At 59.4% G+C, this 57,671-nt stretch carries 50 protein-coding genes and 1 tRNA gene (2 of these 51 running past the window's edge); 39 read left to right on the top strand and 12 right to left on the bottom strand.

The window, feature by feature from the left end:
* The 20 genes from CSE6_RS00915 to CSE6_RS00820 all read left to right on the top strand — a co-directional run.
* Nucleotides 1-107, top strand: the end of a protein-coding gene (locus CSE6_RS00915) for a glycosyltransferase (protein ID WP_152668531.1). It extends 1,597 nt beyond the left edge of the window; 107 of the gene's 1,704 nt are visible here — the last part of the coding sequence; the start codon falls outside the window, past its left edge; its stop codon occupies nt 105-107.
* An 8-nt stretch (nt 108-115) separates the two neighbouring features.
* Entirely contained in the window at nt 116-2,086 is a 1,971-nt protein-coding gene (locus CSE6_RS00910) for a glycosyltransferase (protein ID WP_083994658.1), read from the top strand.
* A 102-nt stretch (nt 2,087-2,188) separates the two neighbouring features.
* The gene (locus tag CSE6_RS00905; protein WP_152668530.1) at nt 2,189-3,418 is read left to right on the top strand and encodes a hypothetical protein; all 1,230 of its coding nucleotides are present in this window, start codon (nt 2,189-2,191) and stop codon (nt 3,416-3,418) included.
* A gap of 36 nt (nt 3,419-3,454) precedes the next feature.
* Nucleotides 3,455-4,651 (top strand): hypothetical protein, encoded by a 1,197-nt coding sequence (locus CSE6_RS00900; RefSeq protein WP_152668529.1) that lies wholly within the window; start codon nt 3,455-3,457, stop codon nt 4,649-4,651.
* 69 nt (nt 4,652-4,720) lie between these two features.
* The gene (locus CSE6_RS00895; RefSeq protein WP_059439694.1) at nt 4,721-5,707 is read left to right on the top strand and encodes a glycosyltransferase; all 987 of its coding nucleotides are present in this window, start codon (nt 4,721-4,723) and stop codon (nt 5,705-5,707) included.
* 21 nt (nt 5,708-5,728) lie between these two features.
* Nucleotides 5,729-7,822, top strand: a complete 2,094-nt coding sequence (locus CSE6_RS00890; RefSeq protein ID WP_193751082.1) for a capsular polysaccharide biosynthesis protein — start codon at nt 5,729-5,731, stop codon at nt 7,820-7,822.
* Nucleotides 7,823-7,981: 159 nt separating this feature from the next.
* Nucleotides 7,982-9,418: a capsule biosynthesis protein gene (locus tag CSE6_RS00885; protein ID WP_059439692.1), complete on the top strand. Its 1,437-nt coding sequence runs from the start codon at nt 7,982-7,984 to the stop codon at nt 9,416-9,418.
* Between the two features lie 36 nt (nt 9,419-9,454).
* On the top strand, nt 9,455-10,765 hold the full coding sequence (locus CSE6_RS00880) for a hypothetical protein (RefSeq protein WP_059439703.1): 1,311 nt from the start codon (nt 9,455-9,457) through the stop codon (nt 10,763-10,765).
* On the top strand, nt 10,762-12,147 hold the full coding sequence (locus CSE6_RS00875; protein WP_059439691.1) for a cytochrome P450: 1,386 nt from the start codon (nt 10,762-10,764) through the stop codon (nt 12,145-12,147). The genes CSE6_RS00880 and CSE6_RS00875 overlap by 4 nt, the downstream gene beginning before the upstream one ends.
* Nucleotides 12,144-12,491, top strand: coding sequence for a hypothetical protein (locus CSE6_RS00870; protein ID WP_034379442.1), 348 nt, complete (start codon nt 12,144-12,146; stop codon nt 12,489-12,491). The genes CSE6_RS00875 and CSE6_RS00870 overlap by 4 nt, the downstream gene beginning before the upstream one ends.
* A 177-nt stretch (nt 12,492-12,668) precedes the next feature.
* Nucleotides 12,669-13,175: a hypothetical protein gene (locus tag CSE6_RS00865; RefSeq protein WP_080746231.1), complete on the top strand. Its 507-nt coding sequence runs from the start codon at nt 12,669-12,671 to the stop codon at nt 13,173-13,175.
* A gap of 389 nt (nt 13,176-13,564) precedes the next feature.
* A complete protein-coding gene (locus CSE6_RS00860; RefSeq protein ID WP_083994657.1) occupies nt 13,565-14,257 on the top strand; it encodes a substrate-binding domain-containing protein in 693 nt (230 codons plus the stop codon).
* A gap of 161 nt (nt 14,258-14,418) precedes the next feature.
* Nucleotides 14,419-15,816: an MFS transporter gene (locus tag CSE6_RS00855; RefSeq protein WP_034408249.1), complete on the top strand. Its 1,398-nt coding sequence runs from the start codon at nt 14,419-14,421 to the stop codon at nt 15,814-15,816.
* Nucleotides 15,817-15,856: 40 nt separating this feature from the next.
* Complete coding sequence (locus tag CSE6_RS00850) at nt 15,857-16,885, top strand: amidohydrolase family protein (protein ID WP_003054189.1); 1,029 nt, start codon at nt 15,857-15,859, stop codon at nt 16,883-16,885.
* A gap of 132 nt (nt 16,886-17,017) precedes the next feature.
* A complete protein-coding gene (gene ligK / locus CSE6_RS00845; RefSeq protein ID WP_012838739.1) occupies nt 17,018-17,701 on the top strand; it encodes a 4-carboxy-4-hydroxy-2-oxoadipate aldolase/oxaloacetate decarboxylase in 684 nt (227 codons plus the stop codon).
* 171 nt (nt 17,702-17,872) lie between these two features.
* Nucleotides 17,873-18,790, top strand: coding sequence for an amidohydrolase family protein (locus CSE6_RS00840; protein WP_012838738.1), 918 nt, complete (start codon nt 17,873-17,875; stop codon nt 18,788-18,790).
* An 81-nt stretch (nt 18,791-18,871) separates the two neighbouring features.
* Nucleotides 18,872-19,321, top strand: coding sequence for a protocatechuate 4,5-dioxygenase subunit alpha (gene ligA / locus CSE6_RS00835; RefSeq protein WP_012838737.1), 450 nt, complete (start codon nt 18,872-18,874; stop codon nt 19,319-19,321).
* Between the two features lie 3 nt (nt 19,322-19,324).
* Nucleotides 19,325-20,194, top strand: coding sequence for a class III extradiol dioxygenase subunit beta (locus CSE6_RS00830; protein ID WP_012838736.1), 870 nt, complete (start codon nt 19,325-19,327; stop codon nt 20,192-20,194).
* 88 nt (nt 20,195-20,282) lie between these two features.
* On the top strand, nt 20,283-21,242 hold the full coding sequence (locus tag CSE6_RS00825) for a Gfo/Idh/MocA family oxidoreductase (RefSeq protein ID WP_034392030.1): 960 nt from the start codon (nt 20,283-20,285) through the stop codon (nt 21,240-21,242).
* Between the two features lie 146 nt (nt 21,243-21,388).
* Nucleotides 21,389-22,411, top strand: a complete 1,023-nt coding sequence (locus CSE6_RS00820) for an aldo/keto reductase (protein ID WP_045839485.1) — start codon at nt 21,389-21,391, stop codon at nt 22,409-22,411.
* A gap of 176 nt (nt 22,412-22,587) precedes the next feature.
* On the opposite strand, the gene CSE6_RS00815 is transcribed toward CSE6_RS00820, so the two are convergent.
* Nucleotides 22,588-23,481 (bottom strand): CaiB/BaiF CoA-transferase family protein, encoded by an 894-nt coding sequence (locus tag CSE6_RS00815; RefSeq protein WP_059439690.1) that lies wholly within the window; start codon nt 23,479-23,481, stop codon nt 22,588-22,590.
* A 275-nt stretch (nt 23,482-23,756) separates the two neighbouring features.
* Between CSE6_RS00815 and ygiD the strand changes: the two genes are divergently transcribed.
* Nucleotides 23,757-24,683, top strand: coding sequence for a 4,5-DOPA dioxygenase extradiol (ygiD, locus tag CSE6_RS00810; protein WP_083994656.1), 927 nt, complete (start codon nt 23,757-23,759; stop codon nt 24,681-24,683).
* 190 nt (nt 24,684-24,873) lie between these two features.
* On the opposite strand, the gene CSE6_RS00805 is transcribed toward ygiD, so the two are convergent.
* Nucleotides 24,874-26,070 (bottom strand): amino acid aminotransferase, encoded by a 1,197-nt coding sequence (locus tag CSE6_RS00805; RefSeq protein ID WP_059439689.1) that lies wholly within the window; start codon nt 26,068-26,070, stop codon nt 24,874-24,876.
* Nucleotides 26,071-26,245: 175 nt separating this feature from the next.
* Between CSE6_RS00805 and uvrB the strand changes: the two genes are divergently transcribed.
* The 10 genes from uvrB to CSE6_RS00755 all read left to right on the top strand — a co-directional run bounded on the left by uvrB (nt 26,246) and on the right by CSE6_RS00755 (nt 35,199).
* Nucleotides 26,246-28,312, top strand: coding sequence for an excinuclease ABC subunit UvrB (uvrB, locus tag CSE6_RS00800; RefSeq protein WP_152668528.1), 2,067 nt, complete (start codon nt 26,246-26,248; stop codon nt 28,310-28,312).
* Nucleotides 28,313-28,540: 228 nt separating this feature from the next.
* Nucleotides 28,541-29,077 (top strand): Fe-S cluster assembly transcriptional regulator IscR, encoded by a 537-nt coding sequence (iscR, locus tag CSE6_RS00795; protein ID WP_003054211.1) that lies wholly within the window; start codon nt 28,541-28,543, stop codon nt 29,075-29,077.
* Between the two features lie 173 nt (nt 29,078-29,250).
* Nucleotides 29,251-30,471, top strand: a complete 1,221-nt coding sequence (locus CSE6_RS00790; protein ID WP_034354231.1) for an IscS subfamily cysteine desulfurase — start codon at nt 29,251-29,253, stop codon at nt 30,469-30,471.
* Between the two features lie 34 nt (nt 30,472-30,505).
* On the top strand, nt 30,506-30,901 hold the full coding sequence (iscU, locus tag CSE6_RS00785; RefSeq protein WP_003054213.1) for a Fe-S cluster assembly scaffold IscU: 396 nt from the start codon (nt 30,506-30,508) through the stop codon (nt 30,899-30,901).
* Nucleotides 30,902-30,905: 4 nt separating this feature from the next.
* Nucleotides 30,906-31,229 (top strand): iron-sulfur cluster assembly protein IscA, encoded by a 324-nt coding sequence (gene iscA / locus CSE6_RS00780; protein WP_003054214.1) that lies wholly within the window; start codon nt 30,906-30,908, stop codon nt 31,227-31,229.
* A gap of 147 nt (nt 31,230-31,376) precedes the next feature.
* Nucleotides 31,377-31,895, top strand: a complete 519-nt coding sequence (gene hscB, locus CSE6_RS00775) for a Fe-S protein assembly co-chaperone HscB (protein WP_003067580.1) — start codon at nt 31,377-31,379, stop codon at nt 31,893-31,895.
* 94 nt (nt 31,896-31,989) lie between these two features.
* Entirely contained in the window at nt 31,990-33,849 is a 1,860-nt protein-coding gene (hscA, locus tag CSE6_RS00770; protein ID WP_034406145.1) for a Fe-S protein assembly chaperone HscA, read from the top strand.
* A gap of 15 nt (nt 33,850-33,864) precedes the next feature.
* Nucleotides 33,865-34,203: an ISC system 2Fe-2S type ferredoxin gene (gene fdx, locus CSE6_RS00765; RefSeq protein ID WP_003054218.1), complete on the top strand. Its 339-nt coding sequence runs from the start codon at nt 33,865-33,867 to the stop codon at nt 34,201-34,203.
* A gap of 173 nt (nt 34,204-34,376) precedes the next feature.
* Entirely contained in the window at nt 34,377-35,108 is a 732-nt protein-coding gene (gene dnaQ / locus CSE6_RS00760; RefSeq protein ID WP_003067586.1) for a DNA polymerase III subunit epsilon, read from the top strand.
* A 16-nt stretch (nt 35,109-35,124) separates the two neighbouring features.
* Nucleotides 35,125-35,199 (top strand) — tRNA-Val (locus tag CSE6_RS00755).
* Nucleotides 35,200-35,813: 614 nt separating this feature from the next.
* Here the strand turns inward: CSE6_RS00755 and msrA are convergent.
* Genes msrA through msrB form a run of 3 tightly spaced genes read right to left on the bottom strand, consistent with a single transcriptional unit; the run spans nt 35,814 to nt 38,896 of the window.
* The gene (gene msrA / locus CSE6_RS00750) at nt 35,814-36,554 is read right to left on the bottom strand and encodes a peptide-methionine (S)-S-oxide reductase MsrA (RefSeq protein WP_059439686.1); all 741 of its coding nucleotides are present in this window, start codon (nt 36,552-36,554) and stop codon (nt 35,814-35,816) included.
* A gap of 4 nt (nt 36,555-36,558) precedes the next feature.
* Complete coding sequence (locus CSE6_RS00745) at nt 36,559-38,391, bottom strand: cytochrome c biogenesis protein DipZ (protein ID WP_059439685.1); 1,833 nt, start codon at nt 38,389-38,391, stop codon at nt 36,559-36,561.
* Between the two features lie 13 nt (nt 38,392-38,404).
* Complete coding sequence (gene msrB / locus CSE6_RS00740) at nt 38,405-38,896, bottom strand: peptide-methionine (R)-S-oxide reductase MsrB (protein WP_034382044.1); 492 nt, start codon at nt 38,894-38,896, stop codon at nt 38,405-38,407.
* Nucleotides 38,897-39,073: 177 nt separating this feature from the next.
* On the opposite strand from msrB, the gene CSE6_RS00735 reads away from it, so the two are divergent.
* The 6 genes from CSE6_RS00735 (at nt 39,074) to CSE6_RS00710 (ending at nt 46,393) form a co-directional block, all read left to right on the top strand.
* Nucleotides 39,074-39,790: a response regulator transcription factor gene (locus CSE6_RS00735; RefSeq protein WP_034382042.1), complete on the top strand. Its 717-nt coding sequence runs from the start codon at nt 39,074-39,076 to the stop codon at nt 39,788-39,790.
* Nucleotides 39,787-41,253: a HAMP domain-containing sensor histidine kinase gene (locus CSE6_RS00730; protein WP_054075121.1), complete on the top strand. Its 1,467-nt coding sequence runs from the start codon at nt 39,787-39,789 to the stop codon at nt 41,251-41,253. The genes CSE6_RS00735 and CSE6_RS00730 overlap by 4 nt, the downstream gene beginning before the upstream one ends.
* Before the next feature lie 449 nt (nt 41,254-41,702).
* A complete protein-coding gene (locus CSE6_RS00725) occupies nt 41,703-42,401 on the top strand; it encodes a gluconate 2-dehydrogenase subunit 3 family protein (protein ID WP_059439684.1) in 699 nt (232 codons plus the stop codon).
* 3 nt (nt 42,402-42,404) lie between these two features.
* On the top strand, nt 42,405-44,174 hold the full coding sequence (locus CSE6_RS00720) for a GMC family oxidoreductase (protein ID WP_059439683.1): 1,770 nt from the start codon (nt 42,405-42,407) through the stop codon (nt 44,172-44,174).
* Nucleotides 44,175-44,186: 12 nt separating this feature from the next.
* Entirely contained in the window at nt 44,187-45,566 is a 1,380-nt protein-coding gene (locus tag CSE6_RS00715) for a cytochrome c (protein WP_059439682.1), read from the top strand.
* Between the two features lie 371 nt (nt 45,567-45,937).
* A complete protein-coding gene (locus CSE6_RS00710; RefSeq protein WP_003062481.1) occupies nt 45,938-46,393 on the top strand; it encodes an Lrp/AsnC family transcriptional regulator in 456 nt (151 codons plus the stop codon).
* A gap of 177 nt (nt 46,394-46,570) precedes the next feature.
* On the opposite strand, the gene phnE is transcribed toward CSE6_RS00710, so the two are convergent.
* The 4 genes from phnE to CSE6_RS00690 all read right to left on the bottom strand — a co-directional run bounded on the left by phnE (nt 46,571) and on the right by CSE6_RS00690 (nt 52,135).
* Complete coding sequence (gene phnE / locus CSE6_RS00705; RefSeq protein ID WP_059439681.1) at nt 46,571-48,145, bottom strand: phosphonate ABC transporter, permease protein PhnE; 1,575 nt, start codon at nt 48,143-48,145, stop codon at nt 46,571-46,573.
* Nucleotides 48,136-48,978 carry a phosphonate ABC transporter ATP-binding protein gene (locus tag CSE6_RS00700; RefSeq protein ID WP_059439680.1) on the bottom strand — a complete coding sequence of 281 codons (843 nt, stop codon included), beginning with the start codon at nt 48,976-48,978 and terminating at the stop codon, nt 48,136-48,138. Before CSE6_RS00700 ends, phnE begins: the two co-directional genes overlap by 10 nt.
* 74 nt (nt 48,979-49,052) lie before the next feature.
* Nucleotides 49,053-49,934, bottom strand: coding sequence for a putative selenate ABC transporter substrate-binding protein (locus tag CSE6_RS00695; protein ID WP_034354197.1), 882 nt, complete (start codon nt 49,932-49,934; stop codon nt 49,053-49,055).
* 224 nt (nt 49,935-50,158) lie between these two features.
* Complete coding sequence (locus tag CSE6_RS00690; protein ID WP_059439679.1) at nt 50,159-52,135, bottom strand: choice-of-anchor I family protein; 1,977 nt, start codon at nt 52,133-52,135, stop codon at nt 50,159-50,161.
* A 488-nt stretch (nt 52,136-52,623) separates the two neighbouring features.
* Here CSE6_RS00690 and CSE6_RS00685 point away from each other — a divergent pair, with 488 nt between their 5' ends.
* Together CSE6_RS00685 and CSE6_RS00680 are read left to right on the top strand one after the other, a co-directional pair.
* Nucleotides 52,624-53,460: an RNA ligase family protein gene (locus CSE6_RS00685; protein WP_034380860.1), complete on the top strand. Its 837-nt coding sequence runs from the start codon at nt 52,624-52,626 to the stop codon at nt 53,458-53,460.
* Nucleotides 53,461-53,533: 73 nt separating this feature from the next.
* The gene (locus tag CSE6_RS00680) at nt 53,534-54,679 is read left to right on the top strand and encodes an AAA family ATPase (RefSeq protein WP_059439678.1); all 1,146 of its coding nucleotides are present in this window, start codon (nt 53,534-53,536) and stop codon (nt 54,677-54,679) included.
* 73 nt (nt 54,680-54,752) lie between these two features.
* On the opposite strand, the gene CSE6_RS00675 is transcribed toward CSE6_RS00680, so the two are convergent.
* The 3 genes from CSE6_RS00675 to CSE6_RS00665 all read right to left on the bottom strand — a co-directional run.
* Complete coding sequence (locus tag CSE6_RS00675) at nt 54,753-55,985, bottom strand: cyanate transporter (protein WP_059439677.1); 1,233 nt, start codon at nt 55,983-55,985, stop codon at nt 54,753-54,755.
* Between the two features lie 96 nt (nt 55,986-56,081).
* Nucleotides 56,082-56,522 carry a nucleoside deaminase gene (locus tag CSE6_RS00670; RefSeq protein ID WP_045839470.1) on the bottom strand — a complete coding sequence of 147 codons (441 nt, stop codon included), beginning with the start codon at nt 56,520-56,522 and terminating at the stop codon, nt 56,082-56,084.
* A gap of 175 nt (nt 56,523-56,697) precedes the next feature.
* On the bottom strand, nt 56,698-57,671 hold the 3' portion of the coding sequence (locus tag CSE6_RS00665) for an alpha/beta hydrolase fold domain-containing protein (protein ID WP_059439676.1). 28 nt of this gene lie beyond the right edge of the window; the window shows 974 of its 1,002 coding nt (coding positions 29-1,002); the start codon falls outside the window, past its right edge; the stop codon is at nt 56,698-56,700.

The raw sequence follows: 57,671 nt of genomic DNA, 5'->3' as shown, positions 1-57,671 counted from the left end.
GTATTGGTCGTGCGCAGACTGATGCTCCTTGGCTTGACTTGCGTGATCGCTTTGGGCAATGGTTGGAGCAGTCAGCGCAGCAATACCGTGATGCATATTTTGTTTGAGTTTTGTTATGAAAATTTCCATCATCATTCCTAGTTTTAACGCGACAGACAAAATTGGTCGATGCTTTGCTTCTTTGCGTGCCATTAATATGGCTAGAGAAGACTACGAGGTTTTGTTTGTGGACGACTGCTCAAGCGATGGAACGCATGAATTAACGCAGAAAGCATGCTTGACAGAGCCTAATTGGAGAGCGCTGCGTCTGGAAAATAATAGTGGTTCGCCTTCACGTCCTCGTAATTTTGGTATAGACGCTGCTAAAGGAAAATATCTATATTTTCTGGATTGTGATGACGAGTTGCTGCCGGATGCGCTAACACAGCTTCTGGATTTGGCTCGGAGTACCAATGCATGTATTATTCGGTCCGAATTACTATCTGATAACGGTAGTGACCGTAAACGGATGAACCAGATACCCGATTGGGAAAATTGTTCTACGCTTGACAAAAAACGTGAAGTCATTATTAATAGAACGAGTACTGTAACTAATAGCTTCGTTAAACGTGAAGTTCTACTGCAGCATGGGATTCGTTGGCCTGAGCACTTGAGAATGGGGGAAGATACCATTTTCTTGGCCGAAGTGCTTTCTCATTCACAATGCATTGAATATTTGAGAGCGCCTACTTTTGTTTACTACAAACTGCCTTCGTTAACCCCTTCCAGCACTCAGCGATATGGGAGGCGCGAACTCTACGACCATCTGCAGGTTTGGACAAGGGTTCAGCAAATAATGCTTCCGTTAGGTATTGACTATTTGAAAGGTCGCCTTCCTGTTGGGTTGCGCGTAGCGCTGGAGTCGCTGATTTTCCGCAATCGTGGTGATGTGGATGAGGCTTGCTTCCATAAATTTCATGAATTCGTTTCCAGTAACTGGAGTGTGATTGGTCAATTTTCCTATGCAAAACGTTTTTCGGAGTTATTGCAGACGGTTAATATTGGTGATTATTCGCGTTTTTGCAAACTTTGCCGTCCCAGATTGTTGATTGCTGGCCACGATCTTAAATTTATCTGTGATGCAGTTCCTGCACTTGAAGAGCACTTCGATATTCGATTTGATGAATGGAAGGGCCATGAACTTCATGCTGAAAATCAGAGCAAAGCCCTGTTGGACTGGGCTGAATATATCTGGTGTGAATGGCTATTGAAGAATGCTGAATGGTATGCTTTAAATAAGAAGCCGCATCAGAAGTTAGTTGTACGCATGCACCGTATGGAGTTAAGTCGTAAATATGGGGAATGCATGAATATGAATAACGTGGATGCAGTTCTTGCTGTATCTCCATTGTTTTTTGAGAAGCTTCTGGAACGATATCCAAATATTCCGCGCCATAAAGCAAGAATGATACCAAACTATGTGCGCGTTGATGAGTATAGAACTGACTGGCATCCGAGTCGCCTCCATACACTTGGGGTGATCGGTATTTTACCCTCGCGAAAGGGATTCCGACGAGCCTTGGAAATTTTACGAGAACTGCGTACGAAAGATCAGCGTTTTAAATTGGAGGTTTTTGGTCGGAATCCGGAAGAACTACCTTGGATTGCGCGTGATGCCGAGGAAATGGCGTATTTTCAAAACTGTGAAAAATTTATTCAGCAAAATGAATTGAGTGAAGCCATTCATTTTAATGGACATGTCGATATAAAACAGGCGCTGGCTGAGCGCCGTGTTGGCTATATACTTTCAGTTAGTGATTCGGATTTTGGAATTCCTGGTTTTGAAAGTTTCCATTTGGCTGTGGCTGATGCGTTTGCGTCAAGAGGAGTTGCCTTTGTACGTCCATGGCCAGGATCAGAGTATTTGTGGGAAAAGAAGTATATTATTGAGAATGAACAGAAGATTGTAGAAAATATACTCTCTATCTCGAGGAAAGAAAGTGAATTTCAGTCTATGGCTGAGGAAGGACGATCTGCTATAAAATTGAATTTTTCGTTGGAAAGATTTAAAATGTCGGTGGTGGATTTATATCGAGAATTTTTGTAAAATTTTAAATGTGAGTCATTTTTATAAATGATTATCGAATTTGCACAAATTAGAAATTTGATTAATTTGCGGCTTGCTTTTAAATATCGTAATTAATATAATATGGAAAATATTTATTCGGTTTATAAGTATAAAAATTTTTTCTTGAATTATGTGTTGAAATATCGCCCGGGTCGCCCTTTAGTAATTATTTTTTCGGCAGTTGACTCGTTTCCCGGAAGAAATTTGACATCTTACTTCGGATATCAGAAAAATCTTGATGCTTCGGTACTCCATCTTATTGATAATTTTGGAGCGCACGGATGCTATTACATGAAAATTAATGGAGACTCGGATATATCAGAGGGATTTGCCCACCTTATTCAAGAAGTAATTTTAAATTGTAATGTTTCTTTGAGTGAAACTTGGTTTTGTGGTACATCAAAGGGCGCAAGTGCAGCGCTTTTTTTCTCTTTGAAATTAGGAGGGGGAAATTGCCTGCTGGGGGAGCCGCAAATTATGATTGGGGATTTTTTATTTGAGAATAAAGAACCTAAAAATGAGAGTGCACGGTCTATCGCCTATACGATGACTGGAAAAATTGATGGTTCAGTGCAAAGCTCTTTAAATGCTATTTTAATAGATATGGGCGATAGATACTTTCGAGAATGGGCATTAGGAGGTGGTCGTGCGATACTGTATGTCAGTGAATATACAGGATATATGTGGCGACATGTTCGGCATTTGAAGAAGTTATTGGAAAAGTTCCCGGAGGCTGATAAAAAATTTTGCATTAAAGTGGAAAAATTTTTAAACCATAACGATGTGGCCGATATTTTTAAAAATGCTTTGGAGTTAAAAATCGGTCTTCTGAATAAAAAAGGAAATACACTTTTAGATAATGATGCCTCTGATCCACCTGAAGTATTGCAACAGTCGTTGTCTAAAGAATCAAATGAAAAATTTGGTAATTTAAATAAAAAATACATGATTTTTGATATTGATGGTGAATTATCTATAAATCAAGAATCGATAGAGTTAGACGTTCAGATTGATGCTGATAATTACTACGAAGTAGAGTATTCTTTGTTAATTGGTCAAGGTGTTTCTATCGCTCGTGGCCTTGTATTTTCTGTATTGACAAAAGAGAGTGCTCCTATTGATGGGCTAATTATTTCACCGATTGATAAGATAGGATATTTTAAATATTTATCCTCAAAAGAAAAAAATACATTATTTTCTTTTCGTTTTTATGTGCCTAAAGGCTGCTCGGTAAGTAGGGTTGCACTGATTCCTTGGGAAAGTAAAGCATATGGTGCATTAATTTCTAATCTGCGTTTTTATAAATGTTGAATAAATAAATCCCACTTAAATTCAATGAGAGGTTAAATGATATTAAAAGGGTCGACCATATTATCTTTAAGTAAAGATAATGAATATTTTTTTGTCTCTTTAGATGCCGTATCAGTGGAAGAAGAATGTTTTTATGCATTTTATCTTTTAAGGGATGGCGTTCGGGTTGATGTTAAGTGGTATGGGAAAAGTAAAAATATAAAATTTAAAAATGAGGGTGTTGGAGGAAGATATCAAGTAAAAGCCTTTATTAAAAAAACTGCTTGCGAAGATAATGTTGAAATAATTGAATCTGAAATAGTAAGGCAAGATGGTTTTTTTTATGACCTGAGGATTTTTTCAGCTCATGATTTATATAAGCTTCCATTATCATCCGTAGAAAATTTCATCGTAAACGATGGGGTCTATAGCTTTGTGGAAGAAAACAAAGTAATGGATGTTATGATTTCTGGCGCAGAAGGTATTCAGGAAGGATCAACGGTTCTAGTTTGTTTTACTGGTGCCGTTACTTCTAGGGGCGAAAAAACGGCTCCATTTTTTTCAGGAATTGGAATAGCTAAAAAACTTGGTGCTCCATTAATTTCTGTTGCGGATCCATCTGTCAGCCTATCTAAAAATATAAGTTTGGGTTGGTATGCTGGGCATGGAAAATTTTGTGATTTTCAAAATGAACTCTGTAAATTTTTGGAATCCTTTGCTAATAGATTTGGTGTTCGTTTTGTGATTTTTGGTGGCTCTGGCGGCGGTTTTGCATCGTTGTCTTGCATTAGTCGTTTGATAAAATCAGAGGCTGTTGCATTTGTCTGGAATCCTCAAACATCGATTTCTAAGTATTCGAAGGAATTTGTTGATATTTATTTGGATAATGCATTTTTAATTGATAAGTCAGACACATCTACTTATGATAAATTAAATAACGCTGGTGTGCTTCATGATTTAACTGTTAATTATGGATTAAGAAATTCAAATAACTCTATTATCTACTTCCAAAACAAAAGTGATTGGCATACTGAATCTCATGCTCACCCATTTATAAAAAAATTTGATTCTCTGGAAAAAATAACGAATAATATAAAATTATTTAATAATTCGATATATTTTGAATACAATTGGGGCGAGGGTCATGTGCCTCCAAGTGAAAAAATAATACTTTATATTTTACAGAGATTAATAGAGCGCAAGAAGCCTCTGGATATAGTTCTGGAAACTGAAGTAATTCTGAAGAATTCTTAAGAAATTTTTACTTCATTAGGTATTTTTAAGAAAATTCTTGTCTTTTATTTAAAATAAATTGAATGAAAAATGCCATTAAAGGTAGCGCTTATATCCGATGAGTTGACGTTTTCTGCTTTGCAGGAAGAGGTGAGTATTGTCAATATTAATTCTATCAATTATTGGTGGATTTTAAAATTTTGGAAACCTGACTTCGTCTTTGTAGAGTCTGCTTGGAAAGGGAAAGGAAATGCCTGGAAATATAAAATTGCATCCTACCCGGATGTCCCAAAACGCTCCAACAAAGATTTGAAAAAGGTCATTCATTGTGCCCGTGATCTTGGAATTCCATGCGTTTTCTGGAACAAGGAAGATGGCGTGCATTTCGATCGTTTCATTGCGAGTGCGACCTTGTTCGACACTGTGTTTACGGTTGATGAAAATTGCATTTCACGTTACCGGGAGATTCTGGGTGCCAATGCGAGAATCCGTACTCTGACGTTCCCGGTGCAACCCAAGAATCACTATCTCCCGGACGTAGAGAGCGAAGTGCATTCTGGTGCTTGCTTTGTTGGGAGTTACAGTCACCATGTGCATGATCAACGCCGAAGCTGGCAAGACATGATGTTTTCAGCCGCTCAACCTTATGGTTTGACGGTATATGACCGTAATTCAGATAGAAAATCAAAAAATTACCGTTATCCTGATTGGCCATGGATTGAGGTGAAGGATAGTGTTTCCAATGAAAAGACCGCAGATATTTATAGAAAGTATCTGGTCCAATTCAATGTAAATACAGTGACAGATTCGCCTAGCATGTATTCACGCCGGCTGGTGGAGGCATTGGCCTGCGGCAGTATTGTGGTGACCAATCCTGCCTTGTCTGTGGATCGTTACTTTTCCGAATATTGCGAGGTGGTGCACTCTCGCGAAGAGTGCGATGACGTGCTTGAGCGCATCTTTCGCGGTGGAGGCAAACATGAACGTGAGCGTGCGCGTGCCGGTGCGGACTATGTTTTGCGGGAGCACACCTGGGCCAAGCGGCTGCAGGAGGTCGTGGAAACCATCGGACTCTAGGCGGCTGCCAAGAAAGATTGCATGAAAGCATGGATTTGTGCCTGCTGGTGGATGCATCGGCTGCGTCTTCAGGAGCGGCTTCTGGATTTGCCGGTGCGATATTTGCCGCACGGATTGCTGGGCCCTGCCAATGTTGTGGGTTGGGGCGACAAACGCAGTGGTCGGATGGCGCAGCGTCTGGGTCAGTTGTTGAGAGTTCCAGCGCTGCGATTGGAAGATGGCTTTCTACGCTCGTTCGGTACCGGCGAGCATTTCCCGCCGCTGTCGTTGGTGGTCGATGACGAAGGCATTTACTACGACTGCACGCGGCCCAGTGCGTTGGAGCGTTTGCTAAGCAGCGATGCTGATGTGTTGGCACCGGATGCTGTGCGGATGCAGCAGGCTCGTAAGAAGCTGCTATCCGTAGGGCTGAGCAAGTACAACCATGCTGTTGATCTGACTGACGGCATGCTGCGCAGCGACGATGTTCCGCGAGTGCTGGTGGTGGACCAGACGGCGGGTGATATGAGTGTGGCCAAGGGAGGGGCGGATGCCGCGACCTTCGACGCCATGCTGGCTGCTGCGCTGGCAGAGAACCCGCAGGCCACGGTCTATGTCAAGACCCACCCCGAGGTGACTTCGGGTCGCAAGGGGGGCTATCTGACGGGCGTGCAGCCCGATGCCCGCACGGTGGTGTTGCGTGATGCGGTCAACCCGATGAGTCTGATTGCTCAGATGGACAAGGTCTATGTGGTCAGCTCGACCATGGGCTTCGAGGCCTTGTTGGCCCACAAGCCGGTGGTCTGCTTTGGCGTGCCCTGGTATGCGGGCTGGGGTGTGACGGATGATCGCCAGCCGCAGCATCCGGCCATGGTTCGCCGGGCCGGCCGCAGGCGCTCGGTGGACGAGTTGTTTGCAGCCGGCTATATGCATTACAGCCGCTATCTGAATCCAGAGACCCGGCAGCGCGGCAATGTACTGGATGTGTTGGACTGGCTGGAGCGTCAGCGCCAGGTGGCCCAGCGCTTTGGCGGGCGCATGATTGTGGTGGGCTTTCGGCGCTGGAAGGCCGCGAACGTGAAGGCCATGTTGTCGCTGCATCCCGGCAAGGTGTTGTTTGTCAAGAATGCTGCTGCGGCCAGGGCTTTGCGGCCTGTTGGTGATGATTGCCTGGTCTGCTGGGGCAGGGTGCCGCCAGCGGGTGTGCAGCAGTTGGCTGATGAATCGGGCGTGCGCCTGCTTCGCATGGAGGATGGCTTTGTCCGCTCCGTGGGGCTGGGTTCCGACCTGATCCCGCCGCAGTCCTTTGTGCTGGATGCCAAGGGCATTTATTTCGATCCGGGCCAGCCTTCGGAGCTGGAGGATCTGCTCAATACCCGGGCATTCACGGCGCAGGACCTGGAGCGTGCGCGCAATGTGCGCGCCTTCATCGTCGAGCATGGCATCACCAAGTACAACCTGGAGCCCAATTGCCCGGTGGACTGGTTCAGCGATGAACATCCGCATGCCGGCCGGCAAGTGGTGCTGGTGCCGGGCCAGGTGGAGGACGACGCTTCCATTCGCTTTGGCTGCGACGCTGATGGTGTTTGCACGAATCTGGGTCTGCTCCAGGCAGCACGCTCTGCATTTCCTGATGCTTTCATTGTCTTCAAGCCGCACCCTGATGTGAGCAGCGGCAATCGCAAGGGGCGTGTAGAGCCGGCTCAAGCTTTGCTGTATGCCGATCACATCGAACAGGGGGCGTCGGTGGTGAGCTGTATCGAGGCCTGCGATGTGGTGGTGACCATGACCTCGTTGACCGGTTTTGATGCCTTGCTGCGCAACAAGCAAGTGGTGGTGCACGGGCGGCCGTTCTACGCTGGTTGGGGCCTCACGCAGGACTGTCTGCCCGTGCCTCGCCGCAGCCGCTCGCTGTCTCTGGATGAGCTGGTTGCCGGGGCGCTGCTGCACTACCCCTTGTACTGGGATCCGGTGCTCAGAGGCTACACAAGCTGCGAAGCGGTGCTCAGGCGTTTGCTTGAGCAACGTACTGCCCTGGAGCAGTCGGGCAGTTTGCAGGGCCTGAAGTCTGGCTGGTTGAGGCGGCAATGGCGTAAATCCAGGGTATTGCTGCAGTCGATTTTGTCGGATTGGTGATACTTACCTTTTTTTGCAATTATTTTTCATCGATTTGTTGTCAACGTGCAGTGATGTGCGCAGGTTTCTCTCGGTGAAATCCCCTAAAATAGGGAGGTCATGCTTCATGACGCCTCCATAAAGATACCAAGCGGCCTGACAGCCCGCAGTTCCTAACGCATGAAGAACAAGAGTGGATTTGCGTCTAAACGTGTTTTGTTGCTACAAGGCCCGGTAGGGCCTTTTTTCTGGAACCTGGCCAAGGACTTGCGCTCGGTGGGGGCGACTGTTTTCAAGTTCAACTTCAATGCGGGGGATTGGCTGTTCTATCCCCGCAAGGCCCATTCGTTCCGGGGGGAACTGGCACAGTGGCCCGAGGTTCTGGAGGCCTTCATCATCAGGCACCGGATTGATGCGGTGCTGCTGTTCGGCGATTGCCGGCCTGTGCATGCGTGCGTGCGCTCCATGACGGAGCGTCTGGGTTGTGCCTTAGGCGTGTTTGAAGAAGGCTATCTGCGGCCCGATCACATCACTTTTGAGCCCATGGGCGTGAATGGGCATTCTCATTTCGAAAAGAGACTGGCCATATGGCTTAAGCAGAGGGCGCAGCAAGAGACTGCGCCACAGCCTTCTCATCCGAATGGACCGATGACGGAGTCATGGAAGAAGGTCGGAAACTCATTCTGGCATTCGGCCATGTGGGGCATGCTGTATTTCTTTGCTGCTTGGCTGGGGCAGTGGTTCTGGAATAACTCCCTGCATCACAGAAGCATGACCGTGCGGGATGCGCCTTGGTGGTGGCTGAGTTATCTGCGTAAATTCTGGTATCGCCGCACGGAAAAGGAAATCGAGAATCTGCTGCTTGGAGATTTGCGCAAGAAATTCTTCCTGGCTCCGCTGCAGGTATATAACGATGCCCAGATCGTGGTTCACTCGAACTATGATTTCGTGACGGATTTCATCAATCACGTTTTGCATTCATTTTCCAGGGCGCAGGCGCTGGAGCGCATGAACGGCGTGCCCGAAGGTGGAAAGTCGATTGCGAATGACGTGGTGGTGTTCAAGCACCACCCCATGGACCGGGGGCACCGGAACTACGCCAATATCATCAGCCTGTTGGCAAGGCGCCATGGTTTGCAGGGCAAGGTCTTATATATCCATGACCAGCATCTGCCATCGTTGCTCAAGAATGCCAAGGGGGTGGTGCTGGTCAATAGCACGACCGGTCTTTCCGCATTGGGTCATGGTGCCCCTGTCAAGGTCTGCGGCAATGCCTTGTATGACCTGGAAGGCTTGACCTTTCAGGGCAAGATGCGGGATTTCTGGTTTCGGGCCCATCAGGCCATTCCTGATCAGGATATGCTTTCGCGCTTTCGCAGGGCCTTGATAGAGTGCACGCAGATCAATGGCAGCTTCTACCGCCGGCTTTCGGCGGTCTCATGGCGTTGCGGGGCCGCGCTGGATGGCCAGATGGCGCAGCGCCTGTGGGGGGGCGGTTCGTCGGTGGATCCCTTGCTTTGGCCCGAAGAGGCTGTGGAGCCGGTATTCGTTTCCCGGCAGGAAAATCAGGAAAATGCCATGCCTTCCATGTTGCAGGGGGTGGCCTCTGTCGAATAAGCCATGGTATGGAAGGATTCCGTTTTCCGGAGTGCAATGACTAGCAGAGAAAAGAATATCTCATTCGAGTCTTCCGGGAAGACAAGTGATTGCGAGCGCCTGGTGATCTTCATGGGTGGCTTCGATCCCCGTGGGGCAAGGCATTATCACCAGTTGATGCGCGCGGAATCGCAAAAGCAGCCGTCTGTTTCCGAGGATAGAAAATACGAGATTGGCAGCAGAGAGAAGTGGAATGAGGGCGAGGCCGCGCAAGAAAAATCGCTGCATTCTCGATGGCGGGTTTCTCAGACGGGGTCTGAAAATACTGCATCTGCCGATTTTGTTTTCTTTGACTGGCATGATCAGGTTCGTCTTCATTGGCCCCAGAGTCGGGCGGAAGTCTTTCGCCAGGCCCTGGGAACCTATATTGCTGTCTGGAATTTGAGGCAGTGGCTGAAACCTGTGCGAGAGCAGGCGCGCTTTACTTTGTGGGCGCTGATGTACCCGCTGTTTTATGTGCTGCTGGTGCTGCTGGCCGGAATCGGCATGGGATCCTTGCTCGTTAATCTATGGGGCGGTTTGCCGAAAGCGGGCGCATTCGCACTGATGCTTGCGGTGCTTGCTGCCGTTTGCTGGGGCGGCTTTGTGCTGGACCGGTATCTGCATATCAGCTGGCTTTTGAGAATTTTGAACTTTGCCCATGCCAGTTCCGGGAAAACATTCCCCGTGCTGGATGCGCGTATCGAGGCGATGGCCGCCGAGGTGGCGCAGGCCATGCAGCAGCAGCGTTGGCGTGAGGTGGTCGTGGTCGGCTTCAGTGTCGGCAGTGTGCAGGCTCTGAAGCTGACTCAGGCGCTTCGCCGTAAGCTGGCTGAAGATCCGTTATCCTCACACGCTTCTCGCAAGCCGCTAGTGAGCTTGGTCACCCTGGGCAATTGCATTCCTTTGTTTGCGCTGTTTCCCGGCGCTGGCGCGTTGCGGCAAACCTTGCGTGAGGTCGCCATGGACGACGCGGTGTACTGGGCCGATATTTCTTCTCCCAGCGATAGCGTGTGTTTCGGCATGTGCGATGTGGTGGGGCTGTCGTTGCGCGAAGATGGGCGCAAGGATGAGGCCTCGGCCGTCAACTCCGTTGCTGATTCCAGCAAGCGCCGGCCGCAGTGGGGATTCAATCCGCAAGCGATATGCTCCCCGCGCTTTCACAAGCTGTTTTTGCCGACCACCTACCGTTGGTTGCGCAGGAACAAGATGCGCATGCATTTTCAGTATCTGATGGCCGGCGAAGTTGCCGGTGCCTATGATTATTTCGAGTTGCTCACCAGCGCCGGTCCGATGCGTGACTACATAGAGAGGAAATTGGTGCGATGAGTCGTTTCTGTCCCGTTTATCCCAAGCCCCACCCCGAACAGACATCGAAGCTGCGCATGTTCTGGCATGCGCGGCGCTCCTGGATGGACGCGCTGTTCGAGCGCAGCTACAGCATGCAGATGGGTGAGGTTCATCTGCCCGGCGTGGATCTTTACATGCTCAATGACCTCAAAGAGGTCAAGAGAGTCATGCAGAGCGAGGCGCAGCAGTTTCCCAAGAGCCATCTGCTGCATGAATCGCTGGAGCCTTTGCTGGGAGACAGCATCTTCACGACCAATGGCGAGCAGTGGCAACGTCAGCGCACCATGATGAACCCCGCGTTTGCCCAGGCGCGCGTGAACGTCGCTTTCCCGCGCATGCTGGGAGCTGCGCAATCCATGCTGGAGCGCCTGGATGCCGTGGAGGAGGCGCAGCCGTACGACATCGAGATCGAGATGACCCATGTCACGGCCGACATCATTTTCCGCACGATTTTCTCCAAGCCCATGCAGGGGCCGGATGCGCATCGCATCTTCGAGGCATTTGCCCGCTATCAGTCGCTGGCGCCCAAGCTCATGCTGCCAGCGCTGTTCGGTGCTCGCTGGTTGACCATGCCCTGGTATCGCTGGCAGAGCAACCAGGCGGCCAGGGAGATTCGTGGCTTGCTGCACGCCATGATCAAGCCGCGCTATGAAGCGCATCTGAAGGGCGAGGCCGAGGAACAGGAGGATATTCTTGCCGCCTTCATGCAGGCCAAGGATCCGAACACAGGCGAGCCTTTCAACGAGGAAGAGCTGGTCAATCAGGTCGCCATGCTGTTTCTGGCGGGGCATGAAACTTCGGCCAGCGCGCTGACCTGGGCCAGCTATCTTCTAGCCCAGTCACCCGACATACAGCAGCGTGCCTACGAGCAAGTGGTGGAGGTGGTTGGCGATCGTCTGCCGCAGCAGGCAGACATGAAGAGCTTCTCGCAGGTCTGGAATATCTTTCGGGAGACCTTGCGTCTGTTTCCCCCTGTGGGCTTCTTCGCCCGGGAAAATGTTCAGTCCTGCCCTATCAGGGGCAAGCAACTGAAGGAGCGCAGCACGGTGGTGGTGGCGCCCTGGCTGCTGCAGCGCCACCGAAAATGGTGGAAGAACCCCGATGCCTTCGACCCGGATCGCTTTGACCGTGAGGAGGACAAGGAAGCCATCAAACACGCCTACATGCCTTTCAGCATGGGCCCGCGTGTCTGTCTGGGGGCTGCATTTGCCTTGCAGGAGGCGGTCTTGATTCTGGCCTGCCTGCTGCAGCGCTATGAAATCCTGCCGGCGGCAGGCCATGTGCCGCAGCCTGTGGGGCGGCTGACGATTCGCTCCGAAAATGGCGTACGCATCAATTTGCGCAAGAGAGAGGCTGCATGAAGGAGCGCCTGGCAGGTTTTGCGCTGATGTGCGCAGTCGTTCCACTGGCGGTCGTGGGCTGGCTGATTCTTTGCTGGGTCGGCCTGTTCGGCAAGACGGAGCGGGGCAGGGCCGGAGTGCGGGCGCTGGACCATTTTGTCAATGCGGCAGTGCTCAATGGCTATGCTTGGGAAAGCGTTTCATCGCATGCCTGGCGCGAACGCGAGAACAAGCGCTGGGCGCGTTGGGTCATCCGGATCACCGATCGCTTCCAGAAGGATCACTGCATGCGTGCCAACAAGCGCGAGCAGCCCGTGGTGGACCTGATTCTGAAAAAAGGTCTGCAGGGCCAGACGATCAGGTGACAGGGCGGGCGCCAGGCCATTCAGCCCATGAGCCGGATGAGCTCATTACGCCTCATTACGCTTCATGCCCGGTCCAGGTCAGCGAGATTCGGCTCTGGTGCGTTAAGGACTGAAGCGTTTCCGGGACGAAGCGCGATCTCGCCGGCCCACGGTGATCTATATCGAGCATGGAGACATATGTCCAATCGCACTTCACTCATCCGCAGCCTGGCAGCCTTGGCGCTGGTTTGCGCAGCGGGTGCCGCCCAGGCGCAGGCCTATATCAGCGGCTCCATCTCAGGGCAGCTGGCGCCCGGGGTTTACGGTCAGGTCAATATCGGTAATGCACCGCCGCCGCTGCTGTATGCCCAGCCGATGTGGGGCGGCCCGGTAGTGCCGCAGGTGCAGCCCATCTATATGTGGGTGCCGCCCGGCCATTCGCGCAACTGGCGCCGCTACTGCGGCCGCTACCACGCCTGCGGCCAGCCGGTCTATTTCCTGCGCAATCCGCCACCCCATTGGCGTGCAGGACCTCCGCCGCGCCACCACCACGAGCGACGCGACTGGCATGACGACCGCCGGGACCATAGGCACTGGGACAGAGACGATCGCCGCGATCGACGTGACTGGGACAGGCATGATCGCGATGATCGGGGGGGGCGTGGTCATGGTCACGGGCGTGGGCATGGACGCCATGACGACTGAATTAGGGGTTAACCACTAAATTCACTGTTGCTTATGCGCAGCAATGAAGGCTGATTGCTATTGAAAAAATAGCAACCAGCCTTTTCTTTTTATTGGCTTTATGCTTTGTTTGTAGGTATTTATACGTGTTATGAGCAAGCACTTTGCTATGCCTTTGCGGCATAGCTGCTAGCGGAGGGCTTGCCTAGTGGGAGGGCGCGGGGCTGCCGACAATAGTCTCATTCGTTTTGACTAGATGGTTGCCCTGATGCAAGCCCTGTTGAGCGCCTCGTCCTGCCGGTGCAGTCTGCCCGCAGCGTGACGGGAGTGGCTTGAAAGGCCTCGATGGCCGGGACGCGGCATTCGAGATTGCGGGGCAGCCATGGCATCCACTTCAGGAGTCTTCCGGCATGAGCGCAGCACTCAAAGGCATTTCTTCCATGGCAACCCGCCAGGTCCTGGCGGATCTGGTTGCAGCCTGGCAGGAGAAGGGCGGCGAGCCGGTACAGATCGAATCCGTGGGCGGTGTGGATGCCGCGCAGCGTGTGCAGTCCGGTGAAGAGGCTTTTGATGTGGTCTTCCTGGCCTCCAACGCCATCGACAAGCTGCAGGCCGCCGGCCGTGTGGTTGCAGGCAGCAAGGTGGACTTGGTGCTCTCCAGTACTGCCGTGGCCGTGCCCGCTGCTGCGGAGCAGCCTGATATCGGCTCCGAAGAGGCCGTGCGCGCTGCCGTGCTGGCCGCGCCCAGCATTGGCTATTCCACCGGCCCCAGCGGTGTGGCACTGCAAAAGCTGTTCGAGCGCTGGGGCATTGCCGACGAGATCAAGTCCCGCATCGTGCAGGCCCGGCCCGGCGTTCCCGTGGGCTCCATGATTGCTTCGGGCGAAGTGGCGCTGGGCTTTCAGCAGCTGAGCGAGCTGATCCATGTCGCGGGCATACAGATCGTGGGCGGCCTGCCTGCAGCGATTGCCATCGACACGGTGTTTTCTGCCGGCGTTGTGACGGGCTCGGCACATGCGGATGCCGTGCAGCGTCTGCTGGCCTTCATGGCTTCGCCTGAAGCCGAAGCGGCCAAGCGCCGCCAGGGCATGGAGCCCGCTTGAATTGATTCGTGTCCAGGCGGGGGCCTGGCACTGACACCCCATCCAGCAAAAGGGCAGTCATAGCCCTTTCGTGACGGACGTACCAGATGCCTTTGAGGCTTTGGCGCCAGCCGCGAGACAGGAGATAGAGGCGACAAAGAGAGGCAACTGAGATTCCAAATATGACTTCGCAAACTAGCAAACAGAGCACCGGCCCGGCGGTCGTCAACGTGCAGACCGTGCTCAACGAGAGCCCGTTTTCACGCTTCCAGTGGGGGATTTTCTTCCTCTGTTTTTTGATTGTTCTGCTCGACGGTTTTGATACCGCCGCCATCGGCTTCATCGCTCCTTCGCTGCTCGGCGAATGGGGCATCGACAAGTCCCATCTGGGCCCGGTGCTGAGCGCGGCCCTGTTCGGCCTGGCGTTCGGCGCGCTGGGCGCGGGCCCGCTGGCGGACCGCGTGGGCCGCAAGACCGTGCTGATCATCGCTTCGGTGGTGATGGGCGGTGCATCGATTGCTTCCGGTCTGGTGCACGATCTGCAAGGCCTGACCATCTGGCGCTTCATCACCGGCCTGGGTCTTGGCGCCGCCATGCCCAACGCCATCACGCTGATGAACGAATACTGCCCTGACAGCAAGCGTTCCTTCATCACCAACTGCATGTTCTGCGGCTTCCCCATCGGCTCGGCCTTCGGCGGCTTTATCGCCGCCTGGATGATTCCGCATTTCGGCTGGCGCAGCCTGCTGATCGTGGGCGGCGTGGTGCCCCTGATCCTGGCCGTGCTGATGATCGTGATGCTGCCCGAGTCGGTGCGTTTCATGGTGCTCAAGAACTACTCGGCCGACCGCGTACGCAAGGTGATGGTGCGCATCGCCGCCGGCACGCGCAATGCCGCACGCTTCGTTCTGAACGACGGTGGCGAGGCTGCTGCCCAGGCACAGCAAGGCCCCCAGGGCCTGCGTCTGGTGTTCTCGCAGAAATATCTGGTCGGCACGTTGGCCCTGTGGGTGACGTATTTCATGGGTCTGGTGATCGTCTATGGCCTGGTCAACTGGATGCCTGTGCTGTTCAAGGAAGCGGGCGTGCCCGCCAGCCAGGCTGCCGTGATTGCCGCGCTGTTCCAGCTCGGCGGCGTGGGCGCGATCTTCGTCGGTCTGCTGATGGACCGCTGGAATGCCAATCTGATCATCGCGACGGGCTACTTCCTGACCAGCCTGGGCGTGGCCTTCATAGGCCAGGTGCTCGGCGGTGGCGTGGGCATGCTGGTGGCTTCGGTATTCATTGCCGGTTTGCTGATGAATGCGGCACAGTCGTCCATGCAGGCGCTGGCTGCCGAGTACTACCCCACGGAATGCCGCGCTAGCGGCGTGTCCTGGATGCTGGGCATCGGCCGCTTTGGCGGCATTGCAGGCTCTTTCCTGGTGGCCGAGCTGTCGCGCCGTCACCTGGAGCTGCCGCAGGTCTTCATGGTGGTTGCCATTCCCGGTGTCATCGCCGCGCTGGCGCTGCTGGTCAAGAACCGCTATGCCGGCGGCGCACCGCGCACCTCCATGCTGGGCCTGGGCGGCGCGCACTGAACTTTTTGATTGACGAATTATTTTTTAACGGAGCTTGAAGATGATCATTGACGTACACGGTCACTACACCACGGCGCCTGCGGCTCTGGGCGCATGGCGCGATCTGCAGATCGCCGGCCTCAAGGACCCGAGCAAGACCCCGTCGGTGGCCGATCTGAAGATCAGCGACGATGAAATCCGCGAGACCATCGAAACCAATCAGCTGCGCCTGATGAAGGAGCGTGGTTCCGATCTGACCATCTTCAGCCCCCGTGCCTCGTTCATGGCGCACCACATCGGTGACTTCCAGACCTCCAGCACCTGGGCCGCCATCTGCAACGAGCTGTGCTTCCGCGTCAGCGAGCTGTTCCCCGACCACTTCATTCCCGCCGCCATGCTGCCCCAGTCGCCCGGCGTGGACCCTGCAACCTGCATTCCCGAGCTGGTCAAGTGCGTTGAGCAATATGGCAACGTGGGCCTGAACCTGAACCCCGATCCCTCGGGCGGTCACTGGACTTCGCCTCCGCTGTCCGACAAGAGCTGGTACCCCATCTACGAAAAGATGGTGGAGTACGACATCCCCGCGATGATCCACGTCTCCACCAGCTGCAATAGCTGCTTCCACACCACGGGCAGCCACTATCTGAATGCCGACACCACGGCCTTCATGCAGTGCCTGACTTCGGATCTGTTCAAGGACTTCCCGACCCTGAAGTTCCTGATTCCCCATGGCGGCGGCGCCGTGCCTTACCACTGGGGCCGTTTCCGCGGTCTGGCGCAGGAGATGAAGAAGCCGCTGCTGGAAGAGCATTTGCTCAACAACATCTACTTCGACACCTGCGTCTACCACCAGCCGGGCATCAACCTGCTGACGGAAGTGATTCCGACCAAGAACATTCTGTTCGCCAGCGAAATGATCGGCGCCGTGCGCGGCATCGATCCGCAGACCGGTCACTACTACGACGACACCAAGCGCTACATCGAAGCCACGCAGAACCTGACGGCCGATGAAAAGCACGCCGTCTACGAAGGCAATGCCCGCCGCGTGTTCACGCGCCTGGACAAGGCGCTCAAGGCCAAGGGTCTGTAACTTCTAAAAAAGAGAGCTGCTGGCGCACGGTATGAAAGGTTTTCAATAAGAAAACTATTCAGATCTTATGAATAGCAAGCGCTAACAGCTCACTTTTTAGATTCAATAACGTCAAAGCAAAGAGGTATTTCCATGTACGAACTGGGAGTTGTCTACCGCAATATCCAGCGCGCCGACCGCGCTGCTGCTGACGGCCTGGCCGCCCTGGGCTCTGCCACCGTGCACGAGGCCATGGGCCGCGTTGGTCTGCTCAAGCCCTATATGCGCCCCATCTATGCCGGCAAGCAGGTCTCGGGTACGGCCGTCACGGTGCTGCTGCAGCCCGGCGACAACTGGATGATGCATGTGGCTGCCGAGCAGATTCAGCCCGGCGATATCGTGGTCGCTGCCGTCACCGCCGAGTGCTCCGACGGCTACTTCGGCGACCTGCTGGCCACCAGCTTCCAGGCGCGCGGCGCACGCGCGCTGATCATCGATGCCGGCGTGCGCGACGTGAAGACGCTGCAGGAGATGGACTTCCCGGTCTGGAGCAAGGCCATCTCTTCCAAGGGCACGATCAAGGCCACCCTGGGCTCGGTCAACATCCCCATCGTCTGCGCCGGCATGCTGGTCACGCCCGGTGACGTGATCGTGGCCGACGACGACGGCGTGGTCTGCGTGCCCGCCGCGCGTGCCGTGGAAGTGCTGGCCGCTGCCCAGAAGCGCGAAAGCTTCGAAGGCGAAAAGCGCGCCAAGCTGGCTTCGGGCGTCCTGGGCCTGGATATGTACAAGATGCGCGAGCCCCTGGAAAAGGCCGGCTTGCGCTATGTGGATTAACTCCCCCTGAGCGGCTGCGCCGCTTCCCCCTCTCTCGCTGCGCGGGAAGGGGACGACACCCTCGGTGCGGGGCGGCCCTTCCTCGGTGTCTCTGAGATGTGGCAGCGCCAGTTTCATGGATGGTGGGAAGTGCGCAGCGCACGGTGCAATCAACAATTGAGGAGCAAACAGATGAGCGCCTTTGAAAAAACCCCCGGCTGGCTGGACTGGTATGCCAACCCCAGCAAGCCCCAGTTCAAGCTGCCTGCCGGCGCTGTGGATGCGCACTGCCATGTGTTCGGTCCCGGTAACGAGTTCCCCTTCGCCCCCGAGCGCAAGTACACCCCCTGCGACGCCAGCAAGGCCCAGCTGTATGCGCTGCGCGACCATCTGGGTTTTGCGCGCAATGTGGTGGTGCAGGCCACCTGCCACGGTGCGGACAACCGCGCCATGGTCGATGCCTGCAAGTCCTCGGGCGGCAAGGCCCGCGGCGTGGCCACGGTCAAGCGCTCCATCAGCGATGCCGAACTGCAGGAGCTGCATGACGCCGGCGTGCGCGGCGTGCGTTTCAACTTCGTCAAGCGTCTGGTGGACTTTACGCCCAAGGACGAGCTGATGGAGATCGCCGGTCGCATCGCCAAGCTGGGCTGGCATGTGGTGATCTATTTCGAAGCCGTGGATCTGCCCGAGCTGTGGGACTTCTTCACCGCGCTGCCCACCACCGTGGTGGTCGACCACATGGGCCGCCCCGACGTGACCAAGGGCGTGGACAGCGAGGAGTTCGCCCTGTTCTTGAAGTTCATGCGCGAGCACAAGAATGTCTGGAGCAAGGTTTCCTGCCCCGAGCGCCTGTCCGTCTCCGGCCCCAAGGCGCTTCATGGTGAGCAGAACGCCTACCAGGACGTGGTGCCTTTCGCGCGCCGCGTGGTCGAGGAGTTCCCCGAGCGCGTGCTCTGGGGCACGGACTGGCCGCACCCCAACCTGAAGGACCACATGCCCGACGACGGCCTGCTGGTGGACTTCATTCCTCATATCGCTCCTACCGCGCAGCTGCAGCAAAAGCTGCTGGTGGACAACCCCATGCGTCTGTACTGGCCCGAAGAGGTCTGACGGAGTTCCGGCGACACATACACCCGGAAACAGGCCGCAGCCTTGTCGCATGGGCTGCGCCATCCGTAACGAGGAGAATTTATGGCTTTGGAAAAACCGTATCTGGACGTGCCCGGCACCATCATTTTCGATGCCGAGCAGTCCCGCAAGGGCTACTGGCTCAACCAGTTCTGCATGAGCCTGATGAAGGCCGAGAACCGCGAGCGCTTTCGCGCCAACGAGCGTGCCTATCTGGACGAGTGGGCGATGACCGAGGAGCAGAAGCAGGCCGTGCTGGCGCGTGACCTGAACTGGTGCATGCGCACCGGCGGCAATATCTACTTCCTGGCCAAGATTGGCGCCACCGACGGCAAGAGCTTCCAGCAGATGGCGGGCTCCATGACCGGCATGACCGAAGAAGAGTACCGCGCCATGATGATGGGCGGCGGCCGCTCTGCCGATGGCAATCGCTATGTGGGCGAGGACGGTGATGCGCAGGCGCATCGCCAGCCCCAGGGCAGCGCAGGCAACCAGAACAAGGAAGGCAACTAAGACATGGCACGCATCACCGCATCCGTTTTCACCTCGCACGTGCCTGCCATCGGCGCCGCCATGGACATGGGCAAGACCCAGGAAGCCTACTGGGCGCCCCTGTTCAAGGGTTATGACTTCTCCCGCCAGTGGATGAAGGACAACAAGCCCGATGTGATCTTCCTGGTCTACAACGACCACGCCACGGCCTTCAGCCTGGACTGCATTCCCACCTTCGCCATCGGCACGGCTGCGGAATTCCAGCCCGCCGACGAAGGCTGGGGCCCGCGCCCCGTGCCCAAGGTGGTCGGCCATCCCGATCTGGCCAGCCACATTGCCCAGTCCGTGATCCAGCAGGACTTCGATCTGACCATCGTCAACAAGATGGACGTGGACCACGGCCTCACGGTGCCTCTGTCGCTGATGTGCGGCGAGCAGGACCCCAAGACCGGCTCCTGGCCCTGCCCGGTGATCCCCTTCGCCGTGAACGTGGTGCAGTATCCCGTGCCCACCGGCCAGCGCTGCTTCAACCTGGGCCGCGCCATCCGCAAGGCCGTGGAGAGCTACGACCAGGACATCAACGTCCATATCTGGGGCACGGGTGGCATGAGCCACCAGCTGCAGGGTGCGCGCGCAGGCCTGATCAACAAGGAATGGGACAACCAGTTCCTGGACCTGCTGATCGAGAACCCCCACGGTCTGGCGCAGATGCCGCACATCGACTACGTGCGCGAAGCCGGCTCGGAAGGCATCGAGCTGGTGATGTGGCTGATTGCGCGCGGCGCCATGTCCGATGTGGACGGCCCCGCACCGCTGCCCAAGGTGGCGCACCGCTTCTACCATGTGCCTGCATCGAACACCGCGGTGGGCCATCTGATCCTCGAGAATCAGTAAACGTTTCACCACGTTCGCTGCTTCGCGTATTCACTGCCCCCTGTGGGGGGCTTCGCCTCCTTGAGGCGGCTCTACGGAGATCCCAATCATGAGCAAGACCATCAAAGTAGCGCTGGCTGGCGCAGGTGCCTTCGGCATCAAGCACCTGGACGGCATCAAGAACATCGACGGCGTGGAAGTCGTCTCCCTGGTCGGTCGCCGCTTTGACCAGACCAAGGAAGTGGCCGACAAATACGGCATCAAGCATGTGGCAACCGATCTGGCCGAAAGCCTGGCGCTGCCCGAGGTCGATGCCGTGATCCTTTGCACGCCCACGCAGATGCACGCCGAGCAGGCCATTGCCTGCATGAAGGCCGGCAAGCATGTGCAGGTCGAGATTCCTCTGGCCGATGCCCTGAAGGACGCCCAGGAAGTGGCCGAGCTGCAAAAGCAGACCGGTCTGGTGGCCATGGTGGGTCACACCCGCCGCTTCAACCCCAGCCACCAGTGGGTGCACAAGAAGATAGCAGCCGGCGAGTTCAACATCCAGCAGATGGATGTGCAAACCTACTTCTTCCGCCGCACCAATATGAACGCGCTGGGCCAGGCCCGCAGCTGGACCGACCACCTGCTGTGGCACCATGCCGCCCACACCGTGGACCTGTTCGCCTACCAGGCCGGCAGCCCCATCGTCAAGGCCAACGCCGTGCAAGGCCCGATTCACAAGGATCTGGGCATCGCCATGGACATGAGCATCCAGCTCAAGGCCGCCAACGGCGCGATCTGCACGCTGAGCCTGTCGTTCAACAATGACGGCCCTCTGGGTACCTTCTTCCGCTACATCGGCGACACCGGCACCTATCTGGCCCGCTACGACGATCTGTACACCGGCAAGGACGAGAAGATCGACGTGTCCCAGGTCGATGTGTCCATGAACGGCATCGAGCTGCAGGACCGCGAATTCTTCGCCGCCATCCGTGAAGGCCGCGAGCCCAACTCCAGCGTGCAGCAGGTGTTCAACTGCTACAAGGTCTTGCACGACCTGGAGCAGCAACTCAACGCCGAATAAGTCCCGGTGATCGATTGAGACAGACAAAGGCCGGGGCATGCTCCGGCCTTTGCTGTTTTTGCTTTGAAATTTATAGCTTTAAACGCTCTGTTCATATGGGCTATAGGCTATAAATGCTTTAACTTTGCCATCCTCAAGGAGCATCCGTGCAAAACCGACCACTAGGCCCATTCAGCGTCGCCAATGTCGCGCTGGGCTGCATGAATTTCTGCCATGCCTACGGCAACCCCGTCTCTACCGAGCAATCGCACGCCGTGCTGCATGCGGCACTGGACGCGGGCGTCACGCTGTTCGACACTGCCGCGCTCTATGGCTTTGGCGCCAGCGAATCGCTGATCGGACCCGTGCTCAAGCCCCATCGCAACCACATCACCCTGGCCAGCAAATGCGGCATGGCCGGCGTGCGCGGCGAAGACGGCGTGATGCGCCGCGTCATCGACGGTCGTCCCAAAACCCTGCGCCAGAACTGCGAAGACAGCCTCAAGCGCCTGGGCACCGATGTGATCGATCTCTACTATCTGCATCGCTGGGACAGGAACGTGCCCATCGAGGAGTCGGTGGGCGAGATGGCACGCCTGAAGGAAGAGGGAAAGGTTCGCGCTCTGGGTCTGTCGGAAGTGGGCGTCGATGCGCTGCGCCGCGCGCACAAGGAGCACCCGATTGCCGCGCTGCAAAGCGAATATTCGCTGTGGTCGCGTAATGCGGAGCTGGGCACGCTCGCCGCCTGCAAGGAGCTGGGCATTGCCTATGTGGCATTCAGTCCCATGGGCCGCGCCTTCTTCAGCGGCAAGCTGCAGCAGGTGGACAACCTGGTCAAGGGCGATATCCGCGCCACCATGCCGCGCTTTGCCGGCGAGGCCTATGCGCAGAATCTGCGCCTGCTCGCGCCCATGCAGGCCGTGGCGGAAAAGGCTGGCTGCACGCTGGCCGAGCTGGCCATCGCCTGGGTGCTGCACCAGGGCGAGCATGTGATTGCCTTGCCCGGCACCACCAGCGTGGAGCATCTGCACGAAGACATTCGCGGCGGCAGCGTCAAGCTCGATGCCGAGCTGCTGGCCGAGCTCGATGACATCTTCAAGCCCGAAGCCATTGCGGGCGACCGCTATGCGCTGCAAGGCCAGGGCGAGGTCGATACCGAGAAATACGCGTTTGAAAAACGCCCAGGCTAGTGCCTTTGCGGACGCCCGGTCAGGGGCGGTCTGCGGCGTTGCCTCACCGGCCGCGCAAATCCTCGCAATAGCACCACTATTGCTGCGGTATCGCGCGGGGGGGGGGCCGCCCCCTAGCATCCCATTCCGCGAAGGCCCTAGCGCGCAGGGGGAGCGTAAACAGGTTCTGGTTTGCTTCAGGTTTGGGGCAGGGCGTGCAGGGGAATATCCTTCTCCTGCGCCAGCTGCATCAGTTGCGTGCAGCTGCGGGCGGCCAGAAACCGGGCCACGCCTTGATGGATCTCGGGCTTGCGCATATCGGCGGGATGGCCGAAGGGCAGGTCTGCCGCTTCGCACAGGCGCTGGGCAAAGTGAGGCTCCAGCGCGGCCACGGCCACGATGCCGTCGGCACAGGGATAGATGCGGTAGCCCGCATGGGCGCCGCCGACATCGCCTGCGGGCTGGGTCAGGCCCCAGTGCCAGGGCAGGGCCAGCCACTGCGCCGCCTGGGCCAGTCCGACCTCGCGCAGTATGCCGCGCCCGCTGCGGCTGCTGACCAGCACGGCCTGGAGCACGGCTTCGCTGGCCATCAGCGCCCCCGCCATATCGGCAAACAGGCTGGGGGGCAGGGCGGTGCTGTGCACGAGGCCCGCTTCGGCCTGATAGGTGAGGTCATGGCCGGGGACATCGGCCAGCTCGCCCGCGCTGCCGACCACGCGCACCAGCGACAGCCCAGGGTAGCGCTGCTGCAGGGCTTCCCAGCCCAGGCCCAGCTTGCTCAGGGCCGATGGACGGAACGAGGTCAGCAGCACATCGGTTTGGGCCAATTGCGCATGCAGACTGGCCTGGCCTTCGGCGGTCTTGAGATCGGCCTGCAGGGTTTGCACCCTGTCATGCATCTGCGCGTAGGCATCGGGGCAGTAGAGGCCCATGGGGTCGGCGCTGCGGCTTGCGCCGGGTGCCAGAGGCTCGAGCTTGCGGCAATCGGCTCCCATGCCGGCGCAGCGCCACAGTGCGGCGGGGCCGGGCAGGTTCAGAGCCAGGCTCAGTATGCGAATTCCTTGCAGGGGTTGAATGGCGGTTCTGGGCATGAGTGGGAGTATTCCTTGTCTGGACTTGTGCAAGCCAGGGTGGCATCAGGATGGCTTGCTTGAAGCGAAGCCCTTGCCTGAGCCTGTTTGGCGTGAGTCGTGCTTGTGCAACTGCTGTTGTAGTGCAAGCCGGGCCCTGACCCTGGCACTTTCAGGACAGTCTGTTGCGGAGGCGGTGCTTTCAGGCGCTGCCGCGCTGTGGCAAGCTTGTCCTATCTGTAAAAAAATGCCCCTAGGGGCGTGTTCGATTGACCGAGATGCGTAGACGTACGCTTTTGTCCCTGGGCGCTGCCTCCGTGCTGGCCGCCGGCGGGGGCTGGAAGGCTTTTTCCATGAACTCCACTTCTTCTTCCTTGTTGCCCGAGCAGCTGTTGCAGCAGCTCAAGCCTTCGCCGCGCATGCCGGTGATGTTCCTGGGCCATGGCAGCCCCATGAATGTGATCGAGGACACGCACTGGCGCCAGAGCTGGAAGGCGCTGGGCCAGGAACTGACGGCCAAGGGCATTGCGCCGCAGCTGATTCTCTGCGTCTCGGCCCACTGGCTGACCGAGTCCGACTGGGCGCTGACCGGCATGGCCCAGCCGCGCACGATTCATGATTTCGGCGGTTTTCCGCAAGAGCTGTTCGACCAGCAATATCCAGCCCCCGGCGCGCCCGAGGTGGCCAGGCAGCTGGCGGCCGAGCTGCATTCGCCGCTGGACGGATCGGCCTTGCTGGTGGACCAGAAATGGGGTTTTGATCACGGCACCTGGTCGGTGCTGCTGCCCATGTTCCCCGAGGCCAGCATTCCCGTCATGCAGCTGAGCATGCCCTATGGACTGGCGCCTGAAAAGCATTTCGAGATGGGCCGCCAGCTGCGCGCGCTGCGCGACCGCGGCGTGCTCATCGTGGGCAGCGGCAATATCGTGCACAACCTGCGCGCCATGCAGCGCGGTGCCAGCGACAACCAGGCCTATGACTGGACGATCCAGTTCGACACCGAAGTGCAGCAGCGTCTGGACAGCGGCAATCTCGCTGATCTGAGCTCCTTTCTGGACTGGGGTCCGCAGGCCCGTCTGGCCCATCCCACGCACGACCACTATCTGCCTCTGCTGTATGCGGCAGGTGCCGTGCAGGAGGGCGAAGCGCCGCGCGTGTTCAACACGGCCTACCAGTATGCGGCGCTGTCCATGCGCTCGGCCATCTGGGGACTGAGCGCCTAATAAAGATTTTGATAGCTTGCTGGGCTTGGTTTACAAGGTTTTCAGATAATTTTCTTCCTGAAAGCGATATGGGAAGAGCGCTCGCAGCTATCAATTAATAGGTGGACACTGAAGCAGCCATAAAAAAAGAGCAACGGATTAAAAGTCCGTTGCTCTTTGGTCTTCAGGGCCGAAGCCCCGAATCGTGAGTTTAGATCACGGCGGCGATGGCCTTGCAGACATAGTCGATGTTCTTGCTGTTCAGCGCAGCCACGCACATGCGACCGGTGTCGGTGCCGTACACGCCGAACTCGGAGCGCAGGCGTACCATCTGGTCCTTGGACAGGCCGGAGTACGAGAACATGCCGATCTGGGTGGTGATGAAGGACATGTCCTGGGTCACGCCGGCAGCCTTCAGGCCGTCAACCAGCTTCTGGCGCATGGCCTTGATGCGCACGCGCATCTCGCCCAGTTCCTTTTCCCACAGAGCGTGCAGCTCGGGGTTGTTCAGCACGGCTGCCACGACGGCGCCGCCATGGGTGGGAGGGTTGGAGTAGTTGGTGCGGATGACGATCTTCAGCTGCGACAGCACGCGAGCGGCTTCTTCCTTGTCGGAGGCCACCACGGACAGGGCGCCCACGCGCTCGCCGTACAGGCTGAAGCTCTTGGAGAAGGAAGTCGAGACAAAGATGTTCAGGCCGGCAGCCACGAACTTGCCGATCACAGCGCCGTCTTCGGCGATGCCGTGGCCAAAGCCCTGGTAGGCCATGTCCAGGAAGGCGACCAGGCCCTTGGCCTTGACGATGGCGATCACTTCATCCCACTGAGCGGCGGTGATGTCGTAGCCGGTGGGGTTGTGGCAGCAGGCGTGCAGCACGACCACGGTGCCGGCAGCGGCAGCGTTCAGGTCGGCCAGCATGCCGGCGAAGTCGATGGAGCGGGTGGCTGCATCGTAGTAAGCGTAGGTGCCGACTTCAAAACCAGCGTTGGTGAAGATGGCCTTGTGGTTTTCCCAGCTGGGGTTGGAGATCAGGACCTTGGCGTTGGGGTTGAGCTTCTTGAGGAAGTCGGCGCCGATCTTCAGGCCGCCGGTGCCGCCGATGGCTTGCACGGTGGCCACGCGGCCGGACTTGACCACGTCGGACTCGGCTCCGAACACCAGGGCCTTGACGCCGTTGTCATAGGCGGCAATACCGTCGATGGGCAGATAGCCGCGGGCGGTGGGCTTTTCCATCATGGCCTTCTCGGCGGCCTGCACGCACTCCAGCAGGGGCAGCTTGCCGTTGTCGTCGAAGTACACGCCCACGCCCAGGTTCACTTTGTTGGGGTTGGAGTCAGCGTTGAATTGCTCGTTCAGACCCAGGATGGGGTCGCGGGGGGCCATTTCGACGGCGGTAAACAGAGACATGAAAAAATCCTTGATGGATGGAAATAAGTCAGGTCACCCCCAGCTACTGCTCCGAGCGCGTTAGACGGGCAGGGCATTGCCCGGTGCTCGAAAAAACGCATCAGCCTAGGTTAGGCTTGAGGGTTGGGCTGCCATTCTACTCCGCGCTTACCCTATGCGTCATGGACATGAGATCATGCAAGAACAAAATATGAATGCCGAGCCGCAAGGCCGTTTCGTGCAATACCCGGACTCGCCGTTCGAGCTGTTCCAGCCCTATCCACCGGCGGGCGATCAGCCTGCGGCCATCGAAAAACTGGTCGAAGGCGTCAATGACGGCGAGTCCTTCCAGACGCTGCTGGGCGTGACCGGTTCGGGCAAGACCTTCACCATGGCCAACGTGATCGCGCGTCTGGGCAAGCCCGCCATCGTGTTTGCGCCCAACAAGACGCTGGCGGCACAGCTGTACTCGGAGTTCAGGGAGTTTTTCCCGAAAAACGCGGTCGAGTACTTCGTCAGCTACTACGACTATTACCAACCAGAAGCCTATGTGCCCCAGCGCGACCTGTTCATCGAAAAGGACAGCGCCATCAACGAGCACATCGAGCAGATGCGCCTGTCCTGCACCAAGAGCATCATGGAGCGGCGCGACGTGGTGATTGTGGCCACCGTCTCTGCCATCTACGGCATCGGCGAGCCCGAGAGCTACCACCGCATGATCATGACGCTGCGCGCGGGCGACACGCTCAACCAGCGCGATGCGATTGCGCAGCTGATCCGCATGCAATACCAGCGCAACGACCAGGATTTCTCGCGCGGCACCTTCCGCGTGCGCGGCGACACCATCGACGTGTTCCCGGCCGAACATTCGGAGCTGGCCGTGCGCATCGAGCTGTTCGACGACGAGGTCGAGAGCCTGCAGCTCTTCGATCCGCTCACGGGCCGGGTGCGCCAGAACATTCCGCGCTTCACCATCTATCCCAGCAGCCACTATGTGACGCCGCGCGACAAGGTGCTGGCGGCCGTGGAGACCATCAAGGAAGAGCTGGCCGAGCGCCTCAAGCAGCTCGTGGGCATGGGCAAGCTGGTGGAGGCGCAGCGCCTGGAGCAGCGCACGCGCTTCGATCTGGAAATGCTCAGCGAAGTGGGGCACTGCAAGGGCATCGAGAACTACACGCGCCATCTCTCGGCCTCCAGGCCCGGCGATCCGCCCAGCACGCTGACGGACTATCTGCCGCGCGATGCCATCATGTTCCTCGACGAGAGCCATCAGATGATCGGCCAGCTCAACGCCATGTACAACGGCGACCGGGCGCGCAAGACCACGCTGGTGGAATATGGCTTCCGCCTGCCTTCGGCGCTGGACAACCGGCCGCTCAAGTTCGAGGAGTTCGAGCAGCGCATGCGCCAGGTGGTGTTTGTCTCGGCCACGCCCGCCGAATATGAAAAGACTCATGCCGGGCAGGTGGTGGAGCAGGTGGTGCGCCCCACGGGCCTGGTCGATCCCGAGATCGAAGTGCGGCCGGCCATCCATCAGGTCGACGACGTGCTGCAGGAGATCCGCCAGCGCGTGGAGCTGGAGGAGCGCGTGCTCATCACCACGCTGACCAAGCGCATGGCCGAGCAGCTGACCGAATACCTGACCGACAACGGTGTGAAGGTGCGCTATCTGCACTCCGACGTGGACACGGTGGAGCGTGTGGAAATCATCCGCGACCTGCGTCTGGGAGCCTTCGATGTGCTGGTCGGCATCAACCTGCTGCGCGAAGGCCTGGATATTCCCGAGGTCTCTCTGGTGGCGATTCTGGATGCCGACAAGGAAGGTTTTCTGCGTGCCGAGCGCAGCCTGATCCAGACCATAGGTCGCGCGGCGCGCAACGTCAACGGCAAGGCTATTCTGTACGCGGACCGGATCACGGAGTCCATGAAGAAAGCCATCGGCGAAACCGAGAGACGCCGCGAAAAACAGATGGCTTTCAACGAAGCCAACGGAATCGTGCCAAAACAGATTGTCAAGAGGGTGAAAGACCTGATTGATGGTGTCTACAGCGAAAAAAGCGGCAAAGAGGCCGAACGTCTGCAGGAGCAGGCTCTACAACAGGCACGTGTCGAGGATATGTCGGAGAAAGACATCGCCAAGGAGATCAAGCGTCTGGAGAAGCAAATGCTGGAGCACGCCAGGAACCTGGAATTCGAGCAGGCAGCGCGTGTGCGAGACCAGCTTTCGCTTCTCAAACAGCAATTGTTCGGGGCGGCACCGTAGGAATATTTCTTCGCAAATCTCGGGGTTATTACGTGAGTGCACGCTGTTACCCGACAAAATTGATGGGGAATGTGATATACTCGCCTCAAACACTCAACAACAAACTTCCCTCACAGAAGGGCTCTGAACCTAATCACAGGACGGAGTAAGGGCGGAGACTGTGCTCGTCTAGGTACTGTGACCGGGCGTGCGTTTCTGTAACGAACAATCCTGACTGAAGGAGCTCGTATGCGTCTTACGACCAAAGGCCGCTTTGCGGTCACCGCGATGATCGACCTGGCACTGCGCCAGAACAATGGCCCTGTGACTCTGGCTGCCATCAGCCAGCGTCAGCAGATTTCGCTGTCCTATCTGGAACAGTTGTTTGGCAAGCTGCGTCGCCACGAACTGGTGGAATCCACCCGTGGCCCCGGCGGCGGCTACACCCTGGCCCGTAAGGCAACGGACATCACCGTGGCTGACATCATCGTCTCGGTGGATGAACCTATTGATGCGACCCAGTGCGGTGGCAAGGAAAACTGTCTGGGCGAAGCCGGCCGCTGTATGACCCATGAGCTGTGGGCTGCACTGAATCAGCGCATGGTGGAATTCCTGGACTCCGTCACTCTGCAAAAGCTGGTGGACGAGCAACTGGCCAAGGGCATCCAGATCGAGGACAAGCCCGTGGTGCGCCGCGCCATCTCCACAGCACCCGTGGTCAAGCCCATTCGTGTGAACGCACCGAACTCGGTGTTCGCCCTGGGTAACGCCTTCGCGAAATCCTGATCCGGGGCCGCTCGAGCAGTGCTCGGGCGGCAACCAGATCGGCATGAAGCCCGACTCCGATAGTCAGGGCCTGGATGCATGCATGGCTGTGCGGCATGTTTCTTCGCCCTGATGGCACCACAAGGTGCATCGATTCCTCACGATTTGTCAGCCAAAAACAAGACGAGCCAGTCATGGACATGACCCCGCACTTTCCCATTTATCTCGACTACGGTGCAACCACTCCGGTGGACCCCCGCGTGGCGGACGCCATGATTCCCTGGCTGCGTGAACATTTTGGCAATGCCGCATCGCGCAGCCATGCCTGGGGCTGGGAAGCCGAAGAAGCCGTCGAGAAGGCCCGCAAGCAGGTCGCCGATCTGATTGGCGCCGACCCGCGTGAAATCGTCTGGACCAGCGGCGCGACCGAGTCCGACAACCTGGCCATCAAGGGTGCAGCGCATTTCTACCAGGGCAAGGGCAAGCACCTGATCACCGTGAAGACCGAGCACAAGGCTGTGCTGGACACCATGCGTGAACTGGAGCGCCAGGGCTTTGAAGTCAGCTATCTGGACGTGCAGGAAAACGGTCTGCTGGACATCGAAGTGTTCAAAGCCGCGATCCGTCCCGACACCATCCTCGCCAGCGTGATGGCCGTGAACAACGAGATCGGTGTGGTTCAGGATCTGAACACCATTGGCGCCCTGTGCCGTGAGAAGGGCATCATCTTCCACGTCGACGCCGCTCAGGCCTCGGGCAAGATGGATCTGAACATGCAGACCATGCCCATCGACCTGATGAGCCTGGCTTCGCACAAGACCTACGGCCCCAAGGGCATCGGTGCGCTGTACGTGCGCCGCAAGCCGCGCGTGCGCCTGGAAGCTCAGATGCACGGCGGCGGTCATGAACGCGGCATGCGTTCCGGCACGCTGGCAACCCACCAGATCGTGGGCATGGGCGAAGCCTTCCGCATTGCCAAGGAAGAGATGGCCAAGGATATGGAGCACGCACGTGCACTGCGCAAGCGTCTGCTCGATGGTCTGAAGGATCTGGAGCAGGTGTTCGTGAACGGCGATATGGAGAACGGCGTTCCCCATTACCTGAACATGAGCTTCAACTTCGTCGAAGGCGAGTCGCTGATCATGGGCATCAAGGGTCTGGCCGTGTCCTCGGGTTCCGCCTGCACATCCGCCAGCCTGGAGCCCAGCTATGTGCTGCGTGCCCTGGGCCGCAGCGATGAGCTGGCACACAGTTCCTTGCGCATGACCTTTGGTCGCTTCACGACGGAAGAAGAAATTGACTACGCGATCAAGTCGATCCGCGAAAACGTGCTGAAGCTGCGCGAGCTGAGCCCTCTGTGGGAGATGTACAAAGACGGCATCGACCTCAGCACTATTCAATGGGCTGCACACTAAGCATAGATTACAAAGAGTTCAAGAGGTAGACACCATGGCTTACTCCGAAAAAGTTGTTGACCACTATGAAAACCCCCGCAACGTGGGCTCGTTCGACAAGAGCGATGACTCCGTGGGCACGGGTATGGTGGGTGCGCCCGCTTGCGGCGACGTGATGAAGCTGCAGATCAAGGTCAATCCTGCCACCGGCGTGATCGAAGATGCACGCTTCAAGACCTATGGCTGCGGCTCTGCCATCGCCTCGTCTTCGCTGGTGACTGAATGGGTCAAGGGCAAGACGCTGGATGAGGCTGCAGCTCTGAAGAACAGCCAGATCGCCGAAGAACTGGCGCTGCCACCGGTCAAGGTTCATTGCTCCATCCTGGCTGAAGACGCCATCAAGGCTGCTGTGAACGACTACCGCGCAAAGCGCACGGCGACGGAAGCCTAAGGCCATGGCCATCTCAATGACCGAGGCGGCTGCCCGTCATGTGAACCGCTACCTTTCGCGTCGCGGCAAGGGGATTGGCGTGCGCCTCGGAGTGAAGACCACGGGCTGTTCCGGCTTGGCCTACAAGCTGGAATATGTGGACGAAGTCCAGCCCGATGATGTGGTGTTTGAAGACCACGGCATCAAGGTGTTGATCGACCCCAAGAGCCTGGCCTATATCGATGGCACGGAACTGGATTTTGTGCGCGAAGGCCTGAACGAGGGCTTCAAGTTCCACAACCCCAATGAGCGTGATCGCTGCGGTTGTGGCGAGAGCTTCAGGATTTGATTTTCTCCTGAGTCGCTTCGCGCCTTCCCCCCAAGGGGACGACACCTTCGCTGCGAGGCGGCTCTTGCTCGGTGTCCCTGGCGTGTGTAGCGCCCAAGCGTAAGAACGGAACCGCCTCAGCGCTGCTGCAGGCGGTTTTTTAATGCCATGAATCTGCAATCTGACGACTTTGAATTGTTTGGCCTGCCGCGCAAGTTTGCGCAGGAGCGCAGCCAGATCGACGCACGCTGGAAAGAGCTGCAGCGTGAAGCACATCCCGACCGCTTTGCCGCCCAGGGCGCAGCCGCGCAGCGCGTGGCCATGCAATGGTCGGTACGCATCAACGAGGCCTATCAGCGCCTCAAGGACCCGCTCAAGCGCGCCGCCTATCTGTGCGAGCTGGCGGGAGCGCCGGTGCGGGCTGAAGACAACACGGCCATGCCTGCGGCATTTCTGATGCAGCAGATGGAGTGGCGCGAAGCGCTGGAAGACGCTGCCAGCGAGCAGGAGCTGGATGCTCTGGAGGGCGAGATGCTCGCTGCCAAAAAGCAGATGCTTGGCGAATGCGGTCGTCTGCTGGACGAGGCTGGCGATGCCGCCGCTGCCGTGCAGCAGGTGAGAGCCCTCATGTTTGTTGCGCGATTTGCGCAAGATGTGGATCGCCGTCGCGATCAACTGGGACAATAAGAGCCAGAGCAACGCGCTGTGCCCTAGGCACGCAGCGTATCCACCTTGAGCGGGCCAGCCACGCTGGCCTCTGATGTTTCAAAAGAAGAATTTCATGGCGCTTTTGCAGATTTCCGAGCCCGGCCAATCCCCCGATCCCCACCAGCGACGCATTGCTGTAGGTATCGACCTGGGCACCACGCATTCTCTGGTCGCTGCAGTGCGCAACGGCGTGGCCGAATGCCTGCCCGACGATCAGGGGCGTGTGCTGCTGCCATCGGTGGTGCGTTACATGGAAATGGGCCGCCGACAGATCGGTTTTGATGCCAAGGCCGCGCAGGCGCAGGATGCTGCCAACACTATCAGCTCGGCCAAGCGCTTCATGGGGCGAAGCCTGGCTGATATCGAATCGCCCGAGAAGCTGCCTTATCGCTTCAAGACCGATGACAGCAGCGTCATCTCCGTCGAAACCGTGGACGGCGCCAAGACGGCCGTGGAAATCAGTGCCGAAATTCTGGCGACCTTGCGTTTCCGTGCCGAAGACACGTTCGACGACGATCTCTATGGTGCAGTCATCACGGTGCCTGCGTACTTTGACGATGCCCAGCGCCAGGCCACCAAGGATGCAGCCAAGCTGGCAGGCATCAACTTGCTGCGCCTGATCAACGAGCCCACGGCAGCAGCCATTGCCTACGGCCTGGACAACGCGGCAGAGGGCGTCTACGCTGTCTACGATCTGGGTGGCGGCACCTTCGACATCTCTGTGCTGCGTCTTGCACAGGGTGTGTTCGAAGTGATCGCCACAGGTGGTGACTCGGCATTGGGCGGCGACGACTACGATGACGCGCTGGCTGCCTGGGTGGCGGAAAAGACCGGCACGCAGCTGGAGTCGGCAGCAGACAAGACCGCCTGGCGCATTGCCGCGCGCCATTGCAAGCAGGCCCTGACTGAATCAGAAGTTGTAGCGTTTACCGCTGATATTTCCTCGGGTTCAGTGTCTTTTGATGTCAAGCGTGAGGAATTCATTGCGCTGACTGCTCACTTAACCAGCAAGAGCCTTGCGGCTGTGCGCCGCGCGCTCAAGGATGCAGACCTGGGCCGCGATGAGGTGCAGGGCGTGGTCATGGTCGGTGGTTCCACCCGCATGCCCCAGATTCGCCAGGCCGTGGCCGACTTCTTCGGCAGCGAGCCGCTGACCAATCTCAACCCCGACGAAGTGGTGGCCCTGGGCGCTGCCATTCAGGCCAATCAACTGGCCGGCAACAATACCGCCGGCGACCTGCTGCTGCTGGATGTGATCCCGCTGTCGCTGGGTGTGGAAACCATGGGTGGCCTGTCCGAGCGCATCATCACGCGCAACGAGACCATCCCCACGGCCCGCGCACAGGACTTCACGACGTACAAGGACGGGCAAACCGCTCTGGCCATTCACGTGGTGCAAGGCGAGCGTGATCTGGTGGCGGACTGCCGCAGCCTGGCGCGTTTCGAGTTGCGCGGCATTCCGCCCATGGCTGCCGGTGCGGCGCGCATCCGCGTGACCTTCACGGTCGATGCCGACGGCCTGCTGTCCGTCAGCGCCAAGGAGCAGACCAGCGGCGTCGAAGCGCATATCAACGTCAAGCCTTCCTACGGCATTTCCGACGACCAGATCGCCCAGATGCTGCAGGACGGTTTTGCCACGGCCCAGGAAGACATGAAAGCCCGCGCCCTGGTCGAGGCCCGCGTGGATGCCGATCGCATGCTGCTGGCCACGCAGAGCGCGCTGGATGTGGATGGGGATGTGCTCAGCGCCGAGCAGCGCGACAGCATTGACGGTCTGATGACAGCGCTACGCGCGGCCGTCGCCAGTGATGATCCGGCCGTCGTGGAAGGCGCAACACAGGCCCTGGCCAAGGGAACCGAGTCGTTTGCGGCCGAACGCATGAATCGCAGCATCCAGCAGGCGCTGGCCGGCAAGAGTGTCAACACCATTTAATTCATAAACAGAACAATGCCCATCATCAAAATTCTTCCTCACGCCGAGTACTGTCCCAATGGCACGGAAATCGAAGCTCCCGTCGGCACTTCGATCTGTGAAGCCATGCTGGACAACGGCATCAATATCGAGCATGCCTGTGATATGAGCTGTGCCTGCACGACCTGCCATGTCATCGTCAAGGAGGGCTTCAACTCCCTGAACGAGGCGGAGGAAGAGGAAGAAGACCTGCTCGACAAGGCCTGGGGTCTGCAGCCTCAGTCGCGCCTGTCCTGCCAGGCGATTCTGGCGCGCGAGAATGTGACGGTGGAGATCCCCAAGTACTCCATCAACCACGCTAAGGAAAATCACTGAGCACCCCCTGAGGCGCTTTGCGCCTTCCCCCTCTCTCTACGCGCTTCGCGCCAGGGGAGGGGGACGACACCCTCGGTGCGCGGCGGCGATTCCTCGGTGTCCTGGCTTTGGTGCGCGCTTGTTTTAGAAATTGTTGGGCGATGTGAGCGCCGCAGGTAATTGGGAGAAATTGAATGTCGCGCCAAATTGTTCTGGATACGGAAACGACCGGCCTGTCGGCCATCGATGGCGATCGTCTGATCGAGCTGGGCTGCGTGGAGCTGGTCAATCGCAAGCTCACCGGCAACAATCTGCATCTGTATTTCAATGCGGGTCGGGACAGCCATCCAGATGCCTTGCGCGTGCACGGCATCACCACGGAGTTCCTCAAGGACAAGCCGCGCTTTGAGGAAAAGATCGACGAGATCTGGGAGTATCTGCAGGGTGCAGAGCTCATCATCCACAATGCGCCGTTCGACCTGGGCTTTCTGAACAACGAGCTCAAGCTGGCCAAGCGCCCGCCGCTCAAGCAATGCGTGGGCGGAGTCCTCGACACCCTGGTCATGGCCAAGGAGATGTATCCGGGCAAGCGCAACTCGCTGGACTCGCTGTGCGATCGCCTGGGTGTCGACAATTCCAATCGCACGCTGCACGGCGCTTTGCTGGATGCGGAGCTGCTGGCGGATGTCTACATCAATCTCACGCGTGGGCAAGATGCCTTGCTCATGACCGAGGAGCCGGCAGATGCTCCGGCGGCTGGAGCGATTGTCGTTCCCTCGGTGGACCTGAGCAGCTTCAAGTTGCCAGTGCTGCGCGCCAATGAGCAGGAGCAGCAATCCCACGACGATGTGCTCAAGCAGATGGATAAATCCAGCGGTGGCAAGACTGCCTGGCGTAACTTTGAAAATGTGAGCGCCAATCCTTGATATAATCACGCCTATCGGGTGATTAGCTCAGCGGTAGAGCACTGCCTTCACACGGCAGGGGTCACATGTTCGATCCATGTATCACCCACCAAATACAAAAACCTCTTAGGTCATTGACCTAAGAGGTTTTTTGTTTGTGTGCGTACTGCGTACGTCCCGTTGGCACGGGCTTTGCAGCTTGAAGTGGACGGCGTGGCAGCAGCCATTCCGGCCAGAGCAAGGTATGTGCCAGGCTGGCCGAGGGGCGAAAAGCCCTTCGGCATATGCTGCAATCTGCCTGGCCAGGGCTGAGCCAATTTCCCGGCCTGAGGCGCGCAGAGGTCTCAGCCCTGATGATTCTTGGATGACCGCGCGGAAGGCGTGCAACCAGACTTCGCCGTGCGGAAGTTGTTCGAGCCAGGCCAGCGCATTGATCCCGACCTTGCCGTGGTGGCAATCGTGGACGCTGATCCAGCCGCGCCGGCTGTGCCTGAGTACCTCGTCCTGCTGCGTGCGCTGGCTGAGCGGTGGCTGCATGAGGATGCAGAGGGGGAGCGAAGACATGCTGCACAGGCTGCTGGCGGTGGTGCCGGACATGACCGAAGCCGATGGGCAGGATGGTACTCATCGGGCGCCCTTGATGCGGCAGGATCGTCAGGGCGTGCAGCAGGCCATCAGCTGCGCCGACAATTGCTGCTCTGCCGCAGCATCGCTGAGATGGAGTCGCTATGGGCGCGTTTTCTTTACCAGAACCGGTTCGCTGCGGTAGCTGTCGGGGAAGAGGCGCTTGAGGCTGTTCACCTTGGGAATATCGTTGAAGACGATATAGGGGTGGCGCGGGTTTTCGGTCATGAAGTCCTGGTGGTAGAGCTCGGCCGGATAGAAACTGGCCTTGTCCTCGAGGCGGGTGACTATGGGTTTGGGATACAGGCGCGCTGCATCGAGCTGCGCGACGTAAGCCTGCGCTGTCTTGAGCTGGGCCGGGCTGGTCGTGAAAATTGCCGAGCGATACTGCGTTCCTGTGTCCGGACCCTGTCGGTTGAGCTGGGTGGGATCGTGGACGACAGAGAAAAATATCTGCAGCAGCTTTCCATAGCTCACCTGGGTCGGATCGAAGGTGATCTCGACCGATTCTGCATGGCCGGTGTTGCCGCGGCTGACCAGCTCGTAGGAGGCGGTGGATGCAGCACCTCCGCTATAGCCGGAGACCGCGCGTTGCACGCCCTTGACGTGCTGGAATACGCCCTGTACTCCCCAGAAGCAGCCGCCGGCAAAGATTGCACGCTGCGGGGAGGGTCCGGTGGCCGGGAGGTCCAGGGCAGGGACAGGAAGGCGAACCGCTTCTTCGGCCGAGAAGGCCATTGGTTGCCAGAGCAGTCCGCCGCCCAGCAAAACGATGCTGCCGGCCAGTGTCTGGAGCAGGCCGCGCCGGTTCAAGGCGACCCCTGAGATGATGCGTGTGTTCATATGGCTATCCGAAAGTGAAGGCATAGGCAGAAACGCCGCTGTCCAGGAACTCGATGCTGAAGGTGTGCTCGGTAATGCCTCCGGATTGGCGCACCAGCTGGTAAAGCCGCTGGCCGGTGACAGTGCCGCTGCCGTCGGCGGCCACGTCCACGCCGTGGGCGGTGCCGGGTGGTTTGCCGTCAATGCGGACCTTGAAGCGCACGGGCTTTCCGTCAGGGCCGGGGCTCAACACCAGGTGCAGGTCACGTGCCTTGAACCGGTAGACGATGCTGCCTGATGGACCGGTCAGCAAGGCGCTTTCCGCTCCAACCATCCATTGCCCGGCAAGGCCCCAGGTGTTCAGCCTGGGCTGTTCCGGTTCCCGATACGTTGCCGTCCTGTCGGGAACGGCTTTGGGTGTGGAGAGAAAGTTCTCGGCACGCTCATAACCCAGATAGGTCTCGGGGGACGCGACCTCATCCATGTTGGCGGCCAGTTGAACGCCCCCGGCATCTACCTCCGTCAGGCCCATGCTTGACTGGGAGCTGCCTGCCTCTTGGAGAAGCTGTTGTATCACCCGCTCCGACTCTGCGTAGCCGCCTTCGCCAAAGTGGTGATGGCGGATGCGTCCCGTGGCATCGATGAAGTAGTGAGCAGGCCAATACTGGTTCTTGAATGCACGCCAGATTGCATACTGGTTGTCAACGGCCACCGGATAGTTGATGCCCAGGTCTTTCATGGCCTTGCTCACGTTGCCGATGTCGCGCTCAAAAGCAAACTCGGGGGCGTGCACACCGACCACGATCAGGCCTTGATCACGGTATTTTTCTGCCCATGCCTTCACATAGGGAAGGGTGCGCAGGCAGTTGATGCAGGAGTAGGTCCAGAAATCCACCAGCACCACCTTGCCACGCAGGTCTTGCCCGCTCAGAGGCTTGGAGTTGAGCCATTGGGTTGCCCCGCCCAGCGATGGTGCGATGCCTTCATCGGGCAGTGCAGGGGCTTTGTTCGATGGTCCGCTCATGCGCATTGCGGCTCCTGCAGCCATCATGGCGCCCCCTTCGGCGGGTGCGAGGGCTGGGCCCTGCATCATCGTGCCCGGATTGCCGCGCATGGTCGTGGGGTCTTCTCCATGAGGCTGGTTAAGGCGCTCGACCAGTTTCTGCTCCAGGCCGCCGGTGGATGCCGTTGACAGTCGAGCCAGCACGCCGGTATCGATCCCCAGGGCGATGGCGGCCACGCCCGCGAGCATGGCTGCACCGAGGCCGCGACGTACCCATTCACCGGCACCCAGCGAACGCTTGAGCGCGGCAAATACCCGCCCCCCCAGCAGCAAAGCCGCAGCCATGGAAGTCGCAGCCCCGGCGGCATAGGCCAGAAGCAGCAGGGTCGAGGTGGTGTTGGCGCCCTGCAGGGCGGCACCGGTCAATATCAGTCCCAGGATGGGCCCGGCACATGGAGCCCATAGCAGCCCCGTTGCGACTCCCAGCAAGACAGAGGATCCTGTTTGCGGTGCACCGCCGGTCTGTGCCGATTCCGACAGGCGTGCGCCGACTGCCACCAATGGGCGGGTCAGCCGCTCCGACAGATGCGGCAGCAGCAGTGTCAGCCCGAAAACCGCCACCAGAGCGAGTGCCAGCCAGCGGCCATACTGATTGGCCGCCACCACCCAGCCGCCGCCGACGGCGGCGAGAGAGGCAATGATCGCAAAGGTCAATGCCATGCCTGCCAGAAGTGGCAGGCCGTTGCGCTTAAAGGGCTGGTTCGCGCGAGAGAACACAAAAGGCAGCACGGGCAGGATGCAGGGACTGACGATGGTCAGCACACCGCCCAGATAGGCAAGGACGATCAGCAGCATGGCCTGTTTCTCCTCAGGCAGGTTTGGGCGTGAAAGCCAAGGCCAGGCCGTTCATGCAATAGCGCAGACCTGTGGGAGGCGGTCCGTCTTCGAAGACATGGCCAAGGTGACCGCCACAGCGCCGGCAGTGCGCTTCGACACGCACCATGCCGTAGCTTCGGTCCTTGCGGGTGGCGACGGCGTTGTCCAGCGGCTTCCAGAAACTGGGCCAGCCGGTGCCACTGTCGAACTTGGTGGAGGAGGCAAACAAGGGCAAGGAACAGCCTGCGCAGGAAAATGTTCCAGGACGATGCTCCTTGTTGAGCGGGCTGCTGCCGGGCGGCTCCGTGGCCTCCTGGCGCAGCACGGCATATTGCTGAGGGCTGAGCCGGGCACGCCACTGGGCGTCGGTATAGCTGATTTCGAAGGTCTCTGTCGCTGCAGTCGCGTGGCGCTGGAAGATTCCGGTGGCAAGCGCTGCGGTGGAGGCTGCTGCGCCCAGCAGCATATGGCGTCGGGTGGTCATGGCATCGGCTTTCTGGGTTCGATGACATTGAGCTTATGGAGTGGCGATCCCGAAGTCCTCACGCAAAGTTAAAAAAAACGTGATAACTCCCCACGAGCAGTTTGAGCACAATGTGAAATCATGTGGCTGTGCTCCACGGTGCAGCATCAACCACCCCTGCCGGAGACCTGATTACCCATGACTCTCGCCCGTCGCATTCTGCTGGTCGAGGACGATGCCCACATCGCCGATCTGCTTTCGCTCCACCTTCGGGACGAAGGGCTGGAGGTGGTGCATTGCGCCCGCGGCGATGACGGCCTCGCGCATCTGGAGCGCGGTGGCTGGGATGCGCTGGTGCTGGATCTGATGTTGCCTGGCGTGGACGGCTTGGAGATATGCAGGCGTGCGCGTGCCATGACCCGCTACACGCCGATCATCATCATCAGTGCCCGCTCCAGCGAGGTGCATCGCATTCTGGGGCTGGAGATCGGCGCGGACGACTATCTGGCCAAGCCGTTTTCCGTTCTGGAGCTCGTGGCACGGGTGAAGGCTCTGCTGCGCCGGGTCGATGCTCTGGCTCTGAGTGCGCGCCTGGAATCAGGCAGCCTGTCGGTCAATGGGCTGGTCATGGATCCGGTGGCAAGAGATGCATGCCTGAACGGACGCCGTCTTGATCTCACGCCCCGTGAGTTCGATCTTCTGTATTTCTTTGCTCGCCAGTCGGGCAAGGTGTTTTCGCGCATGGACCTGCTCAATGCGGTCTGGGGCTATCAGCACGAGGGCTACGAGCACACCGTCAACACCCATATCAACCGGCTTCGTGCCAAGGTGGAGGTCAATCCAGCACAGCCGACGCGGATCCTCACGGTTTGGGGGCGCGGCTACAAGTTCGCTGAAACTGGAGAGGGCGAATGAACCTGACTCTGACCCAGCGGCTGGCGATCGTGTTTGCCGTGTTGCTACTGGTCTGCAGCGGTACCTCGGCCTGGCTGCAGCTTCGCTCCAACCGCATGCATGAACTGGAGGTGGTGCAAGCCTTGTCCCGGGACGTCGCCGAGAGTATTGCCCGCGATGCCCAGCTGACCGATGCGAATGGCTTGATGCCTAACGCGGTGCGAAATCTTTTCAACCAGCTGATGATGGTGAACCCAAGTGTGGAGGTCTATCTGCTGGAGCCTGACGGCCGCATTGCCGGCCACGCGGCACCCGAGGGGCGTTTGCGTCGCGACCGGGTCGATCTTGAGCCGGTGCATCGATTCATCGATGGACAGATGCTGCCGATTCTGGGCGATGATCCTCGCAGCCGCGATGGCCGCAAGGTCTTCAGTGCGGCCCCTTTGAGCGTGAACGGGCGGCAAGTCGGCTTCATCTATGTGGTGCTGCTTGGCGAGGCCCATGATCTTCTTGCAGCCAGAGGCTCGGCAGATGCGGTGTTGAAGACGGCACTGCTGTCGATTGGCATGGTCGGGCTGCTCTGTCTCGCTGCGGGCCTTGTCGCCTTCACCTTGATCACGCGTCCCTTGCGACGTCTGACCGAGTCGGTTCGGCAGTTTGACATGCATGGCGCTCCTCCCGAGATGCCGGAACGCTCCCCGGATGTGGCCGATCACAGCCGTGACGAGATTGCAGTACTGGACGCTGCCTATCGGCAAATGGTGCTGCGCATCAGCGAGCAATGGGAAGCTCTCACGCGGCAGGATCAGGAGCGCAGGGAATTGATCGCGAATATTTCCCACGATCTGCGCACACCGCTGTCATCCTTGCATGGGTATTTGGAGACCATGCTGCTCAAGGATGCAAGCCTGGAGCCTGCAGAGCGCAGGCGCTACCTTGGCATTGCGCTCGATCAGAGTCGAAGGGTGGGGGCCCTGTCCCAAAGCCTGTTCGAGCTGGCCAGACTGGAATACGGCTTTGTGCAACCGGAGCTCGAATCATTCTTCCTGGCTGATCTGGTGCAGGACGTTTTCCAGAAGTTCGAGCTTGCGGCAGAGTCGCGCCATATCGCCTTGCAGGCGGACCTTGCTCCTCAACTTCCGGCAGTTCGTGCGGATCTGGGAATGATAGAGCGCGTCCTGAGCAATTTGCTGGATAACGCCTTGCGCTATACCCCTGAAGGCGGGGTGATCAGGATCGCCATAAGAGCAGTGGGCCAAGAGCTGGAGGTGACGATCAGCGACTCCGGCCCGGGCATCCCGCCAGAGTTGCGCGAAGGCCTGTTCAGGCGTCCATTTACCGTAGGTGGTGCCCGCCGTGACGGTGGCCTGGGCTTGAGAATCGTGCACCAGATGCTGGAGCTGCACGGAGTCTCCATTCATCTTGTCGAGAGTGGCGGACAGGGCACCACGTTCCGGTTTTCATTGCCACGGACTCCGGCTTAGTGTCGACAAAGTTCGCCGTCACCTTCCCTCTTTTGGCCGTGTAAGCAGTGAAGGGCGAGTCAGGGCTTCTCCATCGTCTTGAGTCTGGCATCACTGCCTGACAGCGTCTTGGGCCGCAGAGTAGTAGGTAGGCAGTCTTATGTCTTATATCTAAGTGAAAACCCCAGTTGCGCACTCCAATGAAAAACCACGACCTGCTGGCAGGCAAGTTGCTTGCCCGGTACAGATACTTGTCAGCGCAACTATTATCAAATTGTTAAGGCGGTATGGGCCGGCTTGAAAAAGGCTCTGACTCTGCGTACGAGTGCCCGCTTTGCGGGCATTTTCTTTGGGTGTGTGCTTTTTCCTGCCTGACCCCAAACCCACCGCTGATTCAAAAAACCTGAACACTCGGTCATCGCGCAACTGGCTGTGCATGGCCGAGGTTCACACGATGTAGGAATCGCACAATGTCCAACTTTTCCCCACCAAGCCGCAGATCCTTTTTGTTCGCCTCCGGTGCTGGCGTCGCACTGGCTGGAACGGCCGTGGCAATGCGTGCCAACTCCAAAGAGCCTGCGTTCAAACTGGATGCATACAAGCCCGAGTACTTCAATGCGGACGAGTGGGCTTTTGTTCTGGCAGCAACAGCTCGCCTGATCCCGTCCGAAGGGGATGGACCTGGAGCGATCGAAGCTCATGTGCCGGTGTTCATCGATCGCCAGCTCAAGGGCTACTACGGCAATGCCGAGATCTGGTACATGGAAGGCCCGCACGACCCGGCCGCCACGCCCGATCGCGGCTGGCAATCGCCTCTGAACCCTGCGCAGCTCTATCGCAAGGCCATTCCCGCCTTCAATGCGGCTTGCACGGAGCGCTTTGGCAAGGAGTTCAAAAGCCTTGCCGCAGAGCAGCAGGACGAAGCTCTGACCGCGTTGCAAAAGGGCGAAATCAAGCTAGACCCTGAACTGAGCTTTTTCTTTACCACCTTGCTGGCCAATACCAAGGAAGGCTATTTCGCCGACCCCTTGCATGGCGGCAACCACGGCATGCAGTCCTGGAAATACATCGGCTTCCCTGGCGCCCGCGCCAGCTATGCCGAATGGGTCGATCAGCACAACGTGAAGTACCCGCTGGGGCCGATATCCATCAAGGGCGAAAGGGCTTGAGTCATGGCACGCATTGAAAAGAAAAAAGACGTGGTCATCGTTGGCCTGGGCTGGACAGGCGCCATCGCCGGCATGGAATTGGCCGCTGAGGGCCTGGAAATTGTGGCGCTGGAGCGCGGCGGCGACCAGAACACGGTGCCCGAATTCAAGTACCCCAATCAGATCGACGAGCTGACCTATGGCGTGCGCCTGAAGAATATGCAGCATCCCCGTCAGGCGACCGTGACGGTACGCCGCGACGACAGCGAAATCGCTTTGCCTTACCGTTCGATGGGCTCCTTCCTGCCAGCGAATGGCGTGGGCGGTGCCGGCACGCACTGGAATGGCTTGCTGTGGCGCCCTCAGCCCGAGGAAATCAAGCTGCGCAGCTATGTGAGGGAAAAATGGGGCGAGTCCATCATTCCGGAAGGCATGAACCTGATGGATTACCCCGTCAGTTACGACGAGCTGGAGCCTTTCTTCACCCGGTTTGACGAAGTGGCCGGCGTCTCGGGCAAGGCCGGCAATATCAAGGGCCAGATCCAGGCCGGCGGCAATCCGTTTGAAGGCTGGCGCTCGAAAGAGTACCCCATGCCTGCTCTGCCATCGACCTACGACGCGAGCAAGTTCGAAGCCTGTGCCAGGAGCATGGGCCTGCATCCCTTCCCGGCGCCTGCCGGCATTGCGTCCACGTCCTACGTGAACCCTTACGGCATGCAGATGGCTCCCTGCAACTTCTGCGGCTTCTGCGAGCGTTTTGGTTGCTACCAGTATTCCAAGTCCTCGCCCCAGACGGCGGTGCTGGATGCGCTCAAGCGCAAGAAGAATTTCTCCTATCGCACGCACTGCGAAGTGCTGCGTGTGGAGAGCGCGGAAGACGGCAAGACCGCAACCGGCGTGACCTACTTCGACTCCAACACGAACGAGGAAGTGTTCCAGCCCGCCGACCTGGTGATTCTGTCGTCCTATCAGCTCAACAACGTGCACCTGCTGCTGGTCTCCGGCATCGGCAAGCCTTACGACCCCAAGACCAACACCGGGGTGACAGGCAAGAACTACGCCTACCAGATGAATGGTGGCGTGACCCTGTTCTTCAAGGAGGAGAACTTCAATCCCTTCATCGGTCACGGCTCCAACGGCATGTGTATCGACGACTACGGTATCAACCAGAACGACTTCGGCAAGCTGGGCTTCATTGGCGGCGCCTACTGGCGCGTGGGCACCATGAATGGTCAACCCATCCGTTCCATGCCGCTGCCCAAGGGCACGCCGGGCTGGGGCGCGGGCTGGAAGAAGGGCATTGGCGAGTGGTATGGCCATTCCATGTCGATCGGCACGCACGGCTCGCACATGTCCTACCGCAACAACCATCTTGATCTGGACCCCACCTACAAGGATCCACATGGTCGTCCCTTGATGCGCATGACCTTCAACTGGCAGGACAACGACATCCGGATGACCCAGTACCAGAAGATCAAGGCCGAGGAGGTGGGCAACGCCTTGAAACCGGATCTGCTGCAGTCGGGTTTCAAGAATATCGGTGCCAAGTTCGACGTGCGTCCCTACCAGACCACGCACAACACCGGCGGTCACATCATGTCCGACAAGCCAACGGACGGCGTGGTCAATCGCTACTGCCAGGCCTGGGACAAGCACAACGTGTTCGTCTTCGGTGCTGGCAACTTCGTGCAGAACACCCAGTACAACCCCACCGGCATGGTCGGCGGCCTGGCGTACTGGACGCTGCATGCGATTCGCACCATGTATCTGAAAAACCCACGTCCGCTGGTCTGAGGAGAGCAAGACATGAAGAAAATCCTCAGCATTCTGATTGCGCTGATCGTTCTGGGCGCTGTTGCGGCGCTGGCGCTGATCTACGTCCCTTTCAAGCCCACACCCGCGAATGAAGCGCTGGCCGCCGACTGGAAAGCCGAAGCGGGCCGCGGCGAATATGTCATGCGCGCCAGTGATTGCATGGCCTGTCACACTGCCAAGGGGGGCGAGCCCATGGCCGGCGGTCGCGGCATTGACAGTCCCATGGGCACCATCTGGTCCTCCAACATCACGCCGGACAAGGAAACCGGCATCGGCAACTGGACTCTGGAGCAGTTCCGTGCCGCGATGGTGGACGGTATCGGTGGTCATGGCCAGCAGCTGTATCCGGCCATGCCCTACGAGAACTATCGCTTCATGAAGGAAAGCGATATTCGCGCGCTGTTCGACTACCTCCAGACCGAGGTGAAGCCCGTCAGGAACGAGGTACAGGCCACCAGCCTGAGCTTCCCGTTCAATATGCGCTTCGGCATCCGTGCCTGGAACTGGCTTGCGCTGTCGGGTGACGCAGACTTCAAGCCCATGGCTGGTGACGATCAGCAGATTCGTGGTCAGTACCTGGTCGAAGGCGCCGGTCACTGCGCAGCCTGCCACAGCCCCCGCACTGCCTTCATGGCGCAGAACGGCACACGCCTGTCCGACTCCGGCTTTCTTACCGGCGGTATGGTGGATGACTGGTCTGCTCCAGCGCTGCGCGGCAAGGACGCGCGTGCCCAGAAATGGAGCACCGAGCAGCTGGCCGCCTATCTGGCAACCGGCCGCAACGCCCATGCGGTGGCCAACGGAGAAATGGCGCTGGTGGTCGAACACTCCATGCAGTACATGACCGACGCGGACCTGAACGCCATGGCCAAGTTCCTCAAGACCATGGACGGCCAAGCCGCAGATGCAGCCCCTGAAAAAGTGGCCACGCCAGGCCCTCGCAGCACTGCGGTTGCCAGGGCTGACGAAGCTGGTGAAGCCACGGCCAAGCTGCTGAAGTCCGCAGCGCCCGACATGCCTTTGGGTGCTCGTCTGTATCTCGACAACTGCGCAGCCTGCCACTTTGTCAGCGGCAAGGGCGCTCCCGAGATCTTCCCCGAGCTGCAAGGCAATGCCATGGTGCTGGGCAAGGATGTCAGCCCGCTGGTGTCGGTGATTCTCAAGGGCGCCTCATCGCCCGCTACGGAGCGCCGTCCCATGCATCTGGTGATGCAGGGCTATGCCGACCGCCTGACCGACGGCGAAGTGGCCGCACTGGCCACCTTCCTGCGCAAGGGCTGGGGCAACCAGGCTTCGGATGTGAGCGAAAGTCTGGTTAGCAAGGTGCGCAAGCATGTGCAAGCCGATGCTGCTCCGCAGCGAGCCCTGTAGACAGCATGAGCGTCCGCCAGGTGCCTTGTGCGCCGGGCCGGCTCCCGAAAACCCGGCCCGATGGAAATCCGGCCGGGTTTTTTCATGCCGCTGTCGTTTGCCGGAGTGACTGAGCAGTCCAAATATCAACAGGCCGCATCACTGTGCTTAAGTGATGCGGCCTGTTGCATATGCGTATTGCGGATCAACCAACCGGATGCTGACGGTAAACGGCGCGGTATGTTGAATGGTTTTGCTGCGTCGGTAAACGTGCTTCCATGGACTCAAGTGTGCATGTTGCAGTGCAGAAAATGTTGCTTCAAATTCTGTAAATACAGTGTTGCTACAGAAAATTTTTCTGTTTTTGAATTTTTGGCAGTAAATTCCAAGATATGGATACTCTGGATAAAAAGATTCTTGCTGCATTGCAGGCTAACGCGCGCGCCAGTCTGCAGGAGATTGGCGCGGCCGTGGGTCTGAGTGCATCACCATGCTGGGCACGCATCAAGAAGATGGAGGAGGCCGGCGTGATCGAGGGCTATACCGTGCGTCTGAACCCGCAGGCGCTGGGACTGGCCGATTCGGTTCTGGTCATGGTCACGCTGGACAGCCACTCGGACAACACCCTGGAAAAGTTCGGTGAGGTGCTGGCCACCATTCCCGAGGTAGTGGAGGCGCATCTGGTTTCGGGCGAGTACGACTATCTGCTGCGTATCGTTGTCAAGGACACGCGCGATTACGAGCGCCTGCTGCGCGAGAAGCTCTACAAGATCAAGGGCATACGCCATAGCCAGTCCAGCTTTGTGCTGCGCACGCTGAAGAAGGCCGACCTGCCCCTGGGAGTGTGAAGCAGCATCGCTAAGCGGTGCCAGGTGTGGCTGAAGTCATTCAGGTTTCAACTTTCATCGAGACCTGGATGCAGACCGGATCGCCGGCCGCGTTGGCCCATCTGGGGGGGCTGCGCGGCGGATGTGATGGAGGAACGGATGAAGCTGATTCGGTGCTAGGGCGCCGCGTCAACTGTCTCAACGCATGGCGCGGCGCAGGCCGGCGCTGCTCCAGTCCACGGCAATGCTCAGCAAAAGCATGGCCATGATCACGGTGCTGGCCTGGGCATAGTGGAACAACGAAAGCTCGAAGTACAGCAACTGGCCCAGACCGCCGGCACCCACAAAGCCCAGAATAGCGGCCATGCGGATATTCATTTCCCAGCGGTACAGCGTGTATGCCAGCAACTGCGGCGCTGCGCCAGGGAGGGTGCCATAGCAAAATGCCAGCAGGCGATTGCTGCCGCTGAGCTTGAGCGCATTCGCGGGAGCGGCCGGAGCATTCTGCAAGGCCTCGGCAAACAGGCGGCCCAGCACGCCGGTGGTATGCAGGGCCAGGGCCAGCGCACCGGCAAACGGGCCCAGGCCCACGGCCAGCGCGGTAATCGTGGCCCAGACCAGTTCGGGCACGGAGCGCAGCACGTTGAGCACCACATTCCATGGCGCACGCCAGCGCGGCAGGGCCAGCAGCAGGCCCGCGATCGCGGCCAGCAAGGTGCCGACTATGGAGATGGCCAGGGTCTCCCAGATGCCTTGCAGCACCTTGAGCAGCCAGGGCTGGCTCAGGTCGGGCGGGAAAAAGCCACGCACGAAGTCGCCCATGCTGGCGGCGGCATCCGCCGTGAACAGCGCCGAGAAATCAATATCCAGAAGCCGCAGACTGGCCCATAGCGCCGCCCAGGCCGCCAGCACAAATGTGCCGGTTCGCCAGCCGAAGGGCAGGGCGCGCGCGGCAGGCGCGGCGTCGAGCGCGCGACGCAGCCACCAGGAAAGCAGATCGGCCGCAGCCACCAGCAGCATGAAGGCCAGCAGAATGCTGGCGGCTTCGCCGCCGTTGAGCATCTTCATGGCCTGATCCATGAGCTGGCCCAGGCCTCCCGCCCCGACAAAGCCCATGACCACCGAGGCGCGGACCGCGCATTCCCAGCGGTAGACGGTGTAGGAGGTCAGCTCCTTGGCCGCCTGCGGAAGCAGGCCGTAGAGCAAGGCCTGAATACGGCCGGTGCCGCTGGCACGCAGGGCACGGGCCGGGGCGGGATCGGTGGATTCGAGAATTTCTGCATAGACCTTGGCCAGCATGCCGCCATAGGTCAGGCCCAGGGCCAGCACGCCGGCTGCAGGACCCAGGCCGAAGACACGCACGAACACCAGAGCCCAGACCAGCTCGGGAATGCCGCGCAGGATGGTGAGCACGCTGCGGGCGATGGGGTTGAGCGTGACTCTCTCGCGTGCCGCGCCCGTGGACAGGTAGGCCATGGGTACGGCAATCACAAAGGCGAGCGCCATGCCGGCGGTGGCGATGGCCAGGGTCTCCAGCGTGGCCTGAGCCAGATAGGCCAGGAACTCCCCACTGGTTTCGGGCGGCAGAAACTGCGCGAGAAAGCCGCCTATGACCTTGAGATTGTCGGCATCGAAAAGCGGCTTGAGCGAAAAGCCCGAGGTCTGCAGCATGGGCCAGAGCACGACCAGTGCCAGGATCAGCCCACTCAGGCGGCCGCGAGCAGAGGGGTCGCGGCGTGATGGCCGGGCTTGCTCGACCATGTCTACCGGCATGCGTTCACCTGGATGGGAGTGGGCGTGGCGCTGGCGGGATCGCGCTGAGCCAGGCGGTTGTGCAGCATGGGCAGGTCGGCCGCTCTGCCATCGGCATGGGCATAGAGGGCTTGCAACTGCGCATCGCTGACCTGGGCGGCCGGCAGGTCAAAGGCCAGGCGGCCATCGCGCACGCCCACGATGCGGTCAAAGTTGGCCAGCGCCAGATCGACGGCATGCAGGCTGGCCACCAGCGTGGCCTTGCGCGCGGCGGCTTCCCGCACCAGCAACTGCACCGTGGCCTGCGAGAGTGCCGGGTCCAGGGCCGAGACCGGCTCGTCGGCCAGAATCAGCTCGGCCTGCTGGTAGAGCACGCGGGCAATGCCCACACGCTGCAGCTGGCCGCCGGAGAGCTGGTCGCAGCGTGCAAACAGCTTGTCCTCAAGCTGCACGCGAGCCAGGGCTTCGCGCGCGCCCGCAATGTCCTGCGGATAGGCCAGCGATGCCAGGGCCTTCCACAGCGGCCAATGGCCGAGCTTGCCGGCCAGCACGGCCGTGACCACGCGCTGGCGCAGCGGAATGGGCGCGGCCTGGTGCACGGTGCCGATGCGGCTGCGCAAAGCCTTGAGTTCGCGGGCGGCGGATTGCGCAGACGCGGTCCGGCCCAGCACCTGCATGCGACCTGCCGTGGGCAGGTAGGCTGTGCCTATGGTGCTGAGCAGCGAAGTCTTGCCGGCACCCGAGGGGCCGATGAGCGCAATGCTCTCGCCCTGGATGGCGGACAAGGAGATATGGGACAGGGCGGTAAAGCCGTTGCTGTGGGTCAGGCCCACATCGTCCAGCATGAAGCTCATGAGACGAATACTCTGAAAATAATAGCTGCCAACGCTTGATAGATAAGCGTTGGCAGTCAAAAAAGCTGAATTTCTTACTTCAGCAGACCGGCGGACTTGGCGGCAGCTTCGATGCCGTCGTAGTTCTTGGAGTCGGTGGCGATGAACTTGGAGGCGCGCTGCAGGTCCATGATGGCCTTGTGCTCTGGCTTGCTGGGGTCCAGTGCCAGGAAGGCCGCGGTCAGCTTCTTGACGATGGCCGGATCCAGGTCGCCGCGCACCGTCCAGTTGTAGTCAAAGTAGGTGGGTGTCGTGGCGAACACACGCACCTTGCTGATGTCCACCTTCTTGGATTCGACCAGCTTGTCCCACACCGAAGTGTTGAGCACGCCGGCCTCGGCCTTGCCTGCGGCCACAAAGGCCACGGTGGCGTCATGCGCGCCCGAGTAGGCCACGGTCTTGAAGTCTTTTTCGGGATTCAGGCCGTCCTGCTGCAGGAAGAAGCGCGGCATCAGGCTGCCCGAGGTGGACGAAGGTGCACCGAAGGCAAAGGTCTTTCCCTTGAGGTCGGCCAGCGTCTTGATGGCGGGGTCGGCCGTGATGAACTTGCTGGTGAAGACCGCATCCTCGGCCCGTTGCACGATGGGGATGGCCGTGCCGTTGGTGCGAATCTTGGCCTGCACATAGGTGAAACCGCCCAGCCAGGCCAGGTCCAGCTTTTTGGTGGCCAGGGACTCGACCACGGCTGCGTAGTCGGATACGGGGGTGAACACCACCTTCATGCCGGTGGCTTGCGAGAGGTATTCGCCCAGGGGCTTGAACTTGCGCTGCAGCTCGGTCGGTGCCTCGTCGGGAATGGCCGAGACGCGCAGCACGGCGGGGGTGTCTGCATGCGCTGCGGACAGCAGGGAGGAGGAGGCGAGAGCTGCCACGGCCAAGCCGCGCAGCGCCTGGCGGCGAGCGAAAGAGTGCGTCATTAAGTGCTCCGTTCAAAAAGCCACCGCCGTCCGGATACACGGCGGTTTAGTAGGTCGCAAGCGTCTGGCTTGCGGCGAATGGGAACCCATAGGCGGTACACCGACCGCTGGCGCTTATTGTTACGTAATTGAGAAACCCTCGGCGCAGTCTTTGCTTGATTTGAATAGCAAAAAGCCCCGTGGGGACGGGGCCTGGCATGAAAGCGATTGCTTGTCTGCAGGTTTCAATATTGCAGATTGAGCTGGTAGATGGCCGTGGTGCCGCTGACCTCGTTGCCCACCATCAGCAAGGGTTTGCCGTTGGGTGACTTGGCGGCAGAAATGAAGTGCAGGCCTTCGGGGCCCAGATCGCCCACATCGCTGAGTGCGGTGCCTGCCGGCGCGGACTTGCCGTCAAAGCTGGCGGTCCAGTTCTCGCGAGTGTTCAGATAGTCGATCTGCTTGGGTGCCTTGGGGTCGGTGATGTCGAACACCAGAATGCCGCCCATGCGTTCCAGGCCCACAAAGACAAAGGTCTTGGTGCCGATCTGGCCCACGGTCAGGCCTTCGGGCTCGGGACCCTTGGCGCTGCTGCGCGCATCGAGCCTGGCCGTTTCGTCATGACCGGTGTTGAAGTAGGTGGCGCAGGCAATGTCACGTTTGGCGCCCAGCTTGCATTCGGGGCTGGCGATGAATTTTTCAATGGCCGCGCCAGAGTCCCAGACCTGCTTGCCCCTGGCATCCCAGATGGAGATGGAGCGGCCACCATAGGCGTATAGCCTGTCATAGGTCAGATAGCCCTTGCCGTCCTTGACGGGGTTGCCGCTGCTGTCGGTCTGGTAGCCCATGGTCCAGGTGACCTTGAGGCGGCCCAGTTTGTCATCGTCGCGGCAGGTCTTGGGGTCTGTGCCGAACGCACCGCACCAGGCAAAGTTGCTGGCATTCAGATAGGCGCCGCTGGCCAGCTGAGCCAGATGGGCAGGCAGATCGTCGCCCGCACGGCGCAAAAAGCCGTCCTTGTGCACCAGGTGCTTGATGCGCCACTCTTCCACAAAGCCCTTGCTCATATCGCCCGCCGTGGCCGGAGTGCCAGCCGTCTTGTCGGCGGCCGTACCGAAGTAGCTCTTGTTGCCCTCGCCCCAGGCGCGTGCATCGCCTTCGTTGGCGGTGACCAGATAGGTCGCACCGTCGGCGGCCTTGTAGGCGGCGATGGAGTCGGGCTGGTACATGCCATACACATTGGCGGCCTGGGTGATGTTGATGACCGGGCTCTTGCCGTCGCTGTCGGCGAAGTCCAGCTCGTTGCCGGCCGCGCCATGATCCTTGAAGCCCAGAGCCACCACATCGGTCACGGTGGCGCTGGCGATGTCCACGATGGCCAGCGCATTGTTTTCCTGCAGCGTCACCCAGGCCGTCTTGCCGTCCGGGGCCACGGCAATGTATTCGGGCTCCAGGTCATTGGCCACGGCGGCCGTTCCCAGGCCGTCTGCGGTCGGGCCGAAGATGCGCACGCCCTTGGCCAGCAACTGCGCCTTCTGGCTGTTGAAGGCCTTGAAGTCGGCAGTGCGCGCCACGGGCTTGGCGGGCGTGCTCACATCGATCACGCTGATCGAGCCTTCGGGGTCGATCTGGTAGTCATCGCTGGGCTCGCCCTCGTTGGCGACCAGAATGGTCTTGCCGTCGGGGGTGAAGGTCAGCATATCGGGCAGGGCGCCCACGGGCACTTCGGCGATCACGCCGAGCTTGTCGGCGTCATAGATGACGACCATGCCCTTGTCCGTCTTGACCGATGCCTGCACGGCTGCAGCCACCAGGCCGCCATGCACGGCCACGCTGTTGATGGAGGCCCCCGCACCCAGCGAGAGCTTTGTGGCATCCAGGCTGGCCAGCATGCGCGGTGCGGCGGGGTTGCTCATGTCCAGCACGTCGAGCGCACCCTTTTGGGCGTTGACCACAAAGCCGCGCTTGGTGACGGGATCGAAAGCCGTAATTTCGGCGGCGCTCTGCAGAAAAATGCCCGACTGATAGCTGCCGATTTTCTCCAGCCTGAGCGAGGTGGGCGTCTTCTCGGGCTCGGGTGCCGGCGCCGGGACTTCAGGAACCGGAGCAGGCGCTGGTGTGGTGGTGTTAGTGTTGTTGTCACCGCCACCACAGGCGGCCAGGGCAGCGGCTGCGATCAGGGAAATCAGAAGAGGTTGGCGCAAGGTCTGTGCAGATGTCATTGAGAGTTTGGCAGGTGCAGGAAGAAAATACGATTTGTAACCAGCCTGTGTTTCATCTCTGTGAAACCGTTTTGTGTTCTTTGCGCAACAAGTTTCGGTCAAGCGCTTGGCAGTTGGGCTTGCAAGCAAATACACTCGCCAGCCTTGCTCCACTTGCGCTATTAGCTCTCATTTTTGAGGTGCACCATGTCCCGCCGTATTCGTTTGAGCTAAACGACTTCGTCACACGCTGATCCTTCTCGCGTGTGCGCTGCGGTGTGGAACTCCCGTTCTGTGAAGGGCGGCAATCTTCCTGCTTGGCGTCTCTGGCCTGAATTGCATTCAGGCTCCAAGCTCCTCCCACTCTCTGAACTCCAGGCCGGCCCTTTGCTTGGCGGCTTGGGTTCTGTCTTTTTCCGATGGCAGCGGAGAGCGGCGCTGTCCATGTCCTTGATTTGTCTGCCGCGCCTTTTTTGCGCGTGGCTTATTCCCTTTTAGGAAAGCACAACATGACTTCACCACATCTATTCAATCTGGAGATCCTCAAATATCCGCGCACGCCGCATCTGCGTGGCTCGCGGCTGCAGGTCGGCGATCAGGCCGATGCCGTGCCTTATGAAGCGCTGGCCGGCCGCCATATCGTGGTCGAGGAAAAGCTGGACGGTGCCAATGCGGCGCTGAGCTTTGGTGCCGACGGCAGCTTGCTGCTGCAGTCGCGCGGCCACTATCTGCAAGCCGATCAGATGGGCGGGCGCGAGCGTCAGTTCAACGCCTACAAGCAATGGGCCCGAGCCCATGAAAGCGCGCTGATGGCCCTGCTGGACGATCGCTATGTGATGTATGGCGAATGGCTGTATGCCAAGCACTCTCTGTACTACGACGCCTTGCCGCACTGGTTTTGCGAGTTCGATATCTGGGATCGCTCGGCGCAGCAGTTTCTGGACACGCCGCAGCGCCACGCGCTGCTGGACGGTGTGCCCGTGGTGTCCGTGCCCGTGCTCTACGCGGGCATCGCACCGAGGCGCATGCAGGATTTGCTGGCATTGCTGACACCGTCTCTGGGGCGTAGTGCGCGCTGGCAGGCTGTGTTCGAGGATCAGGTGCAAAGACAGAAGCTGGATCTGCCGCTGGCCTGGCGCCAGACCGACAGATCCGAGCTGGCCGAAGGTCTGTACATCAAGGTCGAGGAAAACGGCCAGACCGTGGAGCGCTACAAGTTCGTGCGCTCCGACTTCGTGCAGGTGATCCTGGAGTCGGGCTCGCACCACAGCGAGCGGCCCATTGTCGCCAACGGTCTGCGCACAGGCGTCGATATCTTTGCCAACAAGATTCAGAAAAGCTGGTGAGGCTTGTCCAACAAGCGTTGATAGCTATCAAAACCGTGGTTTTCATGAAGAGGCTGCGGTGAAAGGAGAATTTATGTGGAGCTGGAAACAGATCGCGGCCCTGGTGCCGCATTCCGCTCGCCATGCGGTGGACTGGGCAGCCTGCCTGGAGGCTTTTCCGCAACTGGAGCTGGCCAAGACCACGCCGCAAGACCCGATCTACCATGCAGAAGGCGATGTCTGGACGCATACGCAGATGGTGGTGACCGAGCTGCTGCAGGACAGCGACTATGCAGGGCTCACCAACGAGGAGCGCGAAACCGTCTTTCTGGCCGCGCTGCTGCACGATGTCGCCAAGTGCTCGACCACGCAGATAGCCGACGACGGCCGCATCTCGCAGCCTGGCCATTCGCGTCGGGGTGCACTCGATGCGCGGCTCGTGCTCTGGGAGGCTGGCGCGCCCGTGGCCCGGCGCGAGGCGGTCTGCCGCCTGATTGCCGTGCATCAGGTGCCGTTCTTCGCCTTTGCCGATTCGCGCCGAGGCGTCTCGCCCGAGTTCATGGTCAGAGAGCTGTCCTGGCAGGTCGATCTGCATTTGCTGGTGCTGCTGGCCCGTGCCGATATTCGCGGCCGCATCTGCCCCGATGTGGGCAATGTGCTGGTGAATATCGAGCTGTTCAGGGAGCTTGCGCTGGAAGAGGGCTGTTTGCGCAAGCCGCGCAGCTTTGCTTCGGCCGAGACGGCAGTGCGCTATTTCCGCGGTGCCGAGTTGCACCCGGACTACGCCTTGCACGAAGAGCCGGGCTCGCGCGTCATCGTCATGTGCGGTCTGCCTGCATCGGGCAAGAACCACTGGGTCGCCCAGCATCATGCGGGCCTGCCCGTGGTGTCGTTTGACGATGCGCGCACCGAACTGGGTCTGCGCCACGGCGAGAACGAGGGCGCTGCGGCCCATCATGCGGTGGACAAGGCCAAGAGCCTGCTGCGCGCCAAGGCCGCTTTTGTCTGGAATGCCACGCATCTGTCCAGGCAGATGCGCGGCAAGACGCTGGACCTGTGCCTGGCCTATGGCGCGCAGGTGGAGCTGGTGCATCTGGAGGCAAGCAGGTCCACCTTGCTGGCGCGCAACAGCAAGCGCGACACCACGCTCGGCAATGCCGCATTGCTGGGCATGTTGCACCGATGGGAGGTACCCTTGCCGACCGAGGCGCATGGGCTGCAACTGCTGGTCAACGAGTAGTCCGCGCAAAAACGAAAAGGAAAAAGGGCCTGGAAGTTTCCAGGCCCTTTTTTTGGGGATCGCAATGCCGTGCTCAAGGCTGCTGCATGGCTTGCGGGTAGCCTTGGGGGTTGAAGCGTGTCACCAGCAGACAGACCAGCGCGGCGACGCCGGCCTGATAAAGCCAGCCCGTCATCCAGCTGTCGCTGATCTGGTGCAGCTGTGCCATGACCAGAGGGGCCAGTGCGGCGAGGATGAAGCCGCCGCCCTGCATCAGCGAGTTGAGGGCACCGGCCTGTGTGGGCGATGGCAGATGGTCCAGCGCCACCAGCATGAAGAGCGAAAAGCAGCCGCCCAGACCCAGACCCAGCACGATGGCATTGAGTGTGGGCATGGCATCGGGCCAGAGCCCGAGGCCAGCAAAGCCGATGATCTGCAGCAGCAAGGCCAGCATGAGCCAGCAGCGACGGTCCAGGCTGCGGCGCGCGAGAGCGGGCATGGCCAGCGCCGATGCGGCCTGCGCAATCGACAAGATGGCCAGCAGCGAGCCGCTTTGCGTGGCCGTCCAGCCATGGGTTTGATAGAACGGAGCGAGCCAGGCAACGGTGGAACCATAACCGCCGTTCATCAGGCCAAAGCTGATCAGCAGCAGCCAGGTGCGGCCACGGCGCAGCAGCCAGCCGGTGTCGCTATCGGCTTGTACCAGCGGCACGGAGGGGGCAGGGGTAACGGGCTCGCGCATCAGCGTCAGCGCATGCCAGGCCAGCGGCAATGCCAGCAGCACTGGGATGGCCCAGATGGCCAGCGAAGCCTGCCAGCTCAGACCCAGTTGCATGGCCACGGGCGAGAGCTGGGCGCTGAGTGCGCCGCCGCCCATGAGTGCGGCCGAGTACAGGCCCATCATGGGTGCCACGTTGTGGGGAGACTGGCGCTTGATCAGCCCCGGCAGAATGCTTTGTGCCAGCGCCACGCCCGCGCCGCAGAGGCCGGCCGTGACGATCAGCAGACTGCCGGTGGCGGCGCCAGCAGGCGTCAGGCGCAGGGCGCAGCCCAGCGCAATCAGCAGCAGCGAGGCGCAGATGGCGGCGCGCGCGCCCCAGCGTCGCAATGCCGTGGGAGCGAGCCAGCCACCAATGCCCATCAGCGCCATGGGCAGCAGCGTGAGCCAGGAAAAGCTGCGCAAATCCATGCCCGTGGCCTGCTGTATGGTCGGTGCCAAGGGACCCGGAGCCGTCAGAAAGGGACGCAGATTGATGGTGACCAGTATCACCACGGCCAGCCACAGCAATGGCGGCACGCGATGTGTTCGGGAAGATGTCGATGTCATGAAGCTCGGGGGCTGGCTGCGCTGCGGCGCGCCGGTGTGCGCGCCGCTCGTCCTGGGCAGCCCGGTTTGTTGTTATGGTTTTGACGGCAACGAGGATCAGGCGGCGGGCCAGGCCTCGTCCCCATAGAGCTGGGCTGCGTGGATGCCGGTGTCGATGCGGGTGATGGGCAGCGGCTGCGGCGTCAGCGACAGGCGCAGGCGCTGGTAGCTGCTCTCGCTGGACAGGCCATAAGGCGCGGCGTCTTGGTTGTCGAAGGCGAAGAATACCTGCTCGGCACCATTCATGACCAGGGCTGCCAGGCACATGGGGCAGGGGTGGCCGCTGGCATAGATGGACAGGCCTGCCAGGCTGGGGTTGGCGCGTTTTTGCGTGCCCGCGCGTATGGCCTGCATTTCGGCATGGGTGCTGGGGTCGTGGCTGGCAATGATTTCGTTGACGCCGGTGGCAATGATTTCATTTCCCTGGGCGAGCACGGCGCCGAACGGGCGGCCGCCCTTGAGGCGGTTGGCATGGGCCAGGTCCACGGCCAGGCGCATCAGTTGTTGTGGGGTGGCGGAAGTTGGGCTCATGACTAAGAAGGATATGGCGGCGAGCGACGGATGCTTGATGTATCGGCGTCGAGGTACTGTGTTTGAAAGGGGCGGGGCGGCGCCCGGCGCCGTGCAGCGTACACCTGCACGGCCATGCCGCTACCCGCCCTCAGAGCAAAGCTTATTTGCTCTGAGGACGTTGGCGGCCGATTAGTTCCGCCCAGGCCGAGCAGGCGAGCTCGACCTGCTGGCGTGCCGCCGGGCTGGCAGCCAGCATTCGCGCAAAGCCGTGAACCATGGCCGGCGCGCGCAAAAGCTGCAGCGGTGCGCCCAGGGCCTGGGCTGCATGGGCAAAGGCTTCGGCCTCGTCGCGCAGAATATCGTGGCTGGCCGTCATCAGCAGCGTGGGCGGCAAAGCAGCGATGGCTGCGCTGCAGCAGCCCGGCGTCAGCCATTGCGAGGCCTGGCCCTCGGGCCTGCCCAGTTCCTGCCAGTAGCGCTGCATGGCGGCTGGCGTGAGCCCGAAGCCCGTGGCAAAGCAGCGCATGCTGTCATTGTCCTGATCGGGCTCAAGCGGCGGGTAGAGCAGCAGCAGGCCTGCAATGCGGGCCGCATCGGTGGGTTGCTGAATCTGGCGTACGGCCGCTGCCAGCGCCAGATGGGCGCCAGCGCTATCGCCTCCGAGCAGGACCTGCTCTGCCGCGAAAGGCAGCAGTTCGCGCATATCGCTCAGCCACTGCAGCACGGCCATCACATCGTCCAGCGGCGCGGGAAAGCGGCTCTCCGGCGTGCGGCGGTAATGTACGGACAGCACCACATGGCCGGTGAACTGGGCCAGATGCTCGCACAGGTCGTCATGGGTGTTGAGATCGCCCACCATCCAGCCGCCGCCATGCAGCCAGACCAGCGTCCGGCCGCTGCCCGCATCTTGCTTGCGATAGCTGCGCACGCAGATCTCGCGGCCCTCGGCCGCCACGAAATGCTCGGCCTTGAAAATGCCTGGCAGGGCCGAGCGAATCAGCCCGGCCTGCAGCTCGCTGAGCAGACGCCGGCGTTGCACATAGTCGAGCTGCGGGGTCGGCGTCTCCGCATCGAGCCGGGCAAAGCGCTGCAGCGTGCGTGCCAGAGCCGGGTCCACGGGCTGCGGAGACAGGC

The sequence above is a fragment of the Comamonas sp. E6 genome (assembly GCF_001010305.1).
Lineage (GTDB): Bacteria > Pseudomonadota > Gammaproteobacteria > Burkholderiales > Burkholderiaceae_C > Comamonas > Comamonas thiooxydans.
The sequence above is the reverse complement of the archived record's forward strand: the minus strand, read 5'-3'. Positions and strand labels throughout refer to the sequence as shown.

Excerpts from the sequence above, each read along its gene's own strand:
- CSE6_RS00910 (WP_083994658.1), top strand. The coding sequence starts at position 116 with ATGAAAATTTCCATCATCATTCCTAGTTTTAACGCGACAGACAAAATT.
- CSE6_RS00905 (WP_152668530.1), top strand. The coding sequence starts at position 2,189 with ATGGAAAATATTTATTCGGTTTATAAGTATAAAAATTTTTTCTTGAAT.
- CSE6_RS00900 (WP_152668529.1), top strand. The coding sequence starts at position 3,455 with ATGATATTAAAAGGGTCGACCATATTATCTTTAAGTAAAGATAATGAA.
- CSE6_RS00895 (WP_059439694.1), top strand. The coding sequence starts at position 4,721 with ATGCCATTAAAGGTAGCGCTTATATCCGATGAGTTGACGTTTTCTGCT.
- CSE6_RS00890 (WP_193751082.1), top strand. The coding sequence starts at position 5,729 with ATGAAAGCATGGATTTGTGCCTGCTGGTGGATGCATCGGCTGCGTCTT.
- CSE6_RS00885 (WP_059439692.1), top strand. The coding sequence starts at position 7,982 with ATGAAGAACAAGAGTGGATTTGCGTCTAAACGTGTTTTGTTGCTACAA.
- CSE6_RS00880 (WP_059439703.1), top strand. The coding sequence starts at position 9,455 with ATGACTAGCAGAGAAAAGAATATCTCATTCGAGTCTTCCGGGAAGACA.
- CSE6_RS00875 (WP_059439691.1), top strand. The coding sequence starts at position 10,762 with ATGAGTCGTTTCTGTCCCGTTTATCCCAAGCCCCACCCCGAACAGACA.
- CSE6_RS00870 (WP_034379442.1), top strand. The coding sequence starts at position 12,144 with ATGAAGGAGCGCCTGGCAGGTTTTGCGCTGATGTGCGCAGTCGTTCCA.
- CSE6_RS00865 (WP_080746231.1), top strand. The coding sequence starts at position 12,669 with ATGTCCAATCGCACTTCACTCATCCGCAGCCTGGCAGCCTTGGCGCTG.
- CSE6_RS00860 (WP_083994657.1), top strand. The coding sequence starts at position 13,565 with ATGAGCGCAGCACTCAAAGGCATTTCTTCCATGGCAACCCGCCAGGTC.
- CSE6_RS00855 (WP_034408249.1), top strand. The coding sequence starts at position 14,419 with ATGACTTCGCAAACTAGCAAACAGAGCACCGGCCCGGCGGTCGTCAAC.
- CSE6_RS00850 (WP_003054189.1), top strand. The coding sequence starts at position 15,857 with ATGATCATTGACGTACACGGTCACTACACCACGGCGCCTGCGGCTCTG.
- ligK (WP_012838739.1), top strand. The coding sequence starts at position 17,018 with ATGTACGAACTGGGAGTTGTCTACCGCAATATCCAGCGCGCCGACCGC.
- CSE6_RS00840 (WP_012838738.1), top strand. The coding sequence starts at position 17,873 with ATGAGCGCCTTTGAAAAAACCCCCGGCTGGCTGGACTGGTATGCCAAC.
- ligA (WP_012838737.1), top strand. The coding sequence starts at position 18,872 with ATGGCTTTGGAAAAACCGTATCTGGACGTGCCCGGCACCATCATTTTC.
- CSE6_RS00830 (WP_012838736.1), top strand. The coding sequence starts at position 19,325 with ATGGCACGCATCACCGCATCCGTTTTCACCTCGCACGTGCCTGCCATC.
- CSE6_RS00825 (WP_034392030.1), top strand. The coding sequence starts at position 20,283 with ATGAGCAAGACCATCAAAGTAGCGCTGGCTGGCGCAGGTGCCTTCGGC.
- CSE6_RS00815 (WP_059439690.1), bottom strand. The coding sequence starts at position 23,481 with ATGCCCAGAACCGCCATTCAACCCCTGCAAGGAATTCGCATACTGAGC.
- CSE6_RS00805 (WP_059439689.1), bottom strand. The coding sequence starts at position 26,070 with ATGTCTCTGTTTACCGCCGTCGAAATGGCCCCCCGCGACCCCATCCTG.
- uvrB (WP_152668528.1), top strand. The coding sequence starts at position 26,246 with ATGCAAGAACAAAATATGAATGCCGAGCCGCAAGGCCGTTTCGTGCAA.
- iscR (WP_003054211.1), top strand. The coding sequence starts at position 28,541 with ATGCGTCTTACGACCAAAGGCCGCTTTGCGGTCACCGCGATGATCGAC.
- CSE6_RS00790 (WP_034354231.1), top strand. The coding sequence starts at position 29,251 with ATGGACATGACCCCGCACTTTCCCATTTATCTCGACTACGGTGCAACC.
- iscU (WP_003054213.1), top strand. The coding sequence starts at position 30,506 with ATGGCTTACTCCGAAAAAGTTGTTGACCACTATGAAAACCCCCGCAAC.
- iscA (WP_003054214.1), top strand. The coding sequence starts at position 30,906 with ATGGCCATCTCAATGACCGAGGCGGCTGCCCGTCATGTGAACCGCTAC.
- hscB (WP_003067580.1), top strand. The coding sequence starts at position 31,377 with ATGAATCTGCAATCTGACGACTTTGAATTGTTTGGCCTGCCGCGCAAG.
- hscA (WP_034406145.1), top strand. The coding sequence starts at position 31,990 with ATGGCGCTTTTGCAGATTTCCGAGCCCGGCCAATCCCCCGATCCCCAC.
- fdx (WP_003054218.1), top strand. The coding sequence starts at position 33,865 with ATGCCCATCATCAAAATTCTTCCTCACGCCGAGTACTGTCCCAATGGC.
- dnaQ (WP_003067586.1), top strand. The coding sequence starts at position 34,377 with ATGTCGCGCCAAATTGTTCTGGATACGGAAACGACCGGCCTGTCGGCC.
- msrA (WP_059439686.1), bottom strand. The coding sequence starts at position 36,554 with ATGAACACACGCATCATCTCAGGGGTCGCCTTGAACCGGCGCGGCCTG.
- CSE6_RS00745 (WP_059439685.1), bottom strand. The coding sequence starts at position 38,391 with ATGCTGCTGATCGTCCTTGCCTATCTGGGCGGTGTGCTGACCATCGTC.
- msrB (WP_034382044.1), bottom strand. The coding sequence starts at position 38,896 with ATGACCACCCGACGCCATATGCTGCTGGGCGCAGCAGCCTCCACCGCA.
- CSE6_RS00735 (WP_034382042.1), top strand. The coding sequence starts at position 39,074 with ATGACTCTCGCCCGTCGCATTCTGCTGGTCGAGGACGATGCCCACATC.
- CSE6_RS00730 (WP_054075121.1), top strand. The coding sequence starts at position 39,787 with ATGAACCTGACTCTGACCCAGCGGCTGGCGATCGTGTTTGCCGTGTTG.
- CSE6_RS00725 (WP_059439684.1), top strand. The coding sequence starts at position 41,703 with ATGTCCAACTTTTCCCCACCAAGCCGCAGATCCTTTTTGTTCGCCTCC.
- CSE6_RS00720 (WP_059439683.1), top strand. The coding sequence starts at position 42,405 with ATGGCACGCATTGAAAAGAAAAAAGACGTGGTCATCGTTGGCCTGGGC.
- CSE6_RS00715 (WP_059439682.1), top strand. The coding sequence starts at position 44,187 with ATGAAGAAAATCCTCAGCATTCTGATTGCGCTGATCGTTCTGGGCGCT.
- CSE6_RS00710 (WP_003062481.1), top strand. The coding sequence starts at position 45,938 with ATGGATACTCTGGATAAAAAGATTCTTGCTGCATTGCAGGCTAACGCG.
- phnE (WP_059439681.1), bottom strand. The coding sequence starts at position 48,145 with ATGCCGGTAGACATGGTCGAGCAAGCCCGGCCATCACGCCGCGACCCC.
- CSE6_RS00700 (WP_059439680.1), bottom strand. The coding sequence starts at position 48,978 with ATGAGCTTCATGCTGGACGATGTGGGCCTGACCCACAGCAACGGCTTT.
- CSE6_RS00695 (WP_034354197.1), bottom strand. The coding sequence starts at position 49,934 with ATGACGCACTCTTTCGCTCGCCGCCAGGCGCTGCGCGGCTTGGCCGTG.
- CSE6_RS00690 (WP_059439679.1), bottom strand. The coding sequence starts at position 52,135 with ATGACATCTGCACAGACCTTGCGCCAACCTCTTCTGATTTCCCTGATC.
- CSE6_RS00685 (WP_034380860.1), top strand. The coding sequence starts at position 52,624 with ATGACTTCACCACATCTATTCAATCTGGAGATCCTCAAATATCCGCGC.
- CSE6_RS00680 (WP_059439678.1), top strand. The coding sequence starts at position 53,534 with ATGTGGAGCTGGAAACAGATCGCGGCCCTGGTGCCGCATTCCGCTCGC.
- CSE6_RS00675 (WP_059439677.1), bottom strand. The coding sequence starts at position 55,985 with ATGACATCGACATCTTCCCGAACACATCGCGTGCCGCCATTGCTGTGG.
- CSE6_RS00670 (WP_045839470.1), bottom strand. The coding sequence starts at position 56,522 with ATGCGCCTGGCCGTGGACCTGGCCCATGCCAACCGCCTCAAGGGCGGC.